This is a genomic window from Kineosporia mesophila, assembly GCF_021129235.1.
GTDB lineage: Bacteria > Actinomycetota > Actinomycetes > Actinomycetales > Kineosporiaceae > Kineosporia > Kineosporia mesophila.
Map to the genome: position 1 here is coordinate 57,672 of NZ_JAJOMA010000021.1, position 56,995 is coordinate 114,666.

The window sequence follows — 56,995 nt, forward strand, 5'->3', positions numbered from 1 at the left end:
TCCGGCGACGGGGTGCCGAAGTTCGGCGGCGGGCTGCCGTGATTCGACGGCGGGGCGCCGTGATTCGAAGGCTGGCTGCCGTAGTTCGAGGGCGGGCTGCCGTGGTTCGAGGACGAGGCGCCGTGATTCGAAGGCTGGCTGCCGTAGTTCGAGGACGAGGCGCCGTGATTCGAAGGCTGGCTGCCGTAGTTCGAGGGCTGGCTACCGTGATTCGAGGGCGAGGTGCCGTAGTTCGAGGGCGGGCTGCCGTGGTTCGAGGACGAGGCAGCTCGGTTCGAAGGCGAGGCAGCCCGGTTCGAAGGGGCGCCATAGGCCGGAGGAACACCCTGACCCGAGGACGAAGCACCCTGGTTCGACGACGAAGCACTCTGCGGAGTCTGGCCCTGCTGAACCTGCCCCTGCTGAACCTGGCCCTGCTGAACCTGCCCCCGCGGTCCCGGCGCGCCCTGGGAGGGCTGCACATACATGGCCCGGCTGTGCTGGGGCTGGCCGTACTGGGGCTGCTCGGGTGCGTTCGGCGCGTACGTGCCCCACGGCGGCAGGTGTCCAACAGCCGGATCGGAGTCCGAACCGGAGCCCGGTACCGCTGCCGCGGCCGCGCCGGCGGCGGACGCTGCGGTGGACCGGCCCTTCCCCGCCGGGCCACCCGGGCCGGTGACCGGGGCGGCTGGGAGGCCGGGTGCGTCCATCATTGATGCGTCTACCCGGGTCTCGCCCATCGCCGCCGGCTGGTGCACCGCCGTGAGGTGGGCGTCGGGGTGGGCCGAGGTGTAGCCCACGGTTGGGCCGGTGGAACTGGCCTCGACCAGCTGCGTGGCCTCGGCCAGCACGATCGTCGCGTTCGGGGTGTCGAGCTCGGAGGGCCGCCCCAGCAACATGTACAGCGTCTGCTGGGCGGTCGGCCGACGGGCCGGATCCTTGCTGAAGCAGTGCCGCAGAACGGTGAGCAGTTCCGGCGGTATGCCGGTGAGATCCGGCTCCTCGTTAGCGATCTTGTTGATCGCGGCCATGATGTGGTTGGCCTCGAACGGGGCCCGGCCGGTGGCGGCGAAGGCCATCACCGAACCCCAGGCGAACATGTCGGTGGCGGGGCCCACCTTCTCGGCGCGCAGCTGCTCCGGCGACATGTAGGCCGGGGTGCCGAAGAGCTTGCTGACCTTGGTGGTGTCTTGCGCGAGGTCGCGGGCGATGCCGAAGTCGATGACCCGCGGACCCTCCGGCGACATCATCACGTTGGCCGGTTTGAGGTCACGGTGCACCACACCGACCTGGTGGATGGCGGCGAGCGCGGTGGACGTGCCGATGGCCAGACGCTGCAGACGGGTGCCGGTCAGGGGCCCGCGCTCGGCGACGTACTGCTGGAGGGACGGCCCGTCGATGAACTCGCTGATGACGTACGGCGACGGGCCGTCGGTCTCGAAGCCGATGATCTGCGCCGTGCAGAACGGGGCCACCCGGCGGGCGGCAGCGACCTCCCGGGCGAAGAGCGCGCGGGAGTGGTCGTCCTCGACCCGCAGCAGCTTGACCGCGACCCGCTCGTCGTCGGGGGAAACACCGAGGTAGACAACGCCCTGACCACCGGCCCCGATGCGGCCGGTGAGCCGGTATCCGGCCACCTGCGCAGGGTCTCCGGCACGTAAGGGGGCGATGTCAGGCACCGTTGCAGTCTGCCATCCGAAGCGCGTGATTCAGTAGTACTCAGGGTGAACGACCACGCCTGTACCGTTTTCCGTCACCCTGCGCCAATAGGATGTCACTGTGGGCTGAGTGTTCCGTTGGCGTTGTTGCCGTCCGCCTCGCTGTCCGTCCAGTCGAACACCAGCTCGTTGTCGCTCGTGTGCTGCAACCTCACCGAACTGCGGTCGGAGCACTGGTCCCACAGATCGTTCTCCAGCAGCGTCGCCATCTGCATCGAGTCGCCGTTACCGGAGAGATAGGTGAGCACACCGTCGCAGCCGAGATCACGACTGGTCATCCGGCCGGTGGCCCCGTCGGCGTCCAGCGTGATGGTCACGTCCCACTCGGTCACCTTGCCCAGGGGCTGCATGACCGTGCCGGTCCAGACACCGTCGGCCCAGGCGGGCAGCGTGAAGGCCGCATCATCGGTGGACGACGGCCCGGCACCGTCCGTCGGCTGCCCGTCGGTCGTGGGCCCCGGAGCCGGGGTGCCTGTCTGCCCGGTGGGCGTCGACGCATCGTGGTCCAGGAGCGTGCGCACCACGATCGCGCCGCCGGCCACCAGGGCGATCGCGAGCACCAGCACGGCCAGCACCGCCCCGACAGAAGATCCGAAGCCGTTCTTCCGCAGCGGCAGGGCCGACAGCGGGGAGCCGTCGGGCAGCGTGACGGGGGTGCCGTAGCGCGGGATCTCGACACCCACGGCGGTGGGCAGGGTGTCCGGCCCGGCGACCGAGGCGACCGGGGCCACGGGCTTCTCCGCGACCTGGGCCGGCGCGACCTGGACCTGCGCAGCCTGGGCCTGGTCGAACTTGGCCTGCTTCAGCTTCGCCTGCTGGGTCACCGGGGTGGGCACGGTCTCGTCCGCCGGATGGGTCTTGCCCGCGGTGCTCGCCTGCGCGAAACGGCTGCCTTCGGCCAGCACGGCGGTCGGATTGGGGATGTCCTGGTCGGGTGTCGGTCGCCCGAGCAGCATCGCGAGGGCCTGCTGAGCGGTCGGGCGCTGCTTCGCGTCCTTGGCCAGACACTTGAGGAGCACGTCGACGAGGGCGTCCGGCACCCCGTCGAGAATCGGCTCCATCGTGGTGATGCGGTGGACCACGGCCATCATGTGCCCGGCGTCGAACGGGGCCCGGCCGGTGGCGGCGAACGCGACCACCGACGCCCAGGCGAACATGTCGGTCTGCGGGCTCACCCGCTCGTTGCGGATCTGCTCCGGCGCCATGTAGGCCGGGGTCCCGAAAATCCGGCTGGTGACCGTGGTCTCGCTGGACATGTCGCGGGCGATACCGAAGTCGATCACCCGCGGGCCGTCCGGCGAGACCATCACGTTGGCCGGCTTGAAGTCGCGGTGCACGACACCCGCCTGGTGAATGGCGGCGAGTGCGGTGACGGTGCCGATCGCCAGTCGCTCGAGGCGGGTGCCGGTCATCGGGCCGGAGTCGCGCACCAGACGCTGCAACGACGGGCCTTCAATGAACTCGCTTACCACGTGTGGCTTTTCGCCGTCCAGGTCGAACGAGATCACCCGCGCGGTGCAGAACGGGGCGACCCGCCGGGCGGCGGCGACCTCCTTGGCGAACTGCCGTCGCGCCTGCTTGTCCTCCACCTGGCGCAGCTGCTTGATGGCGACCTTCTGGCCGTCGGCGCCGAGTGCGAGGAAGACGACTCCCTGACCACCCTGACCGAGGCGGCGAACAATGCGGTAGCCCGCGACCTGCTCGGGGTCGCCGGTGCGAAGCTCGGTCGCGTCAGGCATGACCGCCATAGTGCCAGTCCGCGCTGGGTAACCCCCAGAAACCGCCACATTGTGACCTGTGGATCACGACCGGTCACTACGGGACGTGACCGAAAGGTTCAGGGAGAACCCTGATGCTGTCGAGCGATTACGCATGGTTCACTGGCCGTGGGCCGAGCAGGCGGGCAATGGTGGACGTCGGCCCGCTTCGGTTCGAGGGGGCGGTGGCGGCATGGTCCGCGCGTGGCAAGGCGTTCGGGAACTCGTTCTGCTGGGCGCACTCTGGGGGCTCTACTCGCTGTCCCGGCTGCTGGCGTCGGCCGATCTGCACCCAGCCCTGAAGCGTTCGAGGTCGCTGCTGTCGTTCGAGAGGTTCACCGGGCTCGACCTCGAGCTGGGGCTCAACCGGTTCGCCGCGCATCACGAATGGCTCGGTGTCAGCGCGAGTTTCTACTACGCCGCCGCGCACTACGTGGTCACCGCGGCCGTGCTGGTGGCGCTCTGGTTCAGCGGCCCGCGGCCCTACCGGCCGGCCCGCAACGCATTGGTGCTGGCCACGGTGATCGCGCTGGCGGTCTACCTCACCCTGCCCACCGCACCGCCCCGGTTCCTGCCGGGCTACACCGATGTGGTGGCCACCAGCTCACATCTGGGCTGGTGGAGCCACGGTGACTCGCTGCCCGCCTCGATGGGACGGCTGACCAACGAGCTCGCGGCCATGCCCTCGATGCACGCCGGCTGGGCGCTGTGGGTGGCGCTGGCCGTCCGGCTGATCACCGCGAACCGGCCGCTGAGGGCGCTGGGCTGGGGTCATGCCGTCCTGACCGCCCTGGTCGTCGTCGGCACCGCCAACCACTGGACGCTCGACGTGCTGGCGGGGTGGCTGGTGGTCGCCGTGGCCTGGGCGGTGACGGCCAGGGCGGGGACGGCCAGGGTCGAGGCGGGCCGCCACCCCACCGGGCTCGTCAGTCCCGCTGAGGCTGGTACCCGGCAGCCGTGAGGTCGGCCACCACCTGCTCGCAGTGGGCCGGGCCCCGGGTCTCCAGCCAGAGCGCCACCTCGACCTCGTTCACCGGGGTGTGCGGGCCGGTGCGCACGTGCTCGACCTCCATCACGTTGGCGTCGGTGGTGGCCAGGCGCATGAGCAGCGCGGCCAGCGAGCCCGGGGAATCGGGAACCCGGACCTGGAGCCGCAGGTACCGCCCGGACGAGGCCAGGCCGTGCCGGATCAGGCGCATGAGCAGCAGCGGGTCGACGTTCCCGCCGGAGAGCACGGCCAGGGCCGGGGTCTCGATCTCCAGCTGCCCACCGAGCAGGGCCGCGACGGCCACCGCGCCGGCCGGCTCGATCAGCAGCTTCTGCCGTTCCAGCATCAGGATCAGGGCCCGGGAGATGGTCTCCTCGTCGACGGTGACCACCTCGTCCACCAGGTTGTCGACGATCGTGAACGGCACGTCCCCGGGGCGGCCGACCGCGATGCCGTCGGCCATGGTGCTCATCGAGGGCAGCGACTCGGGCTTACCGGCAGCCAGCGAGGGAGGGTAGGCGGCGGCGGTCTGGGCCTGCACGCCGATCACCCGGATGTCCGGGCGGCGGGCCTTGATCACGGTTGCCACGCCGGCCAGCAGACCCCCGCCACCGGTGCTGACCAGCACGGTCTTCACCTCGGGCTGCTGTTCCAGCAGCTCCAGGGCGATGGTGCCCTGACCGGCCACCACGTCGGGGTGGTCGAACGGGTGGATCATCACCGCGCCGCTGGACTCGGCGTGCGCCAGGGCACTCGACAGGCACTCGTCCACGGTGCTGCCGGTGAGCACCACCTCGGCGCCGTAACCGCGGGTGGCGTCGAGCTTGGGCAGCGGCGCCCCGACCGGCATGTAGACCCGGGACTCGATCCCGAGCAGGCGGGCGGCGAGCGCCACCCCCTGGGCGTGGTTGCCGGCGCTGGCCGCGACCACGCCGCGGGCCTTCTCCTCGTCGGAGAGCCGGGCCATCCGGGTGTAAGCGCCGCGGATCTTGAACGAACCGGCACGCTGCTGGTTCTCGCACTTCAGGTAGACCGGGCCGCCGAGCAGGTCGGACAGGGCGCGGCTGCGTACCACCGGCGTACGCCGGATCACCGGTTCGAGCAACTGGGCCGCCGCCTCGACGTCGGCAACGGTCACGGGCAGGACGCGGTCCTCGACGGGCATGAACGGAATACTTGCACGCCCGCACGGGCGGTCGTGAGCCGACCGCGTCCGCCAGTCACCTCGTCCAGAAGCCCTCTGCCTGATCTTGGAAAAAGAGCCGCGGAAAAGAGGGGAGACTGGGGGCCATGTGGGGCGACCGCGGCCTGCGCCGGGTTCCGTTGCTCCGGTTCGACGAGGAGGGCCTCGTCGACCGGGGTCGCATCTGGCTGCTCGAACTGGCCCACGTCGTCCTGGCCGTGCCCTGCATGGTCTTCTTCGTCTTCATCGTGGTGGGCTGGCCGACCGCGACGGTGCTGGCCGGGCTCCTGCTGCTCTACCTGGCCGTGCCGGCGGCGGCACAGCTCGGCCGCCTGCACCGTTACCTGGCCGGTGCGGCGCTGCGTCAGCCGGTCGAGGTGCCCGACTACAAACAGTCGAAACTGACCGGTCTGGCCGCGGTCTGGTCCCGTCCGTGGACCTGGCTGCAAGACTCGCGGCGCTGGCTCGACCTGGCCTTCATGGCGTTCGCCTCGACCGGTGGCTTCGTGATGTCGCTCGTCGTGGTCAGCCTGCCGGCCGGGGTGATCGCCCACGTGGTGCTCGCCCTGGTTTTCAGGAACCCCTGGTGGCTGCTGCCGATCTCGCTCGAGATGGCCCTGTGGTGGATCCTCACCCCGGTGCTGTCGATGGTGCGGGCCATCACCACCCTGGCCATGTACGGCAACACGCTCACGGCCCAGCTGGAACGGCGCGTCGCGGCGGTGGCGGAGTCGCGGGCCGAGTCGATCGACCACTCGGCCGCCGAGATCCGGCGCATCGAACGTGACCTGCACGACGGCGCCCAGGCCCGCATCGTCTCGCTGGGGATGAACATCGGCCTGGCGGAACAGCTTCTGCACCGCAATCCGGAGGCCGCCGCGGCGTTGCTGGCCGAGGCCCGGCAGGCGACCACCGATGCGCTCGAAGACCTGCGCGGCGTGGTGCGCAGCATCCACCCGCCGGTGCTGGCCGACCGGGGGCTGACGGGGGCGGTCGAGGCCCTCGCGGTGCAGCTCGCGCTGCCGGTCAGGCTGTCGGCCGACCTGCCCGGGCCGATTCCGGCCCCGATCGAGACCGCGGTCTACTTCGCCATTGCCGAGGCCCTGGCCAACGTGGTGAAACACGCTGGTGCCCAGCGGGCCTGGGTCACCCTCGCGCTCCGGGAGGGTCGGCTCCGAGCAGAAATTGGGGACGACGGGGTCGGCGGGGCCGTTCTGGGTTCCGGTTCCGGGCTGGCCGGGGTGGCCCGGCGGCTGCGCGCGTTCGACGGCACACTGGTGATCGACAGCCCCGCCGGGGGCCCGACAAGCGTCATCGTGGAGGTGCCGTGCGCGTCGTCATAGCCGAGGATCTGGCCTTGCTGCGCGACGGGCTGATCCGGCTGTTCGAGGCGCACGACTTCGAAGTGGTCACGGCCGTCGACAACGCCCAGACCCTGCTGCAGGAGCTGGAGACGAAAGACGCCGACATCGCCGTGCTCGACGTGCGGCTGCCGCCCAGCTTCACCAACGAGGGGCTGATGGCGGCCGTCGAGATCCGGCGCCGGCGGCCGTCGTTCCCGGTGCTGGTGCTGAGCCAGTACGTGGAGCAGCTCTACGCCAAGGAACTGCTCGCCTCCGGCCAGGGCGCCATCGGCTACCTGCTGAAAGACCGCATCACCGATGTGAAGGCGTTCGTCGAGGCGGTGCAGCAGGTGGCCGACGGCGGCACGGTGCTCGACCCGCAGGTGGTGTCGAGCATCCTGAGCCGGGCCCAGCGTGAGGCACCGCTGGAGCGCCTCACCGAGCGCGAGCGGGAGGTACTGGCGCTGATGGCCCAGGGCCGGTCCAACGCCGCGATCGCCGCCCGGCTGTTCGTGTCGGAGAAGGCCGTGGGCAAGCACACCAACAGCATCTTCACCAAGCTGGACCTGCCCCTGGCCGCGGACGACAACCGCCGGGTGCTGGCGGTTCTCGCCTACCTGCACGCCGACTGACGGAGCCGGGCGACGAACGGGATGTGCAGGTTGCCGGCGGCCGGGTAGAGCTTCAGCATTCGGTCTGGCCTCTTCGCCGGGCCCACCGCATGCCCGGGCTCAGGCGATCTGCTCGCCGACTGCCCCGGCCGGGGCGGGCAGCACCACGCGGCCACCGGCGGCGAGACGATCCTTCAGCCGGAGTGCGGGCTTCTCCACCAGGAACCACGAGAAGACGGTCAGCGCCACGGTCACCGAGATCTCGAGGGAGTGCTGCACCAGGTGCGGGTACCCCTGGTGCTGAATGATCATGAAGACCGGGAAGTGGTACAGGTAGAGGCCGTACGAGACCATCCCGACCGCGACGAACGGTTTCAGCGAGAGCAGGCGCACCATCGCCCCGTCGGTGCGGGTGACCAGGTGGTGCACGACCATCGCGCTGAGCAGCGCGGCCAGCGGCAGACGCCAGTGGTAGGTGTTGGCGGCCTCGATGTACGAGGTGGCGAACAGCGCCGCCAGGCCCAGCACGCCCACCCAGGCCACGGTCTCGGACCGGTGCACCAGGGTCTCGCGGTTCTGGAGCAGCACGGCCATCAGGCTGCCGAGCAGCAGGCCGTCACAGTGCGAGGTGGTGGCGTAGTAGACCCAGAGCGTGGTGTCCGAGTGCTGCACACTCAGCCAGCGGGTGATGATGACGACCACGATCAGGGCGGCCAGGCCGAAGGCCGGCGCCTTGCGGCGCTTCACCAGCACAGCGATCAGCACCACCGGCCAGATCAGGTAGAACTGCTCCTCGATCGACAGCGACCAGGTGTGCGTCCAGATCCCGGTTCCCTCGTTCACCCACACGTTCGCCCAGTTCGCCACGTACAGAAGCACGCTCAGCACCGCCACCAACGGGTTGATCGTGAGGTCGTAGTGCATCCCCGTCACCGCGAACGGCAGGGTGATGACCAGCATGAACACCAGCGGCGGCAGCAGGCGCAGCCCCCGGCGCAGGTAGAACTGCCGCAGGTCGATCCGGCCCGTGCGCGTCCACTCCCGCAGCAGCAGGGCCGTGATCAGGTACCCACTGATGACGAAGAAGACGTCCACCCCGAGGAAGCCCCCGTGCGCGGCCGGTGAGGTGTGGAAGGCCATCACGGCCAGCACGGCGAAGGCCCGCAGGCCGTCGAGCGCGGGGCGACGCGACATCTGGGTCCTCGAGATCACTGGGCTGATCGGGAATCTTCTGACTCCCCGCCACAAGTGTGTACTCCTTCATCACCGGATCCAGAAGCAGATTCACCGGTGATTTCGACGGGAGTCACGGGTTCGGCCCAGTGCTGTCACACCGTCGTGACTACCTCGAACTGCTGGTCACGACCGGCCATCAAGGCCTTCCGGAAGATCACCGTGATGAACGATCGAGAGGCGCTGGGTCGGCCGGGTCAGGGCGACGTACAGATCGCTGGCCCCACGCCGCGAGGCGGCGATGATGCCCGCCGGGTCGACCACGGTGACCGCGTCGTACTCCAGCCCCTTCACGTCGTCGACGCTGAGCACCGACACCCGCTCGGCCGGCACCGCGAACTCCGGCGCCAGCAGCGACTTACGCACCCGCTCGGAAACCTCGCCGTTCACGGCCTCCCTCGACAGGATCACCGCGAACTGGCCGCCGCCGAGCGCCTTGTCGTCGGCGGTCAGGGCCTCGAGCACAGCCTGGACGAGCTCGTCGGTGGTGCGGCCGACCCGGAACCGGGACGGGTCCCAGTCGCCCTCACGGGCCGACTCGGGCAGCCGCACGCTGATGCCCTCGGTGGTCAGCATGGCCGCCGCCGGGCGCATGATCTTGGCCGGCGTGCGGTAGTTCACGGTCAGCTCGGCCACCCGCCAGCGGTCTTTGGCAATGGTGTCCAGCGCCTCGGCCCAGGTGGTGGCGCCGGCCGCGGAGCTGGTCTGGGCCAGGTCGCCGACCACCGTCATCGACCGGGTCGGCACCCGGCGGGCCAGCGTGCGCCAGAACATCGGCGAGACCTCCTGGGCCTCGTCCACCACGACGTGCCCGTAGGTCCAGGTGCGGTCGTCGCGCGCCCGCTCGGCGACGGTCAGGCTGCCGCCCGGGCCCTCGAACCGGTCGGCCAGCATGTCGGCCGTCATCATCGCCGACGCCTCACCGGACATCTGCAGAACGCCCTGGGCGTAGCGCACCGCCTCGGCACGCTCGGCCGCCGCACGGGCCCGTTCCCGGGCCGCGGTGGCGCTCACCGTCACGTCGGCCCCGATCAGCTCGGCGACCTCGTCGAGCAGCGGCATGTCGGCCTGGGTCCACGGGCTGCCGGACTCGCGCAGCAGCAGCCGCGACTCGGCCTTCGAGAGCTTGCCCTCGGCCGCCGCCCGCAGCCGGGCCGGGCTGGAGAACAGCTTGTCGAGGAACGACTCGGCCGACAGCGGCATCCAGCGCAGGTTGATCTCACGCCGCACGTCGATGCTGTCGCGCAGCTCGGGGATCAGGTCCTGCCGGGTCTCCGGGTCGTTCTCCAGGCGCCGGGACCGGGCCAGCTGTCCGGCCAGGTCGTCGAGCAGGTGCTTCACGAACGTGTTGCGGGCCTCGTTGTGCGGCCGGCCGTTCTGCCGGGCCCGCGAGCGCGCCTCGGCCACAGCGGCCGGGCGCAAGGTGATCTGGTCACCGTCGAGGCTCATCGGGATCGGTTTCGGCAGCAGCAGCTGACGCTGGCGCACCGCCTCCCGGATCACCCGGGCCATCCGCAGGTCGCCCTTGAGCACGGCCACCTCGGGCCGGTCGACCTTGGTCGCCTCGACGCCCGGGAAGATCTGGCCCGGGGTGGAGAGCACCACGCCGGTCTCTCCCAGCGACGGCAGCACCCGCTCGATGTATCGCAGGAACACCGGGGACGGGCCGACCACCAGCACACCGCTCTTCGCGATGCGCTCCCGGTGGGTGTAGAGCAGGTAGGCCGCGCGGTGCAGGGCGACCGCGGTCTTGCCGGTACCCGGACCACCCTGCACGACCAGCACCCCGGTCAGCGGGGCGCGGACGATCTCGTCCTGCTCGGACTGCAGGGTGGCGACGATGTCGCGCATCTTGCCGGTGCGGTGCTCGGTGAGCGCCGTCATCAGAGCGCCGTCACCGGTCACGGTGGTCAGGTCGTCGGCGTTCAGGCCGGACGCGTCGAGCAGCTCGTCGTCGATACCCGTCACCGTGCGACCGCGCGTGGCCAGGTGCCGACGGCGCGCCACACCACTCGGCGAAGCGGCCGTGGCCTGGTAGAACGCCGCCGCGGCGGGTGCCCGCCAGTCGACCAGGAGCTGGAGCTGCGCCTCGTCGGACATGCCGATGCGACCCACGTAGCGGCGCTCACCGCCGGTCATGTCGAGACGGCCGAACACCAGCCGGTCCTCGACCGCGCCGAGCTGGGCCAGGCGCTCCGTGTGCAGGGCGTCGAAGGCATCCTTCTCGGCCCGGCCGGCCGGGGTGTTCGACGACGACGACCTGCGCAGGTCGTCGAGGGTCATCTCGGCCCGGGACCGGATGTCGTCGAGGCGCCCGTAGAGCACGTCAACGTAGGACTGCTCCTGTGACACCTCACGTTCGGTGGCATTCTGCGTTCCACCGGCGGCATCGCCCACGCCGTCGACTCCCATGTTCGTCATCCCACCTGTTCGCCCACTGCTCACCGTGCGGGGCGCCCCGGCGTCCGGTGCCCCGACCTGCCCCTGGCAGGCCTTTGGTTTCATTCCGCGCTGTTATCCCTGCTGCACCGAGTCACCGCGGACCGGTCGTGACCTTTCACGCCCGGCACGTCGGTACCGGTGTGGGTCATCGTCCCGGCCCACCGACACGGCCCTCAGGTGCTGCCACCACTCCTCCGTCGCCGTGGTCGGCGACAAAGGGACTTACAAGTATGGCCTCTCAGACGACCTCGCGCTGGCCCTCCGCCACGCGGTTCTCCGTGACCCACCCGTCGATCTGGCGCCACCACTCGTAGAGCCAGGCGATGCGCTGCTCCCGATCCTGCGGGACGCTACCCGCCGGGACCTGCCACCAGCGCATTTTCAGGTCGATGTGGACCGGCAGGGCGTCCCACACGTCGGCCACGGTGAGCAGGTGATCAGTGCCGGTGTGCGCCACCCACACCACGTCGGCCTCGGGCGCGTTCTCCAGCACCGCGAGCACGCCGCCGGGCCGGGGCGGCAGCACGTACCGCATGGCCTCGGCCTTCGCGGCCTCGGCCATCAGCCCGCGCCGGCGCAGCCGGGCGATGGCCCGGGCGCGGCGCCGCTGGGTGAAGTTGCCACCTTCGGGGAAGAGGACGAGGGCGTCGTCGTGATCGAGCCGCCGGGCCAGCTCACCGATCTGGGTCTCGGCGTCGGGGCCGGCGGCCGGGTCGATCGTGGCCTTGCCCGGCGCACCGGACCGGATGAACCGGGTCGGCAGGCGGTTCAGCACGATGTCGATCGCCGGGTCCCACTGAAGCGTGTCCTTGAGCACGATGCGCGGTTCCCGGTCGTACCAGTTCATCAGGGCGTGGACCAGGAGGAACGAGTCGCCCGGGCCGGCGTGGCGGCTGAACACGATCAGGGGTTTGTCGCGGTAGGCCTCGGGGATCGGGCCCTCCACCCGCACCTGTACGTGCAGCACGTGGTTGACCAGCCAGAAGATCCAGCGCAGGAAGGTGCGCACGCAGACGTAGTGCCGGCGCTCATGCTTCGGCTCGCGCACCCGGCGGCCGAACCCGGCCGCCACCCACAGGTAGGCGAGCACGAACAGGGCCACGCCCTCGGCGGCCAGGTATCCGATCACCAGGGCGGTGATGCGGAACAGGCGGCCCTTCCGGCCGGGCCCGGCGAACCCGGCGATCGCCGCGATCAGCAGGGTGGCCGGGGAGGTGACCACGGCGAACAGGCTGATGACGAGCATCAGCGGAACCAGGAACAGACGGCGGACCCAGTACGGGGGAAGCATGTGTCAGTCCTGTCCGGCCGGGAGTGTCTCCAGGTAGGTGCGCGAGGCCTGGTAAGCCTCGTCGATGCGCATGCGGACGCGCTGGGTGTTGCGGTAGCGCAGGTTCGCGCTCGGGCTCACCACGGCACCGGCCGGCATCACCCGCACGGTGACGCCATCGGGCACGGCGGCCATGTCGGCGGCGAACCGGTGCCGGCGGGCGATCTCGAAGGCCACGGTCGCGACCTCCCAGGGCCGGGTGGGCACCTTCAGCGGCTGCTCGATGCGGCCCACGTGCAGGACGAAGATCTCGGTGGCGCCGAGCGCGACGGCCCGGCCCACCGGCAGGCTGTTGACCAGGCCACCGTCGAGGTAGTGCTCACCGTTGATCTGAACCGGCCCGAACATGCCCGGCACCGCGCACGACGCGGCCACCGCGGCCGCCACCGGGCCCTGGGTGAACCAGGTCTCGGCCGCCCGCTCGATGCTGGAGGCGCAGCACTGGAACGGCACGGCCAGGTCTTCGATGCCGATCGGCCCGAGCCGGCGCTCGATCAGCGCGCGCAGCGGCTCGATCGAGTGCAGGTGAGTGCCCGTACTGGCCGCCACCCGCAGTCGCTGGAGCGGGCCGGAGAAAAGCTCCCGGCCGCCCAGCGACTCCCAGGTCTCCACCAGTTCGTCCACGCAGTCGAGCGTCGGATCGGCCGCCAGCACGGCGCCGTTGATCGCGCCGACGCTGGTGCCGAGGACGAGGTCGGGACGGTGCCCGGCCTCCATCACGGCGCGGAGCATGCCCACCTCGCTGGCCCCGAGCATGCCCCCGCCACCGAACACGAATGCGGTCTTGCCCATACCTGCCTGTTACCCCTCTTGGGCTGCCGGGACCCGCAGACCGTACGCCATATCGGTCATTCCAGCGTGCCGAGGTCGGCCACCGTCTGCTGATCGAGACCGCAGACCTCGCCCAGCAGCCCGAAGGCCGGGTGGTGATGGAGCACCGTGAGGTCGTGCTCCAGCGCCGTCGCGGCGACGAGCAGATCCCGCGGCCGCACCGGTGGCCCCGCCCACCGGCCGAGCCGGGCCTGCAGCCGCAGGGCTCGCTCGCCCACGGCGGGCCCGAACGGCACCGAGCGGTACGCCCGCTGCCGGTCGGCCCGCATCGCGCGGTAGACCTGCGGCGTGGCGGCCGTGCCCAGCGCCTCCAGGTCGAGCACCGGGCAGGTGTAGAGCACCCCGGCCGTCAGCATCGGCCGCAGCCGGGCCGCCACCTCCTTGTGGTGCGCCAGGCCGATCGCACTGCTGTCGAGCAGCCATCCCACGTTCATTCCCCTCCCCCGATCTGCACCGTCTGCATCGCCGGACCCGTCGGCCCGGTCGACCCGGCCGGCCCGGCGCCCCCAGCCGGCCCGGACAGCCCGGACAGCCCGGCGAACTGACCGGACTCGTACCGTTCGATCTCCGCGGCGACCGCACGCCGCTGATTGCGATCGCGGATGAGCTCGGCGAGAGCCTGATCGACCACCGCCGCACCCTCCGCCCCCAGGAGTCTCGCGGCCTGCCGGAGCAGTGCCAGATCGACCCCCTCGACCGTGATCGTCGTAGTCAGCCGGGCCCCCTCGGAGGCTGGCGGCTGACCCCCCTCCCTCTCTCTGCTCATATCCCCATAATGCAACCCACCACCGACAATTTCGCCGATCGTCCCGGGCCTGCCCCGTCGTCGCAGGTCAGGCGCCCGACCCGAAGACGGACCGGGCGCCGGCAGCCGCCCGCACCGCCCGGGCAACGGCCTCGTCCGCCATTTCGCCCCTCACCCGCACTTTCCCGAGATTCTGCCAAGAACCATTGCCGCGCTTCACTTCTGGTCGGACCGATCTCCCGAGCGCTCGGCCCCGATCCCGGCCGCCACCACGAACCCCACCCCGAGGGCGGCGGACCAGCCGGGCACCTGGCCCAGCACCAGCAGGCCGATCACCGTGGCGACGGCGGGTTCCAGGCTCATCAGCGTGCCGAACGCCGCCGCGGTCAGCCGGCGCAGGGCGAGCAGTTCCAGCGTGAACGGCACCACCGGCACCATCAGGGCCAGGAAAAGACCGTGCAGCAGAAGGTTTCCGTCCAGACCGGCATCCTTCAGGCCGGGGCCGGCCACGGCCGTGGCGACCAGGCCGGCCACGGGCATCGAGATGCCCAGACCGCGCAGCCCCGAGACCTCGTCCCCGATCTTCTGGGTGAGCAGGATGTAGGCCGCCCAGCAGCCGGCCGCACACAGGGCGAGGGCGACCCCTCCCGGGTGCACGCCACCAGCCCACGGCTGCGTCAGCAGCAGCACCCCGGTCAGCGCCAACACCGGCAGCAGGCGGGCCCGGCCCTGACCGCGGAACACCGCCACCCCCAGGGGCCCGAGGAATTCCAGGGCGCTGGCCGGGCCCAGCGGCAGGTACTGCAGCGAGGCCATGAACAGCATCGTCACGCCCGCCGTCACCACCCCGAGCAGCGTGGCGGCGAGCAGGGCGGACCGACTCAGGCGGCCCGGCCGCGGCCGGACCAGAACCGCGAACAGCAGCCCGGCCCAGCCCAGTCGCAACCAGGCCGTGGTCAGGGCACCGACCTCGTCGAGCAGAGGCACGGCGACGGCCAGGCCGAGCTGGACGCTGACGATGGCACCGGCCGCCATCAGGGTGCCGGTGCGTGCGGAGGAGATGGGCCGGGTCAGAGTCGTTGCACTCACGCAGGTCATCTGAACGCCAGAGCATCGTTCCCGTCCACGTGCCGGTCATGGACATACCGTTCAGAAATCCCGAACAATGCCGCGATGGAGACCCGCCGCCTGGAACTGCTGCTCGAGCTCTCCCGGCAGGGCTCGATGCGGGGTGTGGCGGACGAACTCGGCATCACCACCTCCACCGTCTCGCAGCAGATAGCGGTGCTGGCCAGGGAAGTCGGCGTACCGCTGATCGAGCCGGACGGGCGGCGGGTGCGACTCACCCCGGCCGGGCGGCGCCTGGCCGGGCACGCGATGACGATCCTGGCCGCGGTCGAGGCCGCCCGGGCCGATCTCGACCCGACGACCGAACCCGCGGGCACGGTACGGGTCAGCGGTTTCGCCACGGCGATCCGGCGGGCACTGCTGCCGATCGTGACGCAGCTGGCGCAGACCCATCCGGGCGTGCGGTTGCTCATTCACGAGTACGAGCCCGTCGAAGGGCTGGCCTCGGTGCTCGCGGACGAGGTCGATCTGGCCCTGACCTACGACTACAACCTGGCCCCGCGGGCCCAGGACCCGTCCCTGAGATTCTTTCCGTTGTGGTCCGCGCCGTGGTCCATCGGTGTACCCGAGCGCCTGTCGCAGTCCGCCGGACCAACGTCCACGATGACTATGGACGTCCTGGCCGGCGAGGCCTGGATCGTCAACTCCCGTAACCCGGCCGACGAGGACGCCGTGCGAACCCTGGCGTCGATGGCCGGTTTCGAGCCCCGTATCAGCCACCAGGCCGACAGCCTGGAGCTGGTGGAGGATCTGATCCTCGCCGGGCAGGGCATCGGGCTGCTGCCCGCCGACCGCCGCACCCGCCCCGGAGTGACCCTGTTGCCCCTGCGCGACCCGGAGGTACGCCTGCGCGCCTATGCCGTCACGCGGCTGGGCCGGGCCGAATGGCCGCCCCTGGCCTTGCTGCTCCATCTGCTGGATTCCGTCAAAACGCCTAATTAGGGCGGCTTTGCGTTACTCAAGTGACTGGAGTGACTGACTCTCGCCAGTAATCGCTAGATCGTGCAGACTGCCGGACCTGACCGGTTGACGCCGGGTAGCCTGATCCGTCATGGAGGGGGCGGGAATGAAGAAAATAGGGTGGCACGAAGCGAGGTTGATCCCGACCACGGGAATCAACTCACAGGTGGAGCAGGAGCGCCGGGCGACAGCCGCGCTGCTGGCCACCATGACCGCGGTGGAACGGTTCGGGCGCGCACTGACGGAGCCTCTCGAGGCACCGGCGGGCACGATCGAAACCTTCACCGAGGTGCCGTTCTCGAGCGGTGACAACGAATGCCTGCCGCACGGCGTGATCCGCGTGAGCGACGGCGGCACGCTCTGGACGGCTCTGGTCGAGGTGAGCACGGGCCCTCGGCCGCTGCGTAGTTCCCGGCTGGAGGCCTATCTCGACCTGGCCACCGAGCACGACATCGACGCACTGCTGACGATCAGCAACGAGATACCCCCGGTGGCCGGGCAGCACCCCACCACGGTGGCCAAGGAGAAGCTCGGCGCAGTTCCCATGCTGCACTTCCCGTGGAGCACGATCGTGGCCGAGGCGGTGGTGGAGCGCGAAGAGTGCTCCGGCGAAGACCCTTCCACCGCCTGGGTTCTCGGCGAACTGATCCATTACCTGGAACATCCCCGGTCGGGAGCTCTGCTGTTCGAGATCACCGACGACGCACCCACGACGTATCTACCCCGCATCGACACTGCCCCGGAGCGCGAGCTGAACCCGGTGGCCGACCTTCCCGCACCCCGCGGGCCGGTGCGTAGGGAGATCCGGATCGCCCTACGCGAAGACCCTGAACCCGAACCGCCGGGTGAGCCCGGCTGGTACCGCGACCAGGAACAGCAGGAGAACGCCGACCGGATGCGCTGGTGGGACGGCAGCACCTGGACCGAGCACGTCTACCGCCTGCCAGCGGCCCCCGAGAACGAGAAGGTCGACAATTAGGGCCGGTCCTGAAGCAGTTCGATGTCGAGGCGGGTCTGGAGTTCGGCCGGCGTGATGCCGAAGGTCTCCCGCACCCGAACTCCGCCCTCCTCGATCTCGAACACCCCGAGTTCCGTGTACACCCGGCTCACGCACCGCAGTCCGGTGAGCGGATAGGTGCATTCCGGAACCAGTTTCGGGGTTCCGTCGCGGGTGAACAGCGTCATCATCACGAACACCTGCTTGGCCCCGATGGCCAGATCCATCGCGCCGCCCACGGCCGGGATCGCCCCTGGCTCACCGGTGTGCCAGTTGGCCAGGTCGCCACGGGCCGACACCTGGAACGCCCCGAGCACACACACGTCGAGGTGGCCGCCACGCATCATGGCGAAACTGTCGGCGTGGTGGAAGTACACGGCCCCGGGCGGCTGTGTCACCGGCACCTTGCCGGCGTTGATCAGGTCCGGGTCGATCTCGTCGCCGACGGCGGCCCGGCCCATGCCCAGCATGCCGTTCTCGGTGTGCAGCACCACCCCGCGGTCCGGCGCCAAGTGGTCGGCCACCATGGTCGGCTGCCCGATGCCGAGGTTCACATAGGCACCGTGCGGGATGTCCCGGGCGACGGTCGCGGCCAGTTCGGCCTTGCTCAGGCTCATCGGATCTCCACTACCCGGTCGACGAAAATGCCCGGTGTGACCACGGCTTCCGGGTCGAGGTCGCCGGTCGGCACGATCTCGCCGACCTGCACGACCGTCGTGGTCGCGGCCGTGGCCATCACCGGGCCGAAGTTGCGCGCGGTCTTGCGGTAGACCAGGTTGCCCATCCGGTCGGAGCGGTGCGCCTTGATCAGGGCGATGTCACCGCGGATCGGATACTCCAGCACGTACTGGCGACCGTCGATCGTCCGTTGCTCCTTGCCCTCGGCCAGCGGTGTACCCACGCCGGTCGGACCGAAGAAGGCACCGATCCCGGCTCCGGCCGCGCGCATCCGCTCGGCCAGGTTTCCCTGCGGCACCACCTCGAGCTCGATCTTGCCCGCGCGGTAGAGCTCGTCGAACACCCAGGAGTCGCTCTGCCGCGGGAATGAGCAGACCATCTTGCGCACCTGCCCGGCGGTCAGCAGTGCGGCCAGGCCGAAGTCACCGTTACCAGCGTTGTTGCTGACCACGGTCAGGTCGCGGGCACCGAGCCGGCGCAGGGCGTCGATCAGTTCCACCGGCTGCCCGGCCGAGCCGAAGCCACCGACGAGAATCGTCGACCCATCGGTGATTCCGGCCACCGCAGCATCGGCGGAATCGTAGAACCCGGCCATCAGGCGACGTTCTCCAGCACCACGGCCAGCGCCTGACCGACGCCGATACAGATGGCCGCCACACCCCAGCGCTCATTCCGCTCGGCCAGCACGGCCGCCAGGTTCCCGATCAGCCGGCCGCCGGACGCACCCAGCGGATGACCGATCGCGATCGCCCCACCCCGCACATTGACGATCTCCGGGTCGGCCTTCCAGGCGTCGACACAGGCCAGGGCCTGGACCGCGAAGGCCTCGTTCAGCTCGACCGCTCCGACGTCTCCCCAGCCGATACCGGCCCGCTGCAAAGCTTTCTGTGCCGCGGCCACCGGTGCGAAGCCGAATTCCGGCGGATCGCAGGCATGTGCCGCCCGCCCGGCGATGCGGGCCCGCGGTGCCAGCCCGAGCAGATCCGCAGCCGCCGCCGACCCGACCAGAACGGCGGACGCGCCGTCGTTCAGCGGGGAGGCATTGGCCGCGGTGATCGTGCCGTCGGGGCGGAAGACGGGTTTCAGCGAGGCAAGTTTCTCAGGAGTGGACGAGGCCCGGATGCCCTCGTCCTTCGTCAGCCCGGCCACGGGCGTCACCAGTTCGTCGTAGAAGCCATCGTCCCAGGCCTGCTGGGCAAGCTGGTGCGAGCGCAGCGCGAACTCGTCCTGCCGTTCCCGACTGATCGAGAAGCGTTCCCGCAGCTGCTCGTTCGCCTCCCCCAGCGACACCGTCCATTCGTCGGGCAGCTTCTCGTTGACCAGACGCCACCCCAGGGTGGTGGAAACCAGCGAAGCGTCGAGCGCGGGTGCCGGTTTCATCAGGACCCAGGGCGCCCGCGTCATCGATTCCACGCCGCCCGCGACCACCACGTCCGCGTCACCGGTCTCGATCGAGCGCGAGGCCGAGATCACCGCGTCCAGGCCGGACCCGCACAGCCGGTTCACCGTGGTGGCCGGCACCGAGGTCGGCAGCCCGGCGAGCAACCCGGCCATCCGGGCCACATTGCGGTTCTCCTCACCCGCGCCGTTGGCGTTGCCCAGCACGATCTCGTCGATCCGCGCCGGATCCAGAGCCGGAGCGCCGCCGGCCAGAGCCTTGACCACGTGAGCGGCGAGGTCATCGGGGCGGCTGTCGGCGAGCGCGCCGTTGAACCGCCCGAACGGTGTGCGCAGGGCTTGGTAGACGTACGCGGCGGGCATTCGTCGACTCCCGGTGTTCGCTGGGCGAACGCATGTGCGTTCCAAGAACAGAGTAGCGCCTGGTGACCTGTGGGGAAGAGCGGCAGTGGCCGTCGGGGCACACCAGCGGAGGACGCCAGTGCTCACCAACGAGGTCCGGCCGGCCGGAACGCTCCGGCAGACCAGGTCGGGGAAGTCCGTGCGCGGTGGGCACCCGAAACTTCCCCACTGATGGACGACGGGTGTCCGGCCGCGGCCGGCGAACGTTCGCGGGTCGTCGCCCGTGGCACACGAACCACCCCCGGAGTGGGGCTGCCTCTTCGGCGCCGGCGCATGGCTGGGAGCAGCGCGGGAGACGTGTACATCCGGTACCAGGTGAACCATGTGTACACATGGCGAAGGGCTTAGCCGGGGAGGCCGGCCGTGGCACGAGCGACTCACCGGTGGGTCAGGTGGGTCAGGTGGGTCAGGTGGGTCAGGTGGGTCAGGTGGGTCAGGTGCGCAGGTGCGCAGGTGCACCAGGTGAGCCAGGTGAGCCAGGTGAGCCAGGTGAGCCAGGTGAGCCAGGTGAGCCAGGTGAGCCAGGTGAGCCAGGTGCGCAGGTGGTTCAGGTGAGCCAGGTGCGCAGGTGGGTCAGGTGCATACGGCTGTTGCCAAGGGCCTCAGTGGTTACGTACCAGCACCTGGGACAGGTCCGCGCTGATTTCCCGGGCGCAGGTCCGGAGGGGTTCCAGGAGCTCGGCCAGGATCTCCTCGACGCTGCGGCGGGTGGTGGTGGAGATGTTCACCGCCGCGATCACCTCGCCGGACGGCGCGAGCACCGGCGCGGCGACCGATCGCAGGCCAGGCTCCAGTTCCTCGTCGACCAGGCACCAGCCCTGGTCCCGGACCTGGGAGAGCTGGGACCGGAGCTGACCCGCGTCCACAATTGTGTGACTGGTGAGACTCGCCAACGGGACCCGCGAGAGATACGCATCCACCCACTCGGCCGGCCGCCCGGCCAGCAGCACGCGACCCATCGACGTGGCGTAGGCCGGGAACCGGGTGCCGATGCCGATCGCGACGGTCATGATGCGGCGCCGCTCCACGCGGGCGACGTAGACGATGTCGTCGCCGTCGAGTTCGGACAGCGAGCTCGACTCCTCACAGGTCGCGGTGAGGTCGGACAGGTGCGGTCGCGCGAGGACGGGCAACGGGGACGAGGCCAGATAAGCCCCTCCCAGTTCCAGCACCCGGGGTGTGAGGGTGAACCGGGAGTCCCGCATGCGCACGTAGCCGAGGTCTTCCAGCGTGTGCAGAATGCGGCGGGCGGTGGCGCGGGAGGTACCGGACCGGCGGGCGACGTCGGACAGCGTGAGGTCGGCGTGATCGGCGTCGAAGCAACGGATCACGGCGAGCCCCCGGGTGAGCGACTGCAGGCTCTCGGCGCGTGGGCCCGGATCCGTCATGGTCGAAGACTTTAGGGCCCCCGTACGCTGCGGGTATGAGGGGTGGGATCCGACAGGTGGCGTCATTTGCCAGCAGCACGGCCGATGACGGTGACTACGCGCGGCCCGGGCCGTCCGCGCGGCAGCTGCGGTGGGACGTGATCACCGGTCTGCTGCTGACCGCGGGCATGGTGCTCAGCGCCTTCCTGTACCGCAGCATCTCGAGCGACGACGACGATCTGATGAAGATCTCGATCCTGGAGTCGGTGCTCTGGTCGTTCGCCGTGGGGCTGCCGCTCTGCCTGCGCCGCCGGTATCCGCTACCGGTGCTGCTGGTGGTGTCGGTCGCGTTCATCGGGATGCAGTCGCGGGCGATCATCGAGGGCACGATGAGCTCGATCGCGTTGTTCTGCACGCTCTACACGGCCGGGGCCTGGGGACGTGACCGGCGCCTCACGAACGCCGCCCGCACGATCGTCGTGGTGGTGATGTTCTGCTGGCTGGCTTATGCGATCAGTGCCACGGCCTGGGCCGGGAACGACGACCACCAGGGCGAGGGACCGATCCCCGCGCATCTGGCGACTGTTCTCTACACCACCCTGTTCAACGTCCTCTTCTTCGCCGCCGCCTGGTATTTCGGCGACGCCTCGTGGAAGCAGGAGCGGCAGCGGGAGCAGCTGCACGAGCGCACGCTGGAGCTGGCCCGCGAGCGCGACGAGAGCGCACGCCGGGCCGTGCTGGCCGAAAGAGTCCGTATTGCAAGAGAACTGCACGACGTGGTGGCTCATCACGTGAGCCTGATGGGCGTGCAGGCGGGGGCCGCGCGGCGGGTGCTCGACCGCGACCCGGAACTCACCCGCCGGACGCTCGGTGTGATCGAGGAGTCGGGACGTTCCGCCGTGGAGGAGATGCGCCGGCTGCTGGTGGTGCTGCGCGACACCGATGAGAAGCCGATGGGGGAGGACAACCCACCACCCCCGGGTGTCGACGACCTGCCGCATCTCCTGGAAAACGCCGTGTCACCAGGTCTGGCAACGCATTTCACCGTGGTTGGGACACCCGTGCCGCTGACCGTGGCGGTCTCGGTGTCGGTCTACCGGATCGCGCAGGAGGCCCTGACGAACGCCCTGAAGCACGCCGGGGCCAGCCGGATCGACGCCCGGTTGCGGTACCTGGCCGAGGCGGTCGAGGTGGAGGTCGTCGACGACGGACGAGGTGTGGGGTCTTCCGGCAGTCAGGGCTCGGGGCTCGGCCAGGTCGGCATGCGCGAGCGGGTGGAGGTGCACGGCGGCACCCTCGACCTGGGCCGTCGTCCCGATGGCGGTTACCGGGTGCGCGCCCGGCTGCCGCTGGTCAGAACCATGAACGAGGAGATGGCGGGCAAGTGACCGGGTCGATCAGAGTGCTGCTGGCAGACGATCAGGAGCTGATGCGGGCGGGGTTCCGGATGATCCTGTCCAGCGAGCCCGGTCTGGAGGTGGTGGCGGAGGCCTCGAACGGTGCCGAGGCGATCGCCCGGGCCGCGGAGAACACGCCCGACGTCATCCTGATGGACGTGCAGATGCCGGGCACCGACGGGATCACCGCCACCCGGGAGATCGTCAGGACGTCGGCCGCGAAGGTCGTCATCCTCACCACCTTCGACCGGGAGGACTACCTGTTCGGGGCGTTGCAGGCGGGCGCGGCCGGGTTCCTGCTGAAGAACTCCACCCCGGAAGACCTGATCCACGCCATCCGCATCGTGGCCCGGGGCGATGCCATGCTGGCCCCCGAGCTGACCCGCCGGGTGCTCGACCGATTCACCGTCAATCCGGGGTCCGTGCAGCGCCCGGCCCGGCTCGACCAGCTGACCGATCGGGAGTGGGACATCCTGCGGCTCCTGGCCGCCGGGTCGAGCAACGCCGAGATCGCGACCGCGTTGTTCGTCGGCGAGGCCACCGTGAAGACCCACGTGTCCCGGGTGCTGGCCAAGCTCGGCGTGCGTGACCGGGTGCAGGCCGTGGTGTTCGCCTACGAGAGCGGTGTGGTGACCCCCGGGGACCGTTGAGGGTCCGTCGCAAGGGGGACCCGGCCGGTCCCTCGCGCGCCGGACGACGGGTGATCCGGTGAGCGCCTAGCGTCGGTGGAGTCAGCAGAACCACCACGAAGGAGCGCGGATCATGCTTGAGCTGGACGGCATCAGTCGTTCGTTCGACGGCCGCCGGGTCCTGGACGGCATCTCGTTCACCGTCGAGCCGGGCCGGCTCACCGGGTTCGTCGGCTCGAACGGCGCCGGCAAGACCACCACCATGCGGATCGTGCTGGGCATTCTCGCCCCCGACGCCGGCACGGTGAGCTGGAAGGGGCAGCCCGTCGACCGGGAGGCCCGCCGCGGGTTCGGCTACATGCCCGAGGAGCGCGGTCTCTATCCCAAGATGAACCCTCTCGACCAGCTGATCTTCCTGGCCCGCCTGCACGGTGTGGACGCGGGTGCGGCCCGGCGCAAGGCCACCGACCTGCTGGAGCAGCTCGGTCTGGGCGACCGGCTGACCGACAAGCTGGAATCGCTGTCGCTGGGCAACCAGCAGCGCGTGCAGGTGGCCGCGGCCCTGATCCACGAACCGGCGCTGCTGGTGCTGGACGAGCCGTTCAGCGGTCTCGACCCGATCACCGTGGACACGATGACCACGATCCTGCGCACCAGCGCCGCGACCGGCGTGCCGGTGCTCTTCTCCAGCCATCAGCTCGACCTGGTCGAGCGGATCTGCGACGACCTGGTGATCATCTCCGGCGGCGGTGTGGTGGCACGCGGCACGGTCGAGGCGCTGCGGCACGAGCGGGCGGGTGCCCGTTTCCGTCTGGTGCTGGGTGAGGACGCGGGCTGGCTGCGGGACGTCGACGGCATCCAGGTGCTCGACGTGGACGGGCCGAAGGCCCTGGTCGAGCTGCCCGACGTGTCGCACGACCAGCAACTGCTGTCCGTGGCCCTGAACCACGGGCCGGTCCACGAGTTCAGCCGGGTCATCCCCGCCCTGGCCGACATCTATCGGGAGGTGTCCCAGTGATCGAGACCATTCGCCTGATCGCGGCCCGGGAGATCACGACCAAGCTCCGCGACCGGGCCTTCCTCATCTCCACCGGGGTGATGCTGCTGATCGTGGTCGGCTCGGTGGTGGTGCCGCTGCTGCTGAACGGCGACGACGGGCATCCGAAGTTCCGCCTCGCGGTGGCCGGGTCGAGCGCGACCACGATCGGCGAGACCGCGAAGACCGTCGGGGCCGCCGCGATCACCGCTGCCGACGTGCAGGAGAAGGCCGACGACCAGGCCGGCGAGGACGGCCTGCCGCTGGTCACCCGCGCCGCCGAGACCGGGGTGCCGGCAGCCGACCTGACCCTGGTGAACGCGGACTCGGCCGACGCGGCGACCGCCCTGGTGCGGAGCGAGGACGCGGACGCCGCCCTGGTCGAGACGGCCGACGGCACGCTCGAGGTGATCGGCCGCGACGAGGTCGACAGCGACCTGAGCACGCTGATTACCGTGGCCGCGCAGGCCGACGAGACCCGCGCGGTGCTGACCGAGGCCGGGGTCGGTGACGACGTGCTGACCCAGTTGCAGAGCACCCGGCCGCCGGGTGAGCGCCTGCTGGAGCCCGGCTCCCCGAACGAGGGCGTCGCCACCGTGCTCAGCTTCGCCTTCGCCGGCCTGTTCTACTTCACCGCCATCGTCTTCGGCCTGACCATCGCGCAGAGCGTGGTGGAGGAGAAGCAGAGCCGGGTGATCGAGATCCTGGTCGCGGCCACCCCGGTGCGGCTGCTACTGGCGGGCAAGATCGTGGGTAACGCGGTGCTCGCCCTGGGCCAGGTGGCCCTGCTGCTGGCGATCGGCCTGGCGGCGGCCAGCGCGACCGGGCAGGGGGCCGCGGCGAGTCTGCTGCTCAGCTCGGGCGGCTGGTTCCTGCTCTTCTTCGCCCTCGGCTTCGTGATGCTGAGCTGTGCCTGGGCCGCCGCGGGCTCCCTGGCCGCGCGGCAGGAAGACCTCCAGTCGACCACGATGCCCCTGCAGATGGCCCTGATCATCCCCTTCTTTCTAGCCTTTTCGTTCACCGATCCCGGTACGGGCCTGAAAGTTCTTTCCTACGTGCCCTTCACCTCACCGATGAGCATGCCCCGGCGGCTGCTGATCGAGGACGCGTCGTGGTGGGAGGCCCTGATCTCGCTCGGCATCATCGCCGCCACCGGAGCGCTCCTCATCGTTCTCGCCGCCCGCCTCTACGAGGGATCGCTGCTGCGCACCGGCACGAAGACCTCGATCGCCGCGGCCTGGAAGAGGGAGAAGCAGACCTCCGCGTAAGCCTCGCACACCACCGAGCCCCGTCACTGAATGCTTTCACCGGCCAGTGGCGGGGTTCGCTGCTGCCACCGGGGCTGCAAGTTCGTGCAGCATCGACGCAAGGTCTTGCAACCGGGTTTGCCCACGTCAGAGCGATGTGAAGAGCGTCACCGATTCATCTGTCCGGACAGGTTCACAACACCTGTCCGGACAGGTACGGTGGAGAAGACCCCGCGGACAACGACGTTCCGGCTACCGCCCGTAACATCAGAACGTCGTTCTCATGTTGCCGGGGCGGGCCGGGGCGCTGTCTGTTCCAGGCGTGATTCACACCCACGAGGAAGGCAGCCCCGTGACGACATTCCAGAACGACGCCATCACCCTCCCCGAGGCCCCGACCAGGCATCCCGGTCTGCTGGCCTGGGTCTCGCAGACAGCTGAACTGACCACTCCGGAGCGTGTGGTGTGGATCGACGGGTCGGCCCAGCAGCATCGGGAGATCATCGACGATCTCGTTGCCGCAGGAACTTTCGTGAAACTGGCGAAGAAGCCGAACTCGTACTGGTGCGCCTCCGACCCCACCGACGTGGCCCGGGTCGAAGACCGCACCTTCATCTGCTCGGTCGACGAGGCCGACGCCGGCCCGACGAACAACTGGATGGACCCGGGCGAGATGCGGACCATCCTGAAAGACCTGTACCGCGGCTGCATGAAGGGCCGCACGATGTACGTGATTCCTTTTGTGATGGGACATCTCGACGCCGAGAAACCGATGTTCGGCGTGGAGATCACCGACTCGCCCTATGTCGTGGTCTCGATGAACGTGATGGCCAAGACCGGCACCCGGGTGCTCGAGAAAATGGGCCCGTCGGCGGACTACGTGCCGGCGATGCATTCGATCGGCGCCCCGCTGGAGCCCGGCCAGGCGGATGTGGCCTGGCCCTGCAACGACACCAAGTACATCGTGCAGTTCCCGCAGAGCCGCGAGATCCAGTCGTTCGGTTCGGGATACGGCGGCAACGCTCTGCTCGGCAAGAAGTGCTACTCGCTGCGCATCGCCTCGGCGATGGCCCGCGACGAGGGCTGGCTGGCCGAGCACATGCTGATCCTCAAGCTCACCTCACCCTCGAACGTGGTGAAGTACATCGCCGCCGCGTTCCCGAGTGCCTGCGGCAAGACCAATCTGGCGATGCTCGAACCGACCGTCCCCGGCTGGAAGGTCGAGACGCTGGGCGACGACATCGCCTGGATGCGCTTCGGCCACGACGGCCGGCTCTATGCCACGAATCCCGAGAACGGCCTGTTCGGAGTCGCTCCCGGCACCGGCTGGGACACCAACCCGAACGCGATGCGGGCGATCGAGGCGGGCGGATCGGTGTTCACCAACGTGGCACTGACCGACGACGGTGACATCTGGTGGGAGGGCATGACCCCGCAACCGCCCGCCCACCTCACCGACTGGCACGGCAACGACTGGACTCCCTCGTCCGAAAATCCTTCTTCCCATCCGAACTCACGGTTCTGCACCCCGATCCGCAACTGCCCGATCCTCGCCGACGAGTACGACGACCCGGCCGGTGTGCCGATCTCGGCCATCCTCTTCGGCGGGCGCCGCAAGACCACGATCCCGCTGGTCACACAGTCGCGGGACTGGGCCCACGGCACGTTCATGGGCGCGACCCTGAGCTCCGAGACCACCGCCGCCGCGACCGGCGCCGTCGGCGTGGTGCGCCGCGACCCGATGGCCATGCTGCCGTTCATCGGCTACAACGCCGGCGACTACTTCCAGCACTGGATCGACATGGGCAAGGGCGCCGACGCCGACAAGATGCCGAAGATCTTCTATGTCAACTGGTTCCGGCGTGACGAGGACGGCGGCTTCCTCTGGCCGGGCTACGGCGAGAACGGTCGCGTGCTGAAGTGGGTGGTGGAACGACTCGAGGGCCAGGTCGCCGCCGTCGAGACCCCGATCGGCCACGTGCCGGCGCCAGGCACGCTCGACATCAGCGGCCTCGATCTCGACGAGGGCCGGCTGGAGCAGGCCGTGCGCGTCGACCCGGACGAGTGGAAGGCCGAGATTCCGCTGATCGAGGAGTGGTTCGACAAGATCGGGGAGAAGATGCCGACCACCCTGATCACCGAGCTGAACGACCTGAAGGCCCGCCTGGGCGCCGCCTGAAACCTCTTCGTGATCATGCAAATGATCACGGAAAGGTTTATTCGTAGAGCACGTACTCCGGGCGGGGCTTCAGCTTCAGCACCTGCGACGGTGTCATCAGCTTGCCGTGCTCCCGGTCCTCCTCGAAGAACAGCTTGAAGCCGGCGTGGGTGCCGTCGGGCAGGGGTTGCACCAGCTTGCGCCAGGTCTTCTCCTTGTCCACCCGCGCGCCGATCCCGTCTACACTCAGGATGAACTGCAGCCCCTTGCGCTCCCGGATCTTCGGCACGTCACTGATGATCCGGGGCGCGAGCTGGTGCACCACGAAAGCCTTTTCCGGCAGACCGCGCTGAGTGACGAACTTCGAGAGCCAGAGCGACACCTGGTTGAGCTCACCCGCGCTGGTGTGGCCGTAGACATGACCGGGTGTCTGCTTCGGCCCGACCGCCCACTCCGGGTCCAGGGCCAGGCCCACGTCGGGCTCCTCCAGCCACTTGCTCATCGCCTTGACCTCGGTGAGGAAGTCGGCCCGGCCGGGCTGGATGTTCAGCAGCAGCAACGCTTTGCTCTTCCGCGCCACCTTCAGGTAGCGCCCGATCTCGGCGTCACGGGTACGGGCCCGGTACATCTTGTCCTTACCCGGCGACGCCTGCACGACGGTGGTGATGAGCTCCAGCACCGGCAGTGGCTCCCGCCCGTCGCCGTCGTACTTCCGGCCGAGTTTCTCGATCTCGTCGACCCGGGCCTGCAGGTCGCCGATTCCCAGCCGGCCGAACGACTTGGCAGCACCGCCGGAGTAGCCCACGAGGCGGTAGTGCGGGAAGAGCTCGGTGCCACCCCGCGGCAGTTCCCGGGCCGCCGGAGCGGTTGTGGTGGTCTCCGGGGTCACCGGCACGGTGGTCGGGTCGACCGCACTGCTTGAGGACGTCGTTGAGCTTCCCTGCGGATCCGCAGTTCCGGGGGTGACCGGGTCGGTCGAGGTGGTCGCAGACGGAGAACCGCTCGTGGACGCGGCGAGGGGCGAGGTGTTCGTCGTCTCTGATCCGCACCCGGCGACCACCAGGGAAGCCAGCGACACCAACCCCACCCCCACAGACAGATTCCGGCGCGACAAGGGCCGAGCGGGGCGCATAGGGGCAACCTCCGGGTGCTGTGGGTCTGATGTGACTCTCGGGTGGCGCACCCATCCGACCACGACCCGGGCGAACGGCGCATCTCCGCACCTCCGAACGGATGAGATCTGGAGAAGGCCGACAAAACACGAGAGGGCCCTGTCAACTGGTGACAGGGCCCTCTCGGACCGCGGAGGCGGCGAGATTTGAACTCGCGATGGGGGATAAACCCCAAACCCGCTTAGCAGGCGGGCGCCATAGACCGGACTAGGCGACGCCTCCTCGTGGTGCGGCAAGGATACCGGTCCGGCACGCCTGACGGCAAAGCAGATGTCGCGGCGCGCCGTGATCAACCGGATTCAGAGCAAACGAACGGGCCCGGAAAGGCACAGATCGGGCGCGGATCTCCGGGGACTGCTAGCCAACACAGCCGAGAGCCTTATTGTTAGCCACTAGCCAGATGCGCGCATATCACGCTGATACGCCACGAATCCGGCCGTGTCACTTCGGTAACAATCTGATCGTGTGGCCCAGTGCACGACAGCAATGCTGTAACGAATTATCTATCTGCAGCGAAGCAGAGGGTTGGCACCGATAGTGCATGCTCTTCCGGTCAGCATGTTCACGAGGCACCATCGATACGGCAGGAGACGCGGGTGACGCAGGTCGAGCCTTCATCTCGGCGCTCGCGACGATCCGATGCCGATGCCCGTTACGGCGAGCAGTCGCGCGGTAACGACCAGGCGCGATCGGGCCGCTCCGGCGGGGCCGGCTACGGCGGCGGGTACGACAATCGCGCGGGCAACCGGGCCCCCCGGGAACCGTGGGACTCCCCCGACAGCCGGGGCGAACGTCCGCCAAGCCGTTCTGAGAGCCGTTCTGAGAGCCGCGCGGGTGGACCTTCCCCGCGACGCTCACAGCCCGCTCCCGAGCCGTTCCCGGACGACGAGGACGGCCGCCGCGGCAGCCACGCCACCACCTACGGCCAGGGTTTCTCCTGGGTCGTGGCCTGGACCATCATCGGCGCCCTGATCCCCGGCCTCGGCCTGATCGCCGCCGGCTGGCGCCGGCTCGGCGCCGCGGTGCTCGGCGTGCTCGGCGTCATCGCCGCGGCCATCGCGGTCTGGGCCCTGAGCGGCAACATCATGAAGAAGGGAGTCTCGTTCGCCGTCGATCCGCAGAAGCTGCTGATGCTCGCCGTCGCAGCGGTGCTGATCGGCGTGCTCTGGGCCCTCGTCATCCTGCTCACCAACAGCCAGCTGCGTCGCTACGCCACGCTCGACACCGGCCAGAAGGCCTTCAGCTGGGTGGTGGTCGCGGCTCTCGTCATCGGTGTCGGTGTGCCCACCTACACCGTCGGCGACTACGCGCTCGTCCAGCGTGACCTGGTCAAGAGCCTGTTCAACAGCGACAGCGACAGCGACGCGAACGACGCCAAGCCCAACGCCGAGGCCGCCGACCCGTGGGCCGGCACCAAGCGCATCAACGTGCTGCTCATCGGTTCCGACGCCGGCGCCACCCGCGAGGGCATCCGGCCCGACACGATGATCGTGGCGAGCATCCAGCCCTCCACCGGCAACACCGTGCTCTTCAGCATCCCCCGCAGCCTGCAGCGGGTGCCCTTCAAGTCCGGCACCCCCGGCGAAGAGGCCTGGCCGCAGGGCTACTACTGCCCCGAGGCCGGCGTCGGCAACGAGTGCCTCATCAACGCCATCTGGCGCTGGGCCGAGGGCGACGGGGCGCAGTACTACCCCAAGACCAAGTTCAAGAACCCCGGTCTGCGGGCCACGGAAGACGCCATCACCGGTGCCACCGGCCTGGAGATCGACACCTACGCGATGCTCAACCTCGAAGGCTTCGCCGACTTCATCGACGCCATCGGCGGCCTGACGCTGAATGTCTCCGAGCGCCTGCCGATCGGTGGTAACTCCAAGAACCCGGTCGCCAAAGCCTGGATCGAGGTCGGCCAGAACCAGAAGATGGATGGCTACCACTCGCTCTGGTACGCCCGGTCGCGCTGGAGCACCGACGACTACGACCGCATGCGCCGCCAGCGCTGCGTGATCGCCGCGGTGACGGATCAGGCCGACCCGGTCACCATCGCCAAGAGCTGGACCAAGATCGCCAAGGCCCTGAAGAACAACATGGCCACCGGCATCCAGCAGTCCCAGCTCCAGGCCTATGTCGAACTCGCCACCCGCGTGCAGGGCGGCAAGGTCACCAGCCTCTCGTTCACCAACGCGGCCGTCGGCGGCACCACGGTCAACCCCGACTTCGACCTGATGCACTCGAAGGTGCAGAAGGCGATCAAGAAGTCCGAGAACGCCGGCAAGAAGAAGTCGACCGCCACCTCGACCGCCACGCCGAGCGCCGGCGCCTCGACCGGCACGGACAAGGGCACGGGGTCGGGGTCGGGCACCACGAAGGACGACACCGACAAGACCACCAAGGCCGAAGACCCGGACAACGCGCAGGACGTCACCGAGGTCTGCTGATCTCCTCCGGTCGGTCGACCCTCGGGTCGGCCGACCGGGCAGGCCAGGATCGGCCAGTCGCACACAAGTAGCCCGGTTGTCCGTTTCTAGACCCGAGATTTACTGCTCTGCAGGCATACTCACCGCTCAGTGCGCGAAGCGCGGCCGCCCGGGCCACCCGCGCCGAGGGGTGCGATGTCCGACCTACGCCAGCCGGATACCGGTCGACCCGTGGCCGGCGGCCGGGCGGGAACGTACGACGACGCGCCGATCGTCTCGGCCGGGCGGCGCGGCAGTCACGCCACACCACGCGGTCAGGGCTTCTCCTGGGTGCTCGGCTGGACCATCGTCGGTTCCCTGCTGCCCGGCTCCGGCTTGCTGGCGGCCGGGCGCCGCCGCACGGGCGGGTTCGTCCTCGGCCTGACCGGGGCCGGTCTCGTGGCCCTGAGCTGGGCCGCGCTGGAAGGCGATCCGCTGGACCGGGTCCAGAGCCTGGTCGTGGAGCCTGGACGGCTGATGATCGCGACGGTCGCGATCGCCGTCGTCGCCGTGATCTGGGTGCTCTCGATCGTCATCACCCACACCCAGCTGCGCCGCGAGGCCTCGCTCGGCACCGGTCAGCGGCTGTTCTCCACCGTGGTCGTACTGGCCCTGACCACCGCCGTGGCCCTGCCCGCCTACCAGCTCGGACGGTACGCGCTGATCGGCCGGGACCTGGTGGACACCGTGTTCCAGGACCGGGTCGACGCCGAGACCAGCTCGGTGCTGGCCGATTCCGCGCTGGCCGACCCGTGGGCCGGTACCCCGCGGGTGAACGTGCTGCTGATCGGGTCGGACGCGGGCGAGGACCGGGTCGGCATCCGACCGGACACGATGATCGTCGCGAGCGTCGATACTCACACGGGCAACACCGTACTCTTCAGCCTACCCCGCAACCTGGAGATGGTGCCCTTCCCCCTCGGCACTCCCGGGAACAACGCCTGGCCCAACGGTTTCAACTGCGGCGACGTCTGTCTGCTGAACGCCGTCTGGACCTGGGCCGAGGGACCGGACTCGGGCTACGACGACTTCCGGAATCCGGGCCTGGCCGCGACCGAGGACGCGATCGAGGGGGCCACCGGCCTGAAGATCGACACCTACGCGATGCTCAACCTCAAGGGCTTCGCCGAATTCGTCAACGCCATCGGCGGTCTCACGGTCAACGTGCGCGAGCGCCTGCCGATCGGCGGCGACAGCAACCCGGCCTCACCGATCTACCGCACGGCCACCGGCGGCTGGATCGAGATCGGCGACAAGCAGCACCTGGACGGCTATCACGCGCTCTGGTTCGCCCGGTCGCGGTGGGCCAGCGACGACTACCACCGCATGCAGCGCCAGCGATGCGTGATCGCCGCGTTCGTCGGCCAGGTCGACCCGGTGACGGTGGCCCTGCAGTTCCCGAAGCTGGCCAAGGCCGCCAAACGCAACATCACCACCGGCATCCCGCTGAGCGACCTGGACGCCTGGGTGGATCTCAGCAAGCGGGTGCAGGGCGGCCGGGTGACCAGCCTGCCCTTCACCCGCCAGGTGGTGGACGTCGCCCACCCGGACTTCGACCGGGTGCACGAACTGGTGGAGCGGTCGATCAGCAGCTCCGAGCAGGCCACCACGCCGAAGCCCAAGCCGGGCAAGGCCAAGACAGCAAAGCCGGCCAACCCGAACAAGGCCCAGGACGTGAAGTCGGTCTGCTGACCGAAACCCCCTCCGTGATCATGCAAAGTGTCCCCAGATCTCTAGAACTCTCGCAGCTACAGTTCTAGAACGCCGGGGACACTTTGCATGATCACGAACGGTTTTTAGGGGGTCGTCACCGGCTGCTCCACCGTCAGGGCGCCGTCCGCGTAGGCCGCGCGCAGCACCTTCTTGTCGAACTTGCCCACGCTGGTCTTGGGCACCTCGGTGACGAACGCCCAGCGTTCGGGCACCTGCCAGCGCGCCACCCGGGTCTGCAGATAGGCCCGCAGCTCCTCGACGTCCGGCACCGCCCCCTCACCGAGCACCACCACCGCCAGGGGCCGCTCACCCCACTTGTCGTCGGGCACCCCGACCACGCTGGCCTCGTGCACGGCCGGATGCCCCATCAGGGCATTCTCCAGATCGATGGAGCTGATCCACTCACCGCCGGACTTGATCACGTCTTTGGCGCGGTCGGTGACGGTCAGGTACCCGTCGGGCGTCAGGCTGCCGATGTCACCGGTGCGCAGCCAGCCGTCGTCGAACTTCTCCGGATCCTCTTCGCGGTAGTAGGAACCGGTGATCCACGGCCCCCGCACCTCGATCTCGCCCACCGCCTCGTCGTCCCAGGGCTGCTCGGAGCCGTCCGGGCCGACCAGCCGGGTCTCCACGTGCAGGGCGAGCCGGCCCTGACTGTGCCGGTAGCGCCAGTACTCCTCACCCTGCGTGCCGACCGGCGCGATGGCGACCGTGCCCAGCGGTGAGGTCTCGGTCATGCCCCAGCCGTGCAGGATGGTGACGCCGTACCGGTCGTGGAAGGCGTGCATCAGTGCGGGTGGGCAGGCGGATCCTCCGATGATCACCTCGCCCAGCGAACTGACGTCGGCCTCCGGGTGCGCGTCGAGGTACTCCAGCACCCCGGTCATGATCGTGGGCACGGCACCGCCACAGGTGACCTTCTCCGCCTCGATCATCGTCACCAGCGGCTCGGCCTGGAGGAAGCGGTCGGGCATCACGAGGCTCGCGCCCGACAGCATCGCCGCGTAGGGCAGGCCCCAGGCGTTGGCGTGGAAGAGCGGCACGATCGACAGGGCCCGGGCGTTCTGGTTCAGGCTCAGGGCATTGCTGCCGGCGCAGAACGTGGCGTGCAGAAGATTCGAACGGTGCGAGTAGACAACACCTTTCGGATTCCCAGTGGTGCCCGAGGTGTAACACATCAGCGCGCCGTCGTTCTCGTCGAGCTCCGGCCACGCGAAGGTGTCGGGCTGGGCGTCGAGCAGCGTGCGGTAGTCGTGCACCTGCCGCTTGCCGCCGCCCGCCAGCGCCCGGGTCACCTCGTCGGGCACCGGGCCGTTGACCACCACGTGCTGAACCAGCGGAGCGTGGTCGAGCAGCGCGGCGAACGGCTGGGCCAGCGAGTTGTCGACGAAGACCACGTGGTCCTCGGCGTGGTTCACCACGTAGACCAGCTGTTGCGGGAACAGCCGGATGTTGATCGTGTGCAGCACCGCACCGGCGGCCGGCACACCCAGGTAGAGCTCGAGATGCTCCTCGTTGTTCCACATGAACGTGCCGATCCGCTGGTCACCGTCCACCCCGAGCGTGCGCAGGGCGTTCGCCAGGCGGCGGCAGTCCTTGGCGACGTCGGTGAACGACGAGCGCCGGGGCCCGTCGGCCCCCCAGGTCACCACCTCGGAACCGGGGTAGACCGTTCCCGCGTACTCGATCAGCCGGGAGGTCAGAAGCGGAACATTCTGCATCGTGCTGCGCATGTGAGATCACCTCGTCGTGACACGGAACACATCGACGCTCAAACGCACACGTTAGGTCAGAGGTTTCCCCGGCGGGGGGTTTCGGGGGTGATCAGCCGTTCCAGTGGTCGATCACCGCGGTTCCGCGGTCCCAGCCGAGCACGCTGAGCGTGGAGGTGTGCAGGGCCAGGTGCGCGGCCAGGTGCGGCTCCTGACCGATCCAGCGGGCCGCCAGCACCCGCAGGAAGTGGGCGTGGGCCACCACCACGGCACGGGTGGGCGCCTCGCGACGAACCCGTGCGATCACCGCGTCCGCCCGGCCCGCCACCTGCTCGACGGTCTCGCCGCCGGGCACCGGTGAGGTCCAGATCGACCAGCCCGGCGTCTTCTCCTGGATCTGGGCGGTGGTGATGCCCTCGTAGTCGCCGTAGTCCCATTCCAGGGCCTGCGACTCGGGCTTCGGGGTGAGGCCGGCCAGTTCGGCGGTGCGCCACGCCCGTTGCAGCGGGCTGGCCAGCTGGAGGTCGAAGTGCACGCCCGCCAGACGGGGGCCGAGGGCGGCGGCCCCTTCCTCGCCCTCAGGCAGGAGCGGGATGTCGGAGCGGCCGGTGTGCCGGCGGTCCCGGGCCCATTCGGTCAGGCCGTGCCGGATCAGCCAGAGTTCTGGTTCGTACGAGGTCACACGGCCGATCTTCACACGGGTGCGAGAACAGTTCCCACGATCTGCCCCACCTGGCCCACTCTCCACAGCTCCGACCGGTGGAAGTCAAGGCCGGACGAGCGCACCAGTACCAGGCCGAGCGGGCCGGTACCGATCGGGACGAGCGCGGTGCCGCTGTTCGGCTCGGCGGCGCCCGGGGCGGTCATCCGCACCGAGGCCAGTCGCAGCGGCGAGGTCAGAACCACGTGCTCCGGGCCCGGGCTGGCGGAACTCACCGTGAGCACGGAAGAGACGGCGGCCAGGTCGGTTCCGTACTCCACCAGGGCCGCCCAGTCGGCGCCGAAGCAGTGCGGGGCGCCGTCGACCAGGGTCTGCAGGCCCCGCTCGGGCCGGGAGAGCACCTGGTCGATGAGTTCCAGGTCGGCGTGACCGGTGACCGGCGGGGCGGGGTACTGCAGGCCGGTGACGCTGACGCCCTGGAGACCGTCGAGCTGGGCCGCGACCCGCTCCAGGTGGGCGACGTCGCGGACCCGCACGAACACGTCGTCCAGGGCCCGCCCGGACTCACTCTCCAGCACGTCGATCTCGGCGATGTCGGCCCCCACCGAGCCGATGGCGGAGGTGACCCGGCCGAGCGTGCCGGGCCGGTCCGGGATGCTGAACCGTACGCGCGCGAGCAAACCGGTCCTCCTGGTTCAGTCCCCGTCGATGATGAGACGAACAGGATTCCACACCGCACCCGGCCGCACACGAGATGCCTACATCCCAGGTGAAGAGGGGTGCATCACGAAGGGCACACCAGCCCCAAAGGGCACAGAATGATCATGGTGAGCGAAAGACGACCTAACGAGACCCCGTCCGAGCGTGCCGACCGCAACTTCGGAGACCTGCTGCAGGAACTTCGGGTCACCCAGACCGGTGTGCAGATCCTGTTCGCCTTCCTGCTGACGCTGCCTCTGCAGAGCCGCTTCGAGTCGCTGGACGCCTGGGAGCGCGACGTCTACGTGGCCTCGCTCCTGCTCTCGGCCATGGCCACGGTGTGCCTGATCGCCCCGGTCGCCTATCACCGGGCGGTGTTCTCCCTCCACAAGAAGCCCCTCGTGGTACGGGTCGCGGCCCGCTTCGCCATCGGCGGCCTGTTCTTCCTCGCCCTGGCCATCTGCTGCGCGGTCGACCTGGTGCTCGACCTGGTGCTGGGGCGGGGCACCGCACTCGTGATCACCGGCGGCCTGGCCCTGGTGCTGCTGGCCACCTGGGTGATCTTCCCGTTGCTGCAGCGCGTGGGCGATCTGCCCGAAGACGCGGCGGAGAGCACGCCGCCGGAAGACCACTAAGCTGTCCACGTAGCTACCGGTCGGCACGAAGCTGACCGAAGTCGGCATGGAGGTGGTCACCGTGACGGGGCCGGACGAGGTCCATGCCCTCGATCGCTCGAGTCCTATGCCGCTCTGGGCCCAGCTCCAGCAGGAGCTGACCAGGAGACTTCAGGCGGGCGCGTTCGATCAGGAGTTCCCGGGCGAGCTCGAGCTGGTCGAGGCCTACGCCGTATCCCGCTACACCGTGCGGGAGGCGCTGCGGCGCCTGCGTGAGTCCCGGCTGATCGACTCGGCCAAGGGCCGGGGTTCGTGGGTGCGTCGTGGGGGTGACTCCAACCCGCCGCTCGGCAGCCTGTACTCGCTGTTCCGCGAGGTCGACGCGCAGGGCATCCGGCAGCGCAGCATCGTGATCGCCCAGGAGATCGTCACCTGGGCGGCAGCGGCCGAAGAGCTCGGGCTCGAGCCCGGCACCCCGCTGTTCCACCTCGAGCGCATGCGGCTGGCCGACGAGCTGCCGATGGCGCACGACCGGGTCTGGATCCCGGCCGACATCGCCGGCCCGCTGCTCGACGTCGACTTCACCGTGTCCGGCCTGTACGACGAGCTCGCCGCCCGCTGCGGTGTCTCGATGGCCGGTGGGCGCGAGCGGATCGGCGCGATCATGCCCACCCAGCGCGACCGCGACCTGCTCGCCGTGCCGCCCGACGTGGCCTGTTTCCAGATCGAGCGGGTGAGCACCGTGCAGCAGCGCCGCATGGAGTATCGCCACACGGTGGTGCGGGCCGACCGCTACTCGGTGCTGGCCGAGTGGTCGCCGCAGGGTTACACGGTCGCGGCCGAGCCGCTCGACGGGCCTCCGAAGGCGTCCTCGGAGAGCTGAACCGAACCCAGAATTGAAGACGAGACGCGCACCAGTGGTGCGCGTCCTCAATTTCGCTTTTCGCACCGGGAGAGAGCCCGTGACACTGGCCTACACGTTCTGGCACCGACCGCAGGCCGGGATCTCACCCGAGGGCTACGAGCGCGACCTCTCGCTCTTCCACGAGCGGCTGGGCATGCTCGGCACCGGGCAGGTCCCGGGCTATCTGGGGTCGTACTCGCTGCGGGTGCCGGACCTGCCCTGGCAGAGCGGTGGGGGATACGAAGACTGGTACCTGGTCGACGGTTACGCCGCGCTCGGGGTGCTGGCCGAGGCGGCCGTCGACGAGACCCGCCTGACCCGGCACGATGCCCTGGCCGGAGCGGTGCTCGACGGCACGGGTGGCCTGTACGGGCTGCGGCTCGGCACCGCCGCCCCGGCCGAGGGCGCCTGGGTGGGCTGGGGCCACAAACGCCCGGGGGTGAGCTACGCCGAGCTCTTCTCCGACCTCGACTCCCGAGTGGAAGTCGGCTCACTGAGCGCGATTTGGCAGCGTCAGCTGGTGCTGGGCCCGGCGCCGGAGTTCCGCCTCGAAGGACGCGCCCCGGTCACCGTGCCCGGCCTGGAACTAACTCTCGGACTTGCCGTCAGCACCGTCGCCTGAGACCAGCCAGCCGTAGGGCGCGGCCAGTTCGCCGGCCGCCGCGGGCCCCATGCTGCCCGGCTCGTACGACTCCAGCGCGGGCTTGTTTTTCAGCACCGGATCCGCCACCCGCCAGGCGTGTTCGAGACCCACGCTGCTGGTGAACAGGGACCGGTCACCGGTGAGCACGTCGTAGAGCAGGGCCACGTAGGGCGGCAGCGGGTCCGCGTCCGGCACCGTTTCCAGTTCCAGGGTCTGCCGCACGTGTGCGAGCTTGATGCCCTCACCCGGCTGCTTCAGCACGAAATCAGCCGCTACGGAACCCGATCCGGCGAGCGAGAGCGTAATGACGCTCGGCCGGTCGGGCTTCGGCAGCGGCCCCTCGACCGGCTTCATCACCAGGCTGACCCGCTGCTCGCTGACACCCAGGCGCTTGCCGCTGCGCAGCAGGAACGGCACACCGTGCCAGCGGCCGGTGTCGACCCACAGCCGCACCGCGCAGAACGTGTCGGTCTGCGAGTCGTCGGCCACGCCCTCCAGGTCGCGGTAACCCTCGAACTGCCCGAGTACCACGTCGTCCGGAGACAGCGGCCGGAACGCGGCGATCACCGATTCCCGCGCCTCCTGCAGGTCCTGAGCGTCGAGACTGAGCGGCGGCTCCATCGCGACCTCGGCCGCGACCTGCATCAGGTGGGTCACCACCATGTCCATCATCGCGCCGGTGGCGTCGTAGAAACCCGCGCGGTTGGCCACGTCCAGGGTCTCCGGCACGTCGATCTGCACGGCGGCCACGTGGTCACCGTGCCAGGCCGTGCTGAAGGTCTGGTTCGCGAACCGCAGCACGTGCAGGTTCTGCGTGGCCTCCTTGCCGAGGAAGTGGTCGATGCGGAAGACCTGCTCCTCGTCGAGGACCTCGTGCACGGTGGCGTCGAGCTGCCGGAAGTCGTCGGGCGAGGTGCCGTAGGGCTTCTCGAACACCACCCGGGCGTGATCGGTGAGCCCGTGCTTCTTCAGGGCTTTCGCGGTCGACTCGAAGGCGACCGGCGGAATCGCCAGGTAGTGGATGAAGTTCGGCTGGACCTCGTCGTCGAGCTCGTCCTCCACATCCCGGATGACGTCGAGCAGACTGCCCGGGCCGGTCTCGTCGAAGCCCCCGCCGGCGAACAGCAGGTTCTTCGAGAAGGCCTCCCACTCGGCCTCTTCCACATCATTACCGAGGGCCTCGTGCACCTTGGCCCGGAAGTCCTCGTGGGCCACGTCCCCCCGCCCGTTGCCGATGAGTCTCCACTCCTTCGGCAGCAGGTTCTTCTGCGCCAGGGTGTAGAAGGCGGGCAGCACCATTCGCGCGGCGAGATCGCCGGTCGCGCCGAACAGTACGAAGATCGTGGGTGACGCCGGGGTATCAGGCACGACAAGATCCTCACCCGATCCCACTCCCCTCGCCATCCGAGCCCGGCCTTTCTCCCCACCCCCTTTTCTCCGTGATCATGCAAAACCTCCCCAGAGTTCTAGAACTCTTGCGCCCACAGTTCTAGAACACCGGGGAGGTTTTGCATGATCACGGGGGAGAGATCGTGCCCACGTCCACCAATTGGATCCAATCTTTACCTGATTGAACCCAACGGCATGGGCACCTCGGGATACGGTCCAGACATGGTCACGGAGCAGAGCGAAGCAGCAGTCGAGGACGGCCGGGAAGAAGCCGGCAAGGCCCGTGACCGGGCAGCCGTATCCCTGGCCTTCGTCAGCGGGGCGACCGACGCGACCGGTCTGCTCGCGCTCGGCGGCACCTTCACCAGCGTGATGACCGGCAACCTCGTCCTCTTCGGAAGCGGTCTGGCACAGGGCGAACCGGACATCTGGGCGCACGCCGCCTACGCCATCGCCGCTTTCGTCGTCGGCGCCGCGATCGGCACCCGGGTGGCGGGCACCTCGGTGTCGACCGACCCGGTCTGGCCGGCCGCCGTGAACCGCGCGCTGCTGGTCGAGTTCGTCGTCTTCGCGATCTACGCCGCCTTCTACTGGGGCAGCGGCAACCATCCCGAGGGCACGCTGATGGCCGTACTACTGGCCCTGAACGCCTTCGCCCTGGGCATGCAGAGCAGCGCGATCCAGCGGTACGGCGTCTCCGGGCTGTCCACCACGTACATGACCGGAACCCTGACCACCCTGGTCATCCGGCTGGCCTCGGGCAAGCCACTGCGTGACGTCGCCCACAGCGGCACCCTGCTGATCTCCCTGGTCGTGGGCGCTGCCGCGGCCGCGGCCTCCCTGCGCTGGGCCGCCGGACTGGTGCCCGCGCTCCAGCTGATCGGCGTCGCCCTGGCCCTGGGGCTGGGTGCGTGGAGCAACCGCAGGCACGGTCAGGCCCCCCGCTAGATTGGCCTCATGCCCGAGTTCAATCTGACCCCGCGAGTGCGTCTCTGGATCGCTGTCTGGCTGACCGGCGTGGTCGCGCTGGTGCTGATCACGGTGCTGACCGACGTCAACGACACCGTGGTGGGCGGTGCCCTGGGCGCCTGGTGCGGTTTCGCGATCGCCGTGGTGATGGTGCGGCACGAGCGGGCCAAGAAGCAGCCGCCGACCCAGCTGGCCAAGGAGCGCTACGGCAAGCGGTGACCTGATCGTGACTGCCGTCGTCCGCTGACCAGCAGGTAGATTGACCGGCATGACCAAGGGACAGCGATACCGGATCATCGGCTGGTCCGTTTTCGCCTTTCTCGGCCTGCTCCGCGCCGCCTACGGGGTGGCCCAGGGCTATGAGTTCGGCATCCTGCTGGGCGTGCTCTGGTGCGCCTTCGGTGCCTGGAAGGCCTGGTCGGAGGCCACGATCGTCGACGAGCAGGTGCTCGCCGGAGGGCGCCTGCGCAAGCAGCCCGACCGGCCGGCGAAGACCAAGCGCAAGTAGCGCTCAGTCCGCCTGGTCCACCGCAGCCGGATCCCGCACGTCCACCACGTCGTCCTTCATCGGACCCGAGATCGCCCGGAAGACCGCGGGCAGGTCCGATGTGACGCCGTCCACGCCCAGGCCGGCCAGTTCCACGGCCCGTCGCGGATCGTTCACCGTCCACGCCATGACCTGCCCGAGCGGCCGCAACCGCTCCAGCGAGGCCGGGGTGAGCAGCGGGTGCCGCACGGTCGTGGCGTAGGCGGGCTTGCCCTCGTCGAGCAGACTGCACAGGGCCAGGGGGTGCGCCACGCTGCGCCAGGTACGGAAGCCCTCCCGTTCCAGCTCTTCCAGCGATCGCCAGTTCTTGCTGCTCGCGTAGCAGCGTGAGGGGTCGAGACCGAGGGTCAGCACCTTGCGCACCAGCCGGAAAGCCTCGGTGCCGCGGTCACACTTGAGGTCGAGCAGGATCTCCACGTGCGGGGGCAGCAGGTCGGCCACGGCCTCCAGCGGTGGGCCCACCGGGTGCCGGGACAGTGAGAACCGCAGCCCGTCGTGGCGGAACCAGGGCAGCCGGGTCAGCAGCGGGATGTCGTGCGAGAGCACGATCTCGTCGTCGGCGGCGAGCATGACGTCGACCTCGAACACGTTCGCACCGGCAGACACCAGGGCCTCGCAACCGGGCCGGTCAGCCGGTGTGCGGTGCGCGATCAGCAGGGGATTCGGCACATGTCGATTATCCCGGACTTCCTGCCCGCCGGTCAGGGCGCGTCCGGGTTACCAGCATTCAAAGGTTGTCGGTATCAGAGCTTGACTTGAGCGCCGGCGCCGCCGAAACCACGACATGGCCATTGTCCTGCGCCGAGCCCGGCCCGCGCGGCCGGAGCAGGTCCGCAGGCATACCCGCGCGGCGATCTGTGCGCTTCTGGTGCTGTGTGTCCTGATGGTCGTTGCGGTACTGCTGGGGCAGGCCGCCGCCCGAGCGGTCCGGGCCCAGAGTGGCCTGTCCGCGGTCGCCTCCGACCTGTACGCCCAGGACGCGATGACCTGGCGGGCCGTCAGCGGGCGCACGGACGACGTCACCGCGCTGGTCTGGCTGAACACGAGCCGGGCGCGCACCGTCACGAAGATCACCGGGCTGGACGCCCCCGGCCTGACCAGCCGCCAGGTCCGCGACCTGCTCACCTCCTACCGGGCCTACGCGCAGGCCGTCGACCACGAACTGCAGCTCCTGGGCGACAACGAGAACCAGATGGTGGACGCGGATGGGCAGCAGAGTGTCGATCTCGCCTACAACCAGACGCGGCGGCAGATCCGGACGCTGTCCGGGCAGATGAGCCGCAAGGCGGCCCGAGCAGAACGGATTGCGGACGCCGGCGTCGCCGGAACTTTCGTCGCAGCGGTGCTGATGATCGGTTTGCTGGCCAGTGGACGCCGGTTGTCCCAGATCGTCGCCGAGACCCAGGCCCGCGGGGTACTGCGGTACCGGATGCTCGCCGCCGAATCGCCCGTGATCGTCGTGGTGATGCGGCGCGACGGCCTGGTCACCTTCCTGAGCCCGGCGGCCGAGCGCATGCTGGAGGTGGAGCCGGCGAACACCGGCCTGCTCGAGAAGGGCAGTGAGGTGATGCTCGAGCGCATCCACCCGGGCGACCGCACACTGTTGCTGACCAGCGTCCTCAGTGCCCGCCCCGACTCGCGAGGGCTGCGCACCGAGCTACGGCTGCGCGCGGCCGAGGGGCAGTCCGGCGAGAAGGACGAGACCGGTCTCTGGCGCACCTACGAGGTATCTTTCCGCGATCACACCGACCAGCCCGGGGTCGAGGGTGTGCTGCTCACCGCGCACGACGTCACCGAGCAGCGGGAACTGCAGAACGAGATCCACCGGCGCGCCCTGCACGACGACCTGACCGGGCTGCCCAACCGGGCCCTGCTGACCGACCGGATCCAGCAGGCCCTGCGCGACGGCTCCCGTCACGGCTTCCCGATCGGCCTGCTGATCATCGACCTCGACCGCTTCAAGGAGATCAACGACACCCTCGGGCACCACTACGGCGACGAGCTCCTGATCCAGGTCGGCCAGGCCCTGCAACGGGCCCTGCGGGACGTGGACACCGTCGCCCGGCTCGGGGGCGACGAGTTCGCCGTGTTGTTGCCGCAGGTCAGCGATCTGAACGCGGCCTGCGCGGTGGCCTGGAAACTGCACGACACGCTGGAGGGATCGTTCGTGGTGGAGGGCGTCGAACTCGACGTCGAGGCCAGCATCGGGGTCACCATCTCCGAACAGGCCGCGCAGGACTCCGCCGCCGGGCTGCTGCAACGCGCCGACGTGGCGATGTACGTGGCCAAGGGGCGCAGCATCGGGGTGGCCGGCTACGACCCGCTGGACGACGTGAACACCATCGAGCGCCTGGCCCTGCTCGGTGACCTGCGCCGGGCCCTGAGCAACGACGAGCTGTACCTGGTCTACCAGCCGAAGATCTCGCTCACCGACGGCGCTCTGGGTTCGGTCGAGGCGCTGCTGCGGTGGAAGCACCCCGAACGCGGCCTGGTTCCCCCCGACGCCTTCATCCCGCTGGCCGAGAACACCGGCCTGATCGGGCATCTCACCCGGCACGTGCTCGATCTGGCGCTCGCCCAGAGCCGCGCCTGGATGGATGCCGGAACGCCCCTGCGGATCGCGGTGAACACCTCGGCCCGCAACCTGCACGACGAGGAGTTCGACCGTACCGTGCGCGGTCTGCTGACCCGGCACGGCGTCGAGCCCTCCATGCTCCTCCTCGAGGTCACCGAGAGCGCCCTGATGGCCGATCCGGTGCGAGCCCGGCAACTGCTGCAACGTCTTGCCGCGCAGGGCATCGCGATTTCCATCGACGACTTCGGCGCCGGCTACACGAGCATCAAGCAGTTGCGCAGCCTGCCGATCACCGAGCTCAAGGTGGACCAGTCGTTCGTCCAGGCCATGGAGCAGGACGAGGGTGAGGAACTGATCGTGCGCAGCGTGATCGAGCTCGGCCGCAACCTCGGTCTCACCACGGTCGCCGAGGGTGTCGAAACTCCGCAGGCACTGGTGAAGCTCGCCTCGTTCGGTTGCGACGTGGCCCAGGGCTACGTGCTGGCCCGGCCGATGACCGCGCCGGACCTCGACCACTGGCGTTCGCAGTGGCGGGGGCTGGCGGCGCTCATCTCGGCGTAAGCCTCAGGCCGGTTCGTAGCCTTCAGGCCGGCAGAGCCCTCGCCACATTGTTCGCGTTCTGGTCCATCACCAGTGCCGACACCGTGTCCGCCGGGGCCGGCCGCCCGAAGTGGTAGCCCTGGGCCATGGTGCAGCCCAGACGGCGCAGGGCGATCAGCTGGCTGTGCTCCTCGATGCCCTCGGCAATGGTCTCCAGCTGCAGTGTGTTGCCCAGCTGCACGATGCTCTGCACCAGGCTGTCCTGCGCGTCCGCACCCGAGAGACGGTCCACGAACGAGCGGTCGATCTTCAGGATGTCCACCGGGAAGCGGTGCAGGTAGCTGAGCGACGAGTAACCGGTGCCGAAGTCGTCGATGGCGATACGCACACCGGTGTCCTTGAGAGCCTTCAGGGTGCGCATGGCGCTCTCGGCGTCGTTCATCAGCACGCTCTCGGTCATCTCGAGCACGAGACTGCCGGCGTCCAGACCACTGTCGGCGAGCGCCCGGCTGACCTCATCGGCGAAGTCGCGGCGCTGCAGCTGCTTGCCCGAGACGTTCACACCGATGTTCATCGGGGTGGAGGGAGACATCCGGGCCCACTCCTGACCCTGGAAACAAGCTTCCCGCAACACGAATCGTCCAATTTCGTGAATCAGGCCGGTCTGCTCGGCGATCGGGATGAAGAGGTCGGGCTGCACCATGCCCCGCTCGGGATGGGGCCACCGCACCAGGGCCTCGACCCCCACCAGCTCACCCGACTCCAGCACGTAGGTCGGCTGGTAGTGCACCTGGAGCTGATGGTCCGCGACGGCTTTGCGCAGTTCGGCCTCCAGCGCCAGGCGCTCCACCAGGCTGCTGTGCATGATCGGGTCGTAGAGGGCCGGCTCGCCGTCCTGTTTCTCCTTGGCCCGGTACATCGCCAGGTCGGCGTTGCGGATCAGCTGGTCGGCGCTCACCGTGCCGACCTCGGCGCTGGCGATACCGATACTGGCCCGGATGAACAGGTCCCGGCCGTCGATGACGACCGCCGACTCCAGGCACTCATTGATCCGCGCCGCCACCGCGACGCATTCGGAGCCGGTCAGAGCCCCCTCCACCAGGATGGCGAACTCGTCCCCGCCGAGCCGGGCGATCGTGTCGCCGGGGCGCAGGCAGCTGGTCAGGCGGCGGGCCACGTCCACCAGCAGGGCGTCACCGGTGGCGTGCCCCAGGCTGTCGTTGACCTCCTTGAACCCGTCGAGGTCGAGGAACAGCACACCCACGGTCTCCGGGCCGAGCACCCGGCGGCGCATCGCGTGACGCACCCGGTCCATGAACAGGGCGCGGTTGGCCAGGCCGGTCAGCGAGTCGTGGAAGGCCTGGTGCACGAGCTCGTCCTCGAGCTGACGACGTTCGCTGATGTCGCGCGAGTTCAGCACGATGGCCTGCACGGCCGGGTCGTCCAGCAGATTCGTCACGGTGTTCTCGACAGCGACGCGGCGCCCGTCCGGGAACACGACGAGCACCTCCAGGGTCGCCGTGGCCAGGGGCGTGGCCGAAATGCTTTCCAGGGCCTCGGTCATGGCGATTCTCGACGGCTCGTCCATCCATTCCTGCACCCGGCCACCGATCAGCCTCTCCGGCGGTATGCCGAAGACGCGGAACACCGAGTTACTGGTGTAGATGAGCCGGCCGTTGCGGTCGACCATCGACACCACGTCGGAACTGTTCTCGACCAGGGCCCGGAAGCGCTGGTGGCTGGTGTCGAGCTCCTGCGTGCGGGCGACCACCCGGTGTTCCAGTTCCCGCGTCAGGGCGAGGTTCTCCCGCATGCTGAAGAGCTGGCGCGCCACCATGAGCAGGATCAGCCCGGCCTGGATCCAGCGCGTTCCGTGTTCGTCCGTCCCGGTGATGGCCGGGATCACCAGCGACAGACCGGTCGCGCCGAGAATGAAGACGTAGGGCAGCAGCAGACCGAACTGCCGCGGCAGGTCATCGGTCTCGACGGCTTTCTTCTTCTGCGGCATCACGGCCGAGATCAGCAGCATGGTGTACGCGCCCAGCCAGCCGGCATCGACGGCATGACCTGACCGGTACGCGCCCGTCAGCTCCAGGTAGGCGTAGCAGCAGTCGGAGACACCGAAGACCAGCACGGCCAGGGCAATCGGCTCGACCGGCAGCGCCGAACGGGTTTCCCCGGCTCGGGTGCGCAACACCAGGTAGGCGGCCAGGGTGATGAGCGCGATGTCGGCCGAGGGATAGATGAGCAGCAGCAGCTTCTCAGCCGAACCGATACGGCTCAGGTGCATGGTCGGCCCGAGCACGCTGACCCAGCCCACGAGCAGCACGGCCACGCTGACCATCAGGCCGTCGACCAGGGCCCGGATCCGGGCCGCGGCGTTCGGCTCGGGCACCACCATCCGCAGCAGCCCGGTCACCAGCAACACCCCGGCAGCTAGAAACCCCACGTCGGCGGCCGACGGGGAGGGACTGTCCCGCTGTAGCACCACTTCGTAGAACCCGGCCACGAACTCGCCGAGGCCCCAGGCCAGGGCCGTCCCACCCAAGAAGAGCCAGGTGACACGGGTGCGGCGGTCTTCCGTGACCCGGATCGCCCGCGCCCAGCAGGCCAGGCCGCTCAAGATCGCCGTGACGCTCAGGGCGACACCCGACAGCCAGGCCTGGGCCAGAGTCGATCCCGGATGGACGATGAAGCCCGCGGCCACGACGAGATAACCGATCACGGCAAGGATCACCAGGAAGGTGCGCACGCCGGGCCGGGTCAAGGTCATACCCACAGTAGTCGACTAGACGCTATGGGTTGTTGATGGACCGTTGGAGTAGCACGGAGTGTCCAGACCACTCTTCCGGCGGATGGCTCACCCGGAAATCAGCGGGCTTTCCAGTCGGACAGCGAGGTCAGCATGAATCCGGCGCCGCCCGGGTCGGCGACACCCGCCAGACGGCCGAACGGCGTGTCTTCGGGGCGCATGTTCACCGTGCCACCGCTCTTCTCGATCGCGGCCACGGTGGCGTCGACGTCGTCGCACCCCAGGTAGAAGCGCCAGTTCGCGGGCACTCCGGGCGGCAGGAACGTGGCGTCCATGATCCCGGCCACCGGCTCACCGCCGGCGATCTGCATCGTGTAGCGGAAATCGTCACTGTCGCCCGTGACCTGCGTGTCCCAGGCGAAGACGCTCTGGTAGAACTCGACCGCGGCCGGGTAGTCGGTGGCGTGCATCTCGACCCAGAACGGCGCTGCGGCCTCACCCCAGATCTGCGTGCCCTTGTGCTTCTTCGGCTCCCAGACACCGACGAACGCACCGGAGGTGTCCTGGGCGAAGAGGAAGGTGCCGATGTCCCGCACGTCCAGGGGTTCTATCACCACGGTGCCCCCGGCCTTGGCGATCTTCTGCGCCGTGGCCGCCGCATCGTCGCTCTGCAGGTAGATGTTCCAGGCGTCGGGTATCTCCGGCGACGGCTTGCCCATCAGCCCGGCGACGTCGCGGCCCTGGTGCTGGAACATCACGTAGCGCCCGAACTCCTCACCGGTCACCTCGTAGGTCCAGCCGAAGACCTCGGCGTAGAAGTCACTCATCCGGGCGGTGTCGGACGTGGTGAGGTCGAACCAGATCGGTGCGCCGGACGGGGCGGTCTCGCGAATGGGCATGACGATCTCCTCGGAAGTTCGGGTTCGCGACAGCGTAGTGTGATCAAGGCGTCACGCTGGGCCTTTATCCGGGTTATGACTGGCGAACTGCCCCGAACTCATCGATGGCGTTTGACGTCCGTCGGCTGTGCGTGGGGGGATGGACGCGTGGAGCGCATCTGGCTGGACGTGCCGTTCGAGGAGAAGGACCAGGCCAAGGCCGCGGGAGCGCGCTGGGACGCCGCGTCCAGGCGGTGGTACAGCCCGCAGACCAAGGCGCAGGCGCTGGAACGCTGGAGCTCACTGCCCGACCTGCCCGACCTGCTGCCCGGAGAAGACCGCACCCTGGGCCGCGGCCTCTTCATCGACATGGTGCCCTCGACCTGCTGGTTCACCAACGTTCGCTCGTGCGTCTCACCCCGCGACTGGGAGCGGATCCGCCGCATGGTCACAGCCCGGGCCGGGCAGCGCTGCGAGACCTGCGGCGCCACCGAGGACCGGGCTCTGCGCCGCTGGCTGGAGGTACACGAGCGCTGGGCCTACGACGACGCCACCCAGGTACAGAAACTGGGCCGCCTGATCTGCCTGTGCACCGACTGCCACGCCACTACCCACTACGGCCTGGCCGGTATCCGGGGTCGGGCCGGTGCCGCCCGCTCCCACCTGCAGAAGGTGACCGGTCTGAGCGTGAGCGACGTCAGCATCCTGATCGAGGTCGCCACCGAGGACTACTACCGCCGCTCCAGCCACCCCTGGACGCTGGACCTGTCGATCCTGACCGAGACCGGCGTCACCGTGGCGCCGCCCCCGGAGGCCGAAGACCGGCCCGGCGCCGCGAAAGAGGGCCTGTACCGGGCCTCCCGCGGCAAGTGGTGACTGCCTCTACGAAGCCAGCTGTTCGCGGGCCGGCGCGGTCTGATTGATTTCGGCCCACACCAGATCAAGAGAGAGATTGAGGACGTCGGCGATGGCGGCGATGGTCGGGAAGGCTGGGGTGGCCACCCGGCCGGACTCGATCTTGCGCAGGGTCTCCGGCGAGACACCGGCATCGAGGGCCGTCTGGAGCATCGAGCGATCGCCCCGGGCGTGACGCAGCAGGGCGCCGAGACGCTGCCCGCGCTCGACCTCTGCAGGTGTGAGTGGCAACCTGACCATGCCCACGATTCTAGTACCGGGATAGTATTACCGGGATAGTTATTGGTTGCGTGAGAAAAGGCGCCGCATGATCGAGATCCTGACCCCCGCCGACCTGGGCCGCGCCCGGGTCACCGGCGCCCTGGTCGCAGACATTCTATACACGATGAAGAGCCGCGCCACGGTCGGCACGAACCTCCTCGACATCGACCGCTGGACCAAGGAAATGATCGTCGAGGCCGGGGCGGAGTCCTGCTACGTCGACTACGAGCCGTCCTTCGGCCGCGGCCCGTTCGGCCACTACATCTGCACGGCCGTCAACGACGCCGTGCTGCACGGCAAGCCGCACGACTACACCCTCGCCGACGGCGACCTGCTGACGCTCGACCTGGCCGTGCTGAAGTCCGGAATCGCCGCCGACTCGGCCATCAGCTTCATCGTGGGCGACTCTCGCCCCGCCGAGAGCGTCGCCCTGATCGAGGTGACCGAGCGGGCCCTGAAGGCAGCCATCGCCGCCGCCGTCCCCGGAGCCCGCATCGGCGATCTCTCCCACACCATCGGCACGGTGCTGAGCGAGGCCGGCTACCCGATCAACGTCGAGTTCGGCGGCCACGGCATCGGCTCGACCATGCACCAGGACCCCCACGTCCCGAACAACGGCCGCCCCGGCCGCGGCTACAAGCTCCGCCCCGGCCTGCTCCTGGCCCTGGAGCCGTGGGTCATGGCCGACACCGACAAGCTCGTCACCGACGCCGACGGCTGGACCCTCCGCAGCAAGACCGGCGCCCGCACCGCCCACAGCGAGCACACGATCGCCATCACGCCCGGCGGAGCAGAGATCCTCACCCTGCCCTCCCAGTGAGACATTCCGACGAGGAACGGCCCCTACCCAGCACCTTCAGGGGCCGTTCCTGGCAATAGCCCACGCGACATGCGGACTATCGCAGGATCTTCGGCATGGACGTCAACTGGTGTGTCTGCTGGGCGTGGGAGGCGGCTCGCTGGTACTGATCCTCATGCGCGCGGTGCCCCGGAAGCACTAGCCACCCAGCGTCTGGTCCAGCTCGGGATCATCGGCACCCAGGACGGCCTGTTCGGAGCCGATTTTGCTGACATCGAGCAGCAATTCGACTTCGAGTCAGCCGCCGATCACCGCGCCTCACTCACTGCCGGACTGCCGATCTGGACAGCCGGCCATGACGACCACCCGGACAAGCCCGGCTGGGGCTGGCCCTCCACTGATCACAACTCTGGCTGTGCCCTGTTTTCGCGCCATTTGGCGGCAGGGCACAGCCAGAGCCTTACGTGACGCGGCTCGGCGGAGGGAGGCGGAGCGCGTCACATTGATGCCCGCACAGCACCCGGTCTCCGTCATCGCTTCACGGGTGTGGTGAGGGCGGTTCATGGGCGGGAAGTCGGCTCTTCCTCATCTTGCCGACTTCCCGCCGGCCCCTGGCATCGCCTGCCCGTGACGATGCATCCCGTGCGTCCCGCGGGGCGTCCGGCATCTGGTGCCGGGGGCGGGCGGTGACCTGCTGCGGATGCAGGAACAGGGGGCTTGCGCTCAGCGCCTGTCACAGCGGCCCGCGTGGAGGGGCGGACAGGCGCTGAGCTGTTGAGAGAGGGGCATGAGGGACGCGATTGGTGACACTTATCGTCGCTGCTCACCAAAATCATTTCTACGCCCCGTCATCGCCCGTATCTTTCTGCTACCAAACGTGACGGCTCTCAGGGCTTAAGTGCAACAGGGCCTTTAGCCCGGAAACACCGGCTCGTAGCATCGGGGACACGGGGCGTAGTACGGCGGGCAACAAGAACGGGGAAGGGTGAACGCAATGGCGCACGGACCCAGGGCAACGATCGCTCAACGGCAGGTCGCGAACCGGATTCGCATGTATCGACTGCGGGCGAAGAAGACGCAGGAAGAGGCGGCGATGGCCTTCGGATGCGCGGTCTGGAAGATCCGCCGCATGGAAGCGGGGAAGGTCGCCGCCACTGCTGGGGACGTACGCGAGTTGGCTGTCATCTACGGCCTGGACGCGAGAGAGACCGAGGCCCTCGTCGGATTGGCCAAGGGCGCGAAAGCCCGCGGTTTCACTTCAACTTTGGATTCCATGCCGCAGGGTCTGACGCTTCTGGTCGGCCTGGAAGCACAGGCTTCCACCATGAAGGACTACTCGGCGTCCTACGTCACCGGACTACTGCAGACCCCCGACTACATCCGCGCCATCATCCGGGCGGACCCCGACGTTCCCGAGGACTCGGTAGAACCCCTGGTGGACTTCCGACTGAGCAGACAACAGCTACTTGGTGCGGAAAACTCCTTGAAGGCGCAGTTTCTCGTTCACGAGGCGGCTCTGCGCACCCGCATCGGACCACCGCAACTGATGCAGGACCAGCTCAATCACCTGGTCGAGCTGAACGAATCAGAGGCGGTCACGATCCGCATCTGGCCCTTCGAGGCCGGGTTGCATCCACTCCTCGCGGCACCGTTCATCGTGATGGGGTTCGACGATCCGGCCGACCCAGATGTGGTCTACCTCGAAAACCACTTGGAGGCGAGATATCTGGAGATTCCCACACAGGTTCACAAGTTCGAGATGATGTTCACGGATGCCTTTGACCAGGCACAGCCGATCAAGGAGTTCAGACCATGACTGTCAACACCGACTGGTTCAAGGCAGCCAAGAGCGGATCACAGAACGGCTGCGTGGAAATGCGCGGCGACAACGGCCAGGTTCAGGTCCGTGACACCAAGGCGAAGGGGCGGGGGCCGATCCTGAACATCCCCCCGAGCGCGTTCGGAGCCTGGGTCGCCGGTGCCAAGGGCGGCGAGCTCGACCTCCTGATGGGCTGACCCTTCGGCGTGACGTGAACCCTGCCGCGGGCTACCCCGGTCATGCGTGGTGATCCAGGGGCGGCTCCGGGGCAGGAGCTGAGAGCAGCACAGTGCCACCGATGTGTACACCTGGTACCAGGCGTACCAGGTGTACACATCGCGAGTGTGTCGATCGCGCATCCGAGCACCAGCCGCCCCTCAAGAGGCAAAGTCTTGCCACGCATTTGCCACGACCGGTGAGCTTCAGCGGCCTTGGCAGCGACTCAGCAAGACTCCGGCCAGCAAACGCAGAAACGGCCCGCAACCAGCATTCCTGCTGGACACGGACCGTTTCTCACTGCCCAACCGGCGGAGAGCGAGGGATTCGAACCCCCGGACGGTTTAACCCGTCAGTGGTTTTCAAGACCGCACTGAGCGCCTGCTTGACTTGCACATTCTCTAGCTTTGCCCAGGTCCGCGATATGCCGACGACAGGTCCAAGCCCCACCGCCCAACACAGGCTTGGGAAGCGGCGAACGAACCTGGGGGTGAGCTGAGCCACGGGCTCAGTGGACTACCCCTGGGACACAAGTAGAACACAAGCCTCGGCTCCGCTTAGATCGGCAGGTCAGGAGAGTTCGGCCTGCCGATTGACTCTACTGAGCGGGGAGGCATTTAGCTCTCTTACCGTTTGATCATGGGTGAGGAGCCAATCACTTCGAGGCCGGACCCGTCACCGGGTGCCACTGCGCCGTACAACGTGATCCGCCTGTACGTCTCGTCCGCAGGTGTCTGAACAACCTGCAGACCTGAACGGGCGGGGGTTCCGAGGTTGATTAAGTGCCAGGATTCCTTGCAGCGAAACTTCGGTGCTGCACGGGGAAGTACTGCAGATACTTCCAATGCAGATCTCGGCGGAATAGCGGCCCTACTGGATCTCAAAGCATGGCAATGTATCCGGATTGAGGCGTTTAGGCAGCTGACAGAAGGCCCGTCCTTCGGTAAAGTACAGCCATGGCACTAGAACCGTCACGGAAAGTTACCGAAAACCCTATGATTGAACCTAGGGTCATTACGGAAAGCGAAGAACTGACGGTCAGTCGTATCAAATCGACGCATCCCTTGCACCGTCCTCGACTACTTACCGCGACCGAGCGTGAACGGTACAGAGTCATGGCATCGCGCAGTAGGGCACAGGCAAGTTTAGCGGCAGCTGGGCAGCTCAAGCAGCTCCATGAACCGAATACACCAAACTTTAGACCCGAGGCTCTAATGCCCCAGCTTCCCGCTAACGGTCTAAGAGCGCTTAGTCTGTACAGCGGCGGCGGTGGCTTGGACCTATCTTTCGAGAGGGCAGGGTACGAACACGTCGCTAGCTACGAGATTCTCGGACATGCAGCTGAGACACTGGCTCGCAACAGGCCGAACTGGAAAGTCTTTGGTTCAGAAGCAGGAGATGTGAAGGGTGTCGACTGGACGAGCTGGAAAGGCAAGGTGGATGTTTTACATGGGGGTCCGCCATGCCAGCCCTTCAGCAATGCCGGTAGACAGGAGGGACACTTAGACCCCCGGGATTGCTGGCCAGCAACTGCCGCAGCTATCAAGGCGGTGCAGCCAAATGCCTTCATAGCCGAGAATGTGCCTGCACTGGCTGGAACAAAGTTCTCAAGCTATGTGCAAGAAATCATTCTGACGCCACTGACCGCCGGCCGTCCACGCTATCATGTTCGTCAGTTTATCCTTGAAGCTAGGGACTTCGGCATACCGCAAGTGCGCCGGCGAGTTTTTTTTGTTGGATTCAAGACGAAGCGTGCGGCAGAGGCTTTCGAAGTCCCAGAACCTACCCACGCCTGGAACGAACCGACTTCGAACCTCCTACCCACAATGAGCCTTCGCGAAGCACTCGGCTTACCCAAAGACAATAGATACGTGGAAGGCTTGTCGCCAACCATTCGCAGCGGTCTCACCGGACCCCGCCATACTACGAGCGTAAACAATTCGGCGAGTTCGGCCCGCACGTGGGCAAGTATGGGCGTTTGGCCAAATGGAGTCGCTGTGGACCGGACTGCCGCAAGTGGATTTCCACCGGATTCAGGCGCTTTTCGCATGAGCGTCGCTGACGTGGCCCTCATCCAGGGTTTTCCCGAGTCGTGGACCTGGCCGCGAGCGGTGTATCAAGCCGTGGGACAGATTGGGAATGCGGTTCCGCCTCCGCTCGGGTGGAGGGTGGCAAGGGCGGTGGCAGCAGCACTGAAGGCCTGATTAGACGCTGACAAACCAGCCCTGCACGAGCGCAGGATTTCAGTGCTCGTGCAGGGGCATTGGTACAGCCTTTAATGAAGCACGAGCAGATGGCTCAAGGCCACGCCGTCAGTAGGGCCACTAAGCTTCACCAGCTTCTGTTTGTTCAGCCCTTCGTGCTTGTTCAGCTACGACTGGATCGACGGCTTCCTCCGCTGGCTGCTGTCCGCCTGCTATTATCTCGGCTCGACGTTCCAGATATTCCCGAACAGACAATCGCAATGTCGCCGCATGATCTCGCGTGATGGGCTCGAGACGCTCGGAAAGGTATTTCCCTGGAATGTGAGGGTTGTTGAGAGTTGCGCCACGCCGAATTACATACGAGCAGCGCTCTCGCAGGAGATCAACCATTCGATCTCTCGAATATCGCCCCTCTGGCAAATCTGCGTTTTGTTTATACTGAAATTTTGTCCATTGCTTTTTCATGATCCTTTCGGCGTCTTCCATGGCAAAGCTTTGTTTGTCGCCGAGGACCTCAACAACAACTTCACTACTGACCAGAGCTTCTGGCTGTTGAGCGAACAGGAGGTCAGTCTTGATGTAATTCTCTTTTTCTGCGAACCACGCAAGCATGTCCGCTGGTGATGCATAATAGCAGTGCTTTAGCGTTCGACCGTCCTTCTCGTAGAAGGCAAATAGCCAATGAAGCCGGCGCCATTTTGCCAAGTGCTCTGGACCCATATCGCGCACGGTCGATACAGAATTGCCCGTGCTTGACTTGAGCTCGAATTCAACTGGATAATCAAGCTCGTCCAACTCTAGAACGGCATCAAGGCCGCTCCGGGTTCGATCCGGAGGTACAGTCAGATTAAACATGAGCAGCATCTGCTGCTCTCTCTCGTCGTCCTGGGCGGCCATGGGTCAATAATGGCCTTGTGTAGCTGAAAATCAAGCGTGCATCGAGGTGCGGCGTCGACGCGGTCAGAGCTTGATCCAGAAGAGAATAATTCGGCAGTGCGCAGGCTTCGCTGGTGACGTTGTGCCGGGTGGCCCGTCGGGTCGGCGCCGTAGGTGCCGCATGCCCAGCGGGGCGTCCCGGCAGGGCTGAGGTCTACTGCTGGGCGTCGTAGCGCTGGCGCCAGGCTCGGCATCGGTCGAGATAGTTCGGCAACTGCTCGGCGCGGAAGGCCTCGACGTCCCACGGGGCGGGGGTGAGGCCGTGGTCTTGGGGGCTGGCGTAGATGTAGGCCGGTCCTGAGCTGGTGTCTACGCGGTTGAGGGCGTAGCCGGGGGCCTCGAACGCGTCGAGGGCATTCCATTCGGCAATGCTCAGGTCGGTGAAGAGTTGCCCGTCCGCGACACCGCCGGCCGACGTGATGATCGTCGGGTACGGCTGGTCAGGCAGGGCGATGACCTGCCATCCGTCGAGTGTGGCCGGAGTCCTGGTGGCGTCGCGGTCGATGAGGATGCGGACGACTTCAGGGAAGAGCAGGCTTCCGTAGACGAACAGCGGCGCCGGGTCCGCCGAGACGTGGACCGTCCGGCCAGAGGGCGTGGAGGTGTCTCGGGGTGAGGGGGCGCTGGTAGGCGTCACGGAGGGCCTGCTTCCGGGTGTCTGCGTCGGCGTGGTCGGCGAGGTTCACCCACCAGTCGATCCCGGCCGAGTAGGACCAGAGGTAGGAGCGCAGCAGGGGGTTGGCGCCTCGATCGGTGAGGATGTCACCGATCGCTGCACTGGTCCAGAACGGCACCCTTGCCCGTGCATGGTCGGCGCATTCGGCAACCGTGGCACCGGCATTGATCGCGGTATGCAGTTCTCCCCGCACGAGCTGTAGGTAGTGCGCCAGACGCACGCGGGCCACGACCTGAGCATCGTCGGGGGTCAGGAACAGCGGCATGGCCTGGGCCAGACCTTCGAGCATTACTTGATAGGGCCCGTTGACCGACAGCAGGCGCACCCACGGCACGTCCTGCGTGGCGCAGACCTGGGCGTAGGAGGCGAACTGGACCGCGTGCCCCAGCAGCTCGTGCATGGCGAACACGCGCACCTGAGCCTGGGTGAAGGTCGCGTTGCGGCGGTTGAACCGAAGCCTCACGTTGGGGCCGGCGCCATCCAGCCAGTATGCCCAGTATTCGTCCACGTCCGTGATCTCGACCCGCACCTCGTACGGGGCGCTCGTGTGGACCAGGTCCCGTAGGACGGTTTCCAGGGCTCGGGCGGTCGCGGGGATCTGCTCGACAGCATCGTCGCTGGTGACGGGCTGTTCCAGCTCGTTGAGCTGGTGGTCCAGATCTCGGCCCCACTGCACCCCGAGATCGCTGACGGCTTTGATGGCCTGGTCGCGGACCTCAAGGAGGTAGTCCTCATCCCATCCGCCGGCACCACAACCTTGGGTCTGGCGTAGGTAGTCACCCAGTGGCATCCGCTGCCCGAGCATTTCCCCGAGGTAGGCGCGATGGGAGGTCAGAACATCGGCAATGTCGCCGGCCTCGGTTCCCAGCGCATCGGCCTGGGCACTGAGGTCGGTGAACTGCTCGTAGACGTCAAGGCGTCCGGCGGCAGGGGTGACCAGCCGGTCGTTGGGTGCGCAGTCGTAGTCGATGACGGCCTCGCCGCCTCGGCCGCTCTCGTGGCCGTGCCAGGAACGGATGACCTGCTCGACGCGGTCGCGGAGTTCGGCAATCTCGCTTCGGTGCTCAGCCACGCGGGACATCCCATCGCAAGGTGATGGCCCGGTTGGGCCGCAGGTTCGTGCGGACCAGCTCCACGGCCACTCCACTGTCGTCGCGTCGCCAGGTCAGACTTTCGGTGGCGCTGATCTCGGAGCCGTCCGGGCGTTCCTCCAACGCCGAACAGCTCGACAACACGTTCACCCCGGCATGCCGCAGGCGCAACGTAAAGCGGTCGACCGGCCTGACAATCGACTGCCGCCAGTAATGGTCAGAGACAAATCGGCCCCCGGCGCAGCGGTAGGCAACGACGGCGGACTCTCCCGGCGGCAGAGCGGGCAGGAGCCGACACGC

Annotated in this window: 51 protein-coding genes and 2 tRNA genes (2 of these 53 only partly in view); 24 read left to right on the forward strand and 29 right to left on the reverse strand. The window is 68.3% G+C overall.

The genetic code is table 11. The features are described from left to right. Both LR393_RS25760 and LR393_RS25765 read right to left on the reverse strand, forming a co-directional pair. Positions 1-1,658, reverse strand: partial view of a serine/threonine protein kinase gene (locus tag LR393_RS25760; protein ID WP_231487295.1) — the 5' portion only. 829 nt of this gene lie to the left of the window's left edge; only the first 1,658 of its 2,487 coding nucleotides appear in the window; the start codon lies at positions 1,656-1,658; its stop codon lies beyond the left edge, outside the window. 95 nt (positions 1,659-1,753) lie between these two features. Further along, a complete protein-coding gene (locus LR393_RS25765) occupies positions 1,754-3,436 on the reverse strand; it encodes a serine/threonine protein kinase (protein ID WP_231487296.1) in 1,683 nt (560 codons plus the stop codon). Positions 3,437-3,647: 211 nt separating this feature from the next. Here LR393_RS25765 and LR393_RS25770 point away from each other — a divergent pair, with 211 nt between their 5' ends. Next, positions 3,648-4,415, forward strand: coding sequence for a phosphatase PAP2 family protein (locus LR393_RS25770; RefSeq protein ID WP_231487297.1), 768 nt, complete (start codon positions 3,648-3,650; stop codon positions 4,413-4,415). On the opposite strand, the gene ilvA is transcribed toward LR393_RS25770, so the two are convergent. After that, positions 4,381-5,607 (reverse strand): threonine ammonia-lyase, encoded by a 1,227-nt coding sequence (ilvA, locus tag LR393_RS25775; RefSeq protein WP_231487298.1) that lies wholly within the window; start codon positions 5,605-5,607, stop codon positions 4,381-4,383. The genes LR393_RS25770 and ilvA overlap by 35 nt on opposite strands. A gap of 125 nt (positions 5,608-5,732) precedes the next feature. Here ilvA and LR393_RS25780 point away from each other — a divergent pair, with 125 nt between their 5' ends. After that, positions 5,733-6,968 carry a sensor histidine kinase gene (locus LR393_RS25780; protein ID WP_231487299.1) on the forward strand — a complete coding sequence of 412 codons (1,236 nt, stop codon included), beginning with the start codon at positions 5,733-5,735 and terminating at the stop codon, positions 6,966-6,968. Further along, on the forward strand, positions 6,953-7,600 hold the full coding sequence (locus tag LR393_RS25785) for a response regulator (protein ID WP_231487300.1): 648 nt from the start codon (positions 6,953-6,955) through the stop codon (positions 7,598-7,600). The genes LR393_RS25780 and LR393_RS25785 overlap by 16 nt, the downstream gene beginning before the upstream one ends. A gap of 99 nt (positions 7,601-7,699) precedes the next feature. On the opposite strand, the gene LR393_RS25790 is transcribed toward LR393_RS25785, so the two are convergent. The 7 genes from LR393_RS25790 to LR393_RS25820 form a co-directional block, all read right to left on the reverse strand. Continuing rightward, positions 7,700-8,773 (reverse strand): acyltransferase family protein, encoded by a 1,074-nt coding sequence (locus tag LR393_RS25790; protein ID WP_231487301.1) that lies wholly within the window; start codon positions 8,771-8,773, stop codon positions 7,700-7,702. Between the two features lie 165 nt (positions 8,774-8,938). Continuing rightward, the gene (locus LR393_RS25795; RefSeq protein WP_231487302.1) at positions 8,939-11,233 is read right to left on the reverse strand and encodes a HelD family protein; all 2,295 of its coding nucleotides are present in this window, start codon (positions 11,231-11,233) and stop codon (positions 8,939-8,941) included. 259 nt (positions 11,234-11,492) lie between these two features. Then, on the reverse strand, positions 11,493-12,545 hold the full coding sequence (locus LR393_RS25800; RefSeq protein WP_231487303.1) for a 1-acyl-sn-glycerol-3-phosphate acyltransferase: 1,053 nt from the start codon (positions 12,543-12,545) through the stop codon (positions 11,493-11,495). A 3-nt stretch (positions 12,546-12,548) separates the two neighbouring features. Then, a complete protein-coding gene (locus tag LR393_RS25805; RefSeq protein WP_231487304.1) occupies positions 12,549-13,376 on the reverse strand; it encodes a patatin-like phospholipase family protein in 828 nt (275 codons plus the stop codon). 56 nt (positions 13,377-13,432) lie between these two features. Next, a complete protein-coding gene (locus tag LR393_RS25810; RefSeq protein WP_231487305.1) occupies positions 13,433-13,849 on the reverse strand; it encodes a PIN domain-containing protein in 417 nt (138 codons plus the stop codon). Then, a complete protein-coding gene (locus LR393_RS25815; RefSeq protein WP_231487306.1) occupies positions 13,846-14,181 on the reverse strand; it encodes a hypothetical protein in 336 nt (111 codons plus the stop codon). Before LR393_RS25815 ends, LR393_RS25810 begins: the two co-directional genes overlap by 4 nt. Positions 14,182-14,376: 195 nt before the next feature. Beyond that, positions 14,377-15,258, reverse strand: coding sequence for an EamA family transporter (locus LR393_RS25820; protein ID WP_407937354.1), 882 nt, complete (start codon positions 15,256-15,258; stop codon positions 14,377-14,379). A gap of 75 nt (positions 15,259-15,333) precedes the next feature. Between LR393_RS25820 and LR393_RS25825 the strand changes: the two genes are divergently transcribed. Beyond that, on the forward strand, positions 15,334-16,230 hold the full coding sequence (locus tag LR393_RS25825) for a LysR family transcriptional regulator (RefSeq protein ID WP_231487308.1): 897 nt from the start codon (positions 15,334-15,336) through the stop codon (positions 16,228-16,230). A gap of 184 nt (positions 16,231-16,414) precedes the next feature. Next, entirely contained in the window at positions 16,415-17,227 is an 813-nt protein-coding gene (locus LR393_RS36665) for a DUF2510 domain-containing protein (protein WP_231487309.1), read from the forward strand. Here LR393_RS36665 and LR393_RS25835 read toward each other — a convergent pair. The 4 genes from LR393_RS25835 to LR393_RS25850 all read right to left on the reverse strand — a co-directional run bounded on the left by LR393_RS25835 (position 17,224) and on the right by LR393_RS25850 (position 21,111). Continuing rightward, positions 17,224-17,862: a 3-oxoacid CoA-transferase subunit B gene (locus tag LR393_RS25835; protein WP_231487310.1), complete on the reverse strand. Its 639-nt coding sequence runs from the start codon at positions 17,860-17,862 to the stop codon at positions 17,224-17,226. The genes LR393_RS36665 and LR393_RS25835 overlap by 4 nt on opposite strands. Further along, positions 17,859-18,518 carry a 3-oxoacid CoA-transferase subunit A gene (locus tag LR393_RS25840; protein WP_231487311.1) on the reverse strand — a complete coding sequence of 220 codons (660 nt, stop codon included), beginning with the start codon at positions 18,516-18,518 and terminating at the stop codon, positions 17,859-17,861. Before LR393_RS25840 ends, LR393_RS25835 begins: the two co-directional genes overlap by 4 nt. Then, on the reverse strand, positions 18,518-19,684 hold the full coding sequence (locus tag LR393_RS25845; RefSeq protein ID WP_231487312.1) for a thiolase family protein: 1,167 nt from the start codon (positions 19,682-19,684) through the stop codon (positions 18,518-18,520). The genes LR393_RS25840 and LR393_RS25845 overlap by 1 nt, the downstream gene beginning before the upstream one ends. A gap of 641 nt (positions 19,685-20,325) precedes the next feature. Next, entirely contained in the window at positions 20,326-21,111 is a 786-nt protein-coding gene (locus tag LR393_RS25850) for an IclR family transcriptional regulator domain-containing protein (protein ID WP_231487313.1), read from the reverse strand. A gap of 56 nt (positions 21,112-21,167) precedes the next feature. On the opposite strand from LR393_RS25850, the gene LR393_RS25855 reads away from it, so the two are divergent. The 5 genes from LR393_RS25855 (at position 21,168) to LR393_RS25875 (ending at position 27,578) form a co-directional block, all read left to right on the forward strand. Continuing rightward, a complete protein-coding gene (locus LR393_RS25855) occupies positions 21,168-22,478 on the forward strand; it encodes a sensor histidine kinase (protein WP_231487314.1) in 1,311 nt (436 codons plus the stop codon). After that, on the forward strand, positions 22,475-23,137 hold the full coding sequence (locus LR393_RS25860) for a response regulator transcription factor (RefSeq protein WP_331282986.1): 663 nt from the start codon (positions 22,475-22,477) through the stop codon (positions 23,135-23,137). The genes LR393_RS25855 and LR393_RS25860 overlap by 4 nt, the downstream gene beginning before the upstream one ends. Before the next feature lie 112 nt (positions 23,138-23,249). Further along, positions 23,250-24,134, forward strand: a complete 885-nt coding sequence (locus LR393_RS25865; protein ID WP_231487315.1) for an ABC transporter ATP-binding protein — start codon at positions 23,250-23,252, stop codon at positions 24,132-24,134. Further along, entirely contained in the window at positions 24,131-25,420 is a 1,290-nt protein-coding gene (locus tag LR393_RS25870) for an ABC transporter permease (protein ID WP_231487316.1), read from the forward strand. The genes LR393_RS25865 and LR393_RS25870 overlap by 4 nt, the downstream gene beginning before the upstream one ends. A 262-nt stretch (positions 25,421-25,682) precedes the next feature. After that, positions 25,683-27,578 (forward strand): phosphoenolpyruvate carboxykinase (GTP), encoded by a 1,896-nt coding sequence (locus tag LR393_RS25875; protein WP_269327886.1) that lies wholly within the window; start codon positions 25,683-25,685, stop codon positions 27,576-27,578. Between the two features lie 37 nt (positions 27,579-27,615). On the opposite strand, the gene LR393_RS25880 is transcribed toward LR393_RS25875, so the two are convergent. Then, complete coding sequence (locus LR393_RS25880) at positions 27,616-28,635, reverse strand: DUF3558 domain-containing protein (protein WP_231487318.1); 1,020 nt, start codon at positions 28,633-28,635, stop codon at positions 27,616-27,618. Between the two features lie 225 nt (positions 28,636-28,860). Then, positions 28,861-28,951: transfer RNA gene (locus tag LR393_RS25885), tRNA-Ser, on the reverse strand. A gap of 374 nt (positions 28,952-29,325) precedes the next feature. Here LR393_RS25885 and LR393_RS36670 point away from each other — a divergent pair. Both LR393_RS36670 and LR393_RS25895 read left to right on the forward strand, forming a co-directional pair. After that, positions 29,326-31,164 carry an LCP family protein gene (locus LR393_RS36670; RefSeq protein ID WP_231487319.1) on the forward strand — a complete coding sequence of 613 codons (1,839 nt, stop codon included), beginning with the start codon at positions 29,326-29,328 and terminating at the stop codon, positions 31,162-31,164. Between the two features lie 174 nt (positions 31,165-31,338). Further along, the gene (locus LR393_RS25895) at positions 31,339-32,874 is read left to right on the forward strand and encodes an LCP family protein (protein WP_231487320.1); all 1,536 of its coding nucleotides are present in this window, start codon (positions 31,339-31,341) and stop codon (positions 32,872-32,874) included. Positions 32,875-32,978: 104 nt separating this feature from the next. On the opposite strand, the gene LR393_RS25900 is transcribed toward LR393_RS25895, so the two are convergent. The 3 genes from LR393_RS25900 to LR393_RS25910 all read right to left on the reverse strand — a co-directional run bounded on the left by LR393_RS25900 (position 32,979) and on the right by LR393_RS25910 (position 35,948). Continuing rightward, on the reverse strand, positions 32,979-34,628 hold the full coding sequence (locus LR393_RS25900) for a long-chain fatty acid--CoA ligase (RefSeq protein WP_231487321.1): 1,650 nt from the start codon (positions 34,626-34,628) through the stop codon (positions 32,979-32,981). A gap of 91 nt (positions 34,629-34,719) precedes the next feature. After that, positions 34,720-35,289 carry a histidine phosphatase family protein gene (locus tag LR393_RS25905; protein WP_231487322.1) on the reverse strand — a complete coding sequence of 190 codons (570 nt, stop codon included), beginning with the start codon at positions 35,287-35,289 and terminating at the stop codon, positions 34,720-34,722. Positions 35,290-35,300: 11 nt separating this feature from the next. Further along, positions 35,301-35,948: an ACT domain-containing protein gene (locus LR393_RS25910; protein ID WP_231487323.1), complete on the reverse strand. Its 648-nt coding sequence runs from the start codon at positions 35,946-35,948 to the stop codon at positions 35,301-35,303. 138 nt (positions 35,949-36,086) lie between these two features. On the opposite strand from LR393_RS25910, the gene LR393_RS25915 reads away from it, so the two are divergent. The 3 genes from LR393_RS25915 (at position 36,087) to LR393_RS25925 (ending at position 38,107) form a co-directional block, all read left to right on the forward strand. Beyond that, positions 36,087-36,602, forward strand: coding sequence for a DUF6328 family protein (locus tag LR393_RS25915; protein ID WP_231487324.1), 516 nt, complete (start codon positions 36,087-36,089; stop codon positions 36,600-36,602). 46 nt (positions 36,603-36,648) lie between these two features. Then, positions 36,649-37,464 carry a GntR family transcriptional regulator gene (locus tag LR393_RS25920; RefSeq protein WP_231487325.1) on the forward strand — a complete coding sequence of 272 codons (816 nt, stop codon included), beginning with the start codon at positions 36,649-36,651 and terminating at the stop codon, positions 37,462-37,464. 79 nt (positions 37,465-37,543) lie between these two features. Continuing rightward, entirely contained in the window at positions 37,544-38,107 is a 564-nt protein-coding gene (locus tag LR393_RS25925; RefSeq protein WP_231487326.1) for a hypothetical protein, read from the forward strand. On the opposite strand, the gene LR393_RS25930 is transcribed toward LR393_RS25925, so the two are convergent. Next, complete coding sequence (locus LR393_RS25930) at positions 38,072-39,496, reverse strand: glucose-6-phosphate dehydrogenase (RefSeq protein ID WP_231487327.1); 1,425 nt, start codon at positions 39,494-39,496, stop codon at positions 38,072-38,074. The two genes, LR393_RS25925 and LR393_RS25930, sit on opposite strands and share 36 nt — an antisense overlap. A gap of 243 nt (positions 39,497-39,739) precedes the next feature. Here LR393_RS25930 and LR393_RS25935 point away from each other — a divergent pair, with 243 nt between their 5' ends. Genes LR393_RS25935 through LR393_RS25945 form a run of 3 tightly spaced genes read left to right on the forward strand, consistent with a single transcriptional unit; the run spans position 39,740 to position 40,994 of the window. Then, complete coding sequence (locus tag LR393_RS25935) at positions 39,740-40,465, forward strand: YoaK family protein (RefSeq protein ID WP_231487328.1); 726 nt, start codon at positions 39,740-39,742, stop codon at positions 40,463-40,465. A 9-nt stretch (positions 40,466-40,474) separates the two neighbouring features. Further along, positions 40,475-40,705 carry a hypothetical protein gene (locus LR393_RS25940; RefSeq protein WP_231487329.1) on the forward strand — a complete coding sequence of 77 codons (231 nt, stop codon included), beginning with the start codon at positions 40,475-40,477 and terminating at the stop codon, positions 40,703-40,705. Positions 40,706-40,754: 49 nt separating this feature from the next. Then, the gene (locus tag LR393_RS25945; RefSeq protein ID WP_231487330.1) at positions 40,755-40,994 is read left to right on the forward strand and encodes a hypothetical protein; all 240 of its coding nucleotides are present in this window, start codon (positions 40,755-40,757) and stop codon (positions 40,992-40,994) included. A gap of 3 nt (positions 40,995-40,997) precedes the next feature. Here LR393_RS25945 and LR393_RS25950 read toward each other — a convergent pair whose 3' ends face one another. After that, the gene (locus LR393_RS25950) at positions 40,998-41,702 is read right to left on the reverse strand and encodes a glycerophosphodiester phosphodiesterase (protein WP_231487331.1); all 705 of its coding nucleotides are present in this window, start codon (positions 41,700-41,702) and stop codon (positions 40,998-41,000) included. 115 nt (positions 41,703-41,817) lie between these two features. Between LR393_RS25950 and LR393_RS25955 the strand changes: the two genes are divergently transcribed. Beyond that, the gene (locus LR393_RS25955; protein ID WP_231487332.1) at positions 41,818-44,169 is read left to right on the forward strand and encodes a putative bifunctional diguanylate cyclase/phosphodiesterase; all 2,352 of its coding nucleotides are present in this window, start codon (positions 41,818-41,820) and stop codon (positions 44,167-44,169) included. A 22-nt stretch (positions 44,170-44,191) separates the two neighbouring features. Here LR393_RS25955 and LR393_RS25960 read toward each other — a convergent pair whose 3' ends face one another. Both LR393_RS25960 and LR393_RS25965 read right to left on the reverse strand, forming a co-directional pair. Next, positions 44,192-46,921 (reverse strand): putative bifunctional diguanylate cyclase/phosphodiesterase, encoded by a 2,730-nt coding sequence (locus tag LR393_RS25960; protein ID WP_231487333.1) that lies wholly within the window; start codon positions 46,919-46,921, stop codon positions 44,192-44,194. A 98-nt stretch (positions 46,922-47,019) separates the two neighbouring features. Further along, complete coding sequence (locus LR393_RS25965) at positions 47,020-47,799, reverse strand: VOC family protein (RefSeq protein ID WP_231487334.1); 780 nt, start codon at positions 47,797-47,799, stop codon at positions 47,020-47,022. A gap of 147 nt (positions 47,800-47,946) precedes the next feature. On the opposite strand from LR393_RS25965, the gene LR393_RS25970 reads away from it, so the two are divergent. Then, on the forward strand, positions 47,947-48,654 hold the full coding sequence (locus tag LR393_RS25970; RefSeq protein ID WP_231487335.1) for a DUF5710 domain-containing protein: 708 nt from the start codon (positions 47,947-47,949) through the stop codon (positions 48,652-48,654). 6 nt (positions 48,655-48,660) lie between these two features. On the opposite strand, the gene LR393_RS25975 is transcribed toward LR393_RS25970, so the two are convergent. After that, positions 48,661-48,933: a helix-turn-helix domain-containing protein gene (locus tag LR393_RS25975; RefSeq protein WP_231487336.1), complete on the reverse strand. Its 273-nt coding sequence runs from the start codon at positions 48,931-48,933 to the stop codon at positions 48,661-48,663. A 67-nt stretch (positions 48,934-49,000) separates the two neighbouring features. Between LR393_RS25975 and map the strand changes: the two genes are divergently transcribed. From map to LR393_RS25990, 3 genes are all read left to right on the forward strand, one after another. Continuing rightward, a complete protein-coding gene (gene map, locus LR393_RS25980) occupies positions 49,001-49,774 on the forward strand; it encodes a type I methionyl aminopeptidase (protein WP_231487337.1) in 774 nt (257 codons plus the stop codon). Between the two features lie 973 nt (positions 49,775-50,747). After that, positions 50,748-51,569 (forward strand): helix-turn-helix domain-containing protein, encoded by an 822-nt coding sequence (locus tag LR393_RS25985; protein WP_231487338.1) that lies wholly within the window; start codon positions 50,748-50,750, stop codon positions 51,567-51,569. Further along, complete coding sequence (locus LR393_RS25990) at positions 51,566-51,769, forward strand: DUF397 domain-containing protein (RefSeq protein WP_231487339.1); 204 nt, start codon at positions 51,566-51,568, stop codon at positions 51,767-51,769. Before LR393_RS25985 ends, LR393_RS25990 begins: the two co-directional genes overlap by 4 nt. A 331-nt stretch (positions 51,770-52,100) precedes the next feature. Here the strand turns inward: LR393_RS25990 and LR393_RS25995 are convergent. Further along, positions 52,101-52,200, reverse strand: a tRNA-Ser gene (locus tag LR393_RS25995). A gap of 802 nt (positions 52,201-53,002) precedes the next feature. Between LR393_RS25995 and LR393_RS37185 the strand changes: the two genes are divergently transcribed. Continuing rightward, on the forward strand, positions 53,003-53,992 hold the full coding sequence (locus LR393_RS37185; RefSeq protein ID WP_407937355.1) for a DNA cytosine methyltransferase: 990 nt from the start codon (positions 53,003-53,005) through the stop codon (positions 53,990-53,992). 120 nt (positions 53,993-54,112) lie between these two features. Here the strand turns inward: LR393_RS37185 and LR393_RS26000 are convergent, their stop codons facing one another. The 4 genes from LR393_RS26000 to LR393_RS26015 form a co-directional block, all read right to left on the reverse strand. After that, a complete protein-coding gene (locus LR393_RS26000) occupies positions 54,113-54,889 on the reverse strand; it encodes a PDDEXK family nuclease (protein ID WP_231487340.1) in 777 nt (258 codons plus the stop codon). A 193-nt stretch (positions 54,890-55,082) separates the two neighbouring features. Then, a complete protein-coding gene (locus LR393_RS26005) occupies positions 55,083-55,565 on the reverse strand; it encodes a gamma-glutamylcyclotransferase family protein (RefSeq protein ID WP_231487341.1) in 483 nt (160 codons plus the stop codon). Continuing rightward, complete coding sequence (locus tag LR393_RS26010; protein WP_231487342.1) at positions 55,450-56,676, reverse strand: flavohemoglobin expression-modulating QEGLA motif protein; 1,227 nt, start codon at positions 56,674-56,676, stop codon at positions 55,450-55,452. Before LR393_RS26010 ends, LR393_RS26005 begins: the two co-directional genes overlap by 116 nt. Then, positions 56,669-56,995: the 3' portion of a hypothetical protein gene (locus LR393_RS26015; protein WP_231487343.1), read on the reverse strand. 219 nt of this gene lie beyond the right edge of the window; the window shows 327 of its 546 coding nt (coding positions 220-546); its start codon lies off the right edge, out of view; it ends in the stop codon at positions 56,669-56,671. Before LR393_RS26015 ends, LR393_RS26010 begins: the two co-directional genes overlap by 8 nt.

What these genes read in the sequence shown, in the direction of transcription:
- LR393_RS25765 (WP_231487296.1), bottom strand. Translation starts at nt 3,436, where the DNA reads ATGCCTGACGCGACCGAGCTTCGCACCGGCGACCCCGAGCAGGTCGCG.
- LR393_RS25770 (WP_231487297.1), top strand. Translation starts at nt 3,648, where the DNA reads ATGGTCCGCGCGTGGCAAGGCGTTCGGGAACTCGTTCTGCTGGGCGCA.
- ilvA (WP_231487298.1), bottom strand. Translation starts at nt 5,607, where the DNA reads ATGCCCGTCGAGGACCGCGTCCTGCCCGTGACCGTTGCCGACGTCGAG.
- LR393_RS25780 (WP_231487299.1), top strand. Translation starts at nt 5,733, where the DNA reads ATGTGGGGCGACCGCGGCCTGCGCCGGGTTCCGTTGCTCCGGTTCGAC.
- LR393_RS25790 (WP_231487301.1), bottom strand. Translation starts at nt 8,773, where the DNA reads ATGTCGCGTCGCCCCGCGCTCGACGGCCTGCGGGCCTTCGCCGTGCTG.
- LR393_RS25795 (WP_231487302.1), bottom strand. Translation starts at nt 11,233, where the DNA reads ATGACGAACATGGGAGTCGACGGCGTGGGCGATGCCGCCGGTGGAACG.
- LR393_RS25800 (WP_231487303.1), bottom strand. Translation starts at nt 12,545, where the DNA reads ATGCTTCCCCCGTACTGGGTCCGCCGTCTGTTCCTGGTTCCGCTGATG.
- LR393_RS25805 (WP_231487304.1), bottom strand. Translation starts at nt 13,376, where the DNA reads ATGGGCAAGACCGCATTCGTGTTCGGTGGCGGGGGCATGCTCGGGGCC.
- LR393_RS25810 (WP_231487305.1), bottom strand. Translation starts at nt 13,849, where the DNA reads ATGAACGTGGGATGGCTGCTCGACAGCAGTGCGATCGGCCTGGCGCAC.
- LR393_RS25815 (WP_231487306.1), bottom strand. Translation starts at nt 14,181, where the DNA reads ATGAGCAGAGAGAGGGAGGGGGGTCAGCCGCCAGCCTCCGAGGGGGCC.
- LR393_RS25820 (WP_407937354.1), bottom strand. Translation starts at nt 15,258, where the DNA reads ATGACCTGCGTGAGTGCAACGACTCTGACCCGGCCCATCTCCTCCGCA.
- LR393_RS25825 (WP_231487308.1), top strand. Translation starts at nt 15,334, where the DNA reads ATGGAGACCCGCCGCCTGGAACTGCTGCTCGAGCTCTCCCGGCAGGGC.
- LR393_RS25835 (WP_231487310.1), bottom strand. Translation starts at nt 17,862, where the DNA reads ATGAGCCTGAGCAAGGCCGAACTGGCCGCGACCGTCGCCCGGGACATC.
- LR393_RS25840 (WP_231487311.1), bottom strand. Translation starts at nt 18,518, where the DNA reads ATGGCCGGGTTCTACGATTCCGCCGATGCTGCGGTGGCCGGAATCACC.
- LR393_RS25845 (WP_231487312.1), bottom strand. Translation starts at nt 19,684, where the DNA reads ATGCCCGCCGCGTACGTCTACCAAGCCCTGCGCACACCGTTCGGGCGG.
- LR393_RS25850 (WP_231487313.1), bottom strand. Translation starts at nt 21,111, where the DNA reads ATGACGGATCCGGGCCCACGCGCCGAGAGCCTGCAGTCGCTCACCCGG.
- LR393_RS25865 (WP_231487315.1), top strand. Translation starts at nt 23,250, where the DNA reads ATGCTTGAGCTGGACGGCATCAGTCGTTCGTTCGACGGCCGCCGGGTC.
- LR393_RS25875 (WP_269327886.1), top strand. Translation starts at nt 25,683, where the DNA reads ATGTTGCCGGGGCGGGCCGGGGCGCTGTCTGTTCCAGGCGTGATTCAC.
- LR393_RS25895 (WP_231487320.1), top strand. Translation starts at nt 31,339, where the DNA reads ATGTCCGACCTACGCCAGCCGGATACCGGTCGACCCGTGGCCGGCGGC.
- LR393_RS25900 (WP_231487321.1), bottom strand. Translation starts at nt 34,628, where the DNA reads ATGCGCAGCACGATGCAGAATGTTCCGCTTCTGACCTCCCGGCTGATC.
- LR393_RS25915 (WP_231487324.1), top strand. Translation starts at nt 36,087, where the DNA reads ATGATCATGGTGAGCGAAAGACGACCTAACGAGACCCCGTCCGAGCGT.
- LR393_RS25920 (WP_231487325.1), top strand. Translation starts at nt 36,649, where the DNA reads ATGGAGGTGGTCACCGTGACGGGGCCGGACGAGGTCCATGCCCTCGAT.
- LR393_RS25935 (WP_231487328.1), top strand. Translation starts at nt 39,740, where the DNA reads ATGGTCACGGAGCAGAGCGAAGCAGCAGTCGAGGACGGCCGGGAAGAA.
- LR393_RS25940 (WP_231487329.1), top strand. Translation starts at nt 40,475, where the DNA reads ATGCCCGAGTTCAATCTGACCCCGCGAGTGCGTCTCTGGATCGCTGTC.
- LR393_RS25945 (WP_231487330.1), top strand. Translation starts at nt 40,755, where the DNA reads ATGACCAAGGGACAGCGATACCGGATCATCGGCTGGTCCGTTTTCGCC.
- LR393_RS25955 (WP_231487332.1), top strand. Translation starts at nt 41,818, where the DNA reads ATGGCCATTGTCCTGCGCCGAGCCCGGCCCGCGCGGCCGGAGCAGGTC.
- LR393_RS25960 (WP_231487333.1), bottom strand. Translation starts at nt 46,921, where the DNA reads ATGACCTTGACCCGGCCCGGCGTGCGCACCTTCCTGGTGATCCTTGCC.
- LR393_RS25965 (WP_231487334.1), bottom strand. Translation starts at nt 47,799, where the DNA reads ATGCCCATTCGCGAGACCGCCCCGTCCGGCGCACCGATCTGGTTCGAC.
- LR393_RS25975 (WP_231487336.1), bottom strand. Translation starts at nt 48,933, where the DNA reads ATGGTCAGGTTGCCACTCACACCTGCAGAGGTCGAGCGCGGGCAGCGT.
- map (WP_231487337.1), top strand. Translation starts at nt 49,001, where the DNA reads ATGATCGAGATCCTGACCCCCGCCGACCTGGGCCGCGCCCGGGTCACC.
- LR393_RS25985 (WP_231487338.1), top strand. Translation starts at nt 50,748, where the DNA reads ATGGCGCACGGACCCAGGGCAACGATCGCTCAACGGCAGGTCGCGAAC.
- LR393_RS25990 (WP_231487339.1), top strand. Translation starts at nt 51,566, where the DNA reads ATGACTGTCAACACCGACTGGTTCAAGGCAGCCAAGAGCGGATCACAG.
- LR393_RS37185 (WP_407937355.1), top strand. Translation starts at nt 53,003, where the DNA reads ATGCCCCAGCTTCCCGCTAACGGTCTAAGAGCGCTTAGTCTGTACAGC.
- LR393_RS26000 (WP_231487340.1), bottom strand. Translation starts at nt 54,889, where the DNA reads ATGGCCGCCCAGGACGACGAGAGAGAGCAGCAGATGCTGCTCATGTTT.